Source organism: Aminobacter sp. LjRoot7, assembly GCF_964252895.1.
In the GTDB taxonomy this organism is placed as follows: domain Bacteria; phylum Pseudomonadota; class Alphaproteobacteria; order Rhizobiales; family Rhizobiaceae; genus Aminobacter; species Aminobacter aminovorans_B.
The window spans coordinates 1-55913 of sequence record NZ_CAXUPX020000001.1; the positions used below are offsets into that span (position 1 = coordinate 1).

Annotated in this window: 53 protein-coding genes and 4 pseudogenes (1 of these 57 running past the window's edge); 20 read left to right on the forward strand and 37 right to left on the reverse strand. The window is 62.2% G+C overall.

What is annotated here, in order from left to right:
- Nucleotides 1–233: 233 nt before the first annotated feature.
- Complete coding sequence (locus ACSQ3E_RS00005) at nucleotides 234–962, reverse strand: helix-turn-helix transcriptional regulator (protein ID WP_436121120.1); 729 nt, start codon at nucleotides 960–962, stop codon at nucleotides 234–236.
- A gap of 168 nt (nucleotides 963–1130) precedes the next feature.
- On the reverse strand, nucleotides 1131–1361 hold the full coding sequence (locus tag ACSQ3E_RS00010) for a helix-turn-helix domain-containing protein (protein ID WP_395447943.1): 231 nt from the start codon (nucleotides 1359–1361) through the stop codon (nucleotides 1131–1133).
- Between the two features lie 231 nt (nucleotides 1362–1592).
- On the opposite strand from ACSQ3E_RS00010, the gene ACSQ3E_RS00015 reads away from it, so the two are divergent.
- The gene (locus tag ACSQ3E_RS00015; RefSeq protein WP_436121121.1) at nucleotides 1593–2864 is read left to right on the forward strand and encodes a threonine synthase; all 1272 of its coding nucleotides are present in this window, start codon (nucleotides 1593–1595) and stop codon (nucleotides 2862–2864) included.
- 112 nt (nucleotides 2865–2976) lie between these two features.
- Here ACSQ3E_RS00015 and ACSQ3E_RS00020 read toward each other — a convergent pair whose 3' ends face one another.
- The 7 genes and pseudogenes from ACSQ3E_RS00020 to ACSQ3E_RS00050 all read right to left on the reverse strand — a co-directional run bounded on the left by ACSQ3E_RS00020 (nucleotide 2977) and on the right by ACSQ3E_RS00050 (nucleotide 9750).
- Nucleotides 2977–3222, reverse strand: a complete 246-nt coding sequence (locus ACSQ3E_RS00020) for a helix-turn-helix domain-containing protein (protein WP_436121122.1) — start codon at nucleotides 3220–3222, stop codon at nucleotides 2977–2979.
- A 235-nt stretch (nucleotides 3223–3457) separates the two neighbouring features.
- A pseudogene (locus ACSQ3E_RS00025) lies at nucleotides 3458–4493 on the reverse strand (PLP-dependent cysteine synthase family protein).
- The gene (locus ACSQ3E_RS00030; RefSeq protein WP_436121123.1) at nucleotides 4483–5421 is read right to left on the reverse strand and encodes a GHMP family kinase ATP-binding protein; all 939 of its coding nucleotides are present in this window, start codon (nucleotides 5419–5421) and stop codon (nucleotides 4483–4485) included. The pseudogene ACSQ3E_RS00025 and the gene ACSQ3E_RS00030 overlap by 11 nt, the downstream one beginning before the upstream one ends.
- A 489-nt stretch (nucleotides 5422–5910) precedes the next feature.
- Nucleotides 5911–7104, reverse strand: a complete 1194-nt coding sequence (tcmP, locus tag ACSQ3E_RS00035; protein ID WP_436121124.1) for a three-Cys-motif partner protein TcmP — start codon at nucleotides 7102–7104, stop codon at nucleotides 5911–5913.
- A 12-nt stretch (nucleotides 7105–7116) separates the two neighbouring features.
- A complete protein-coding gene (locus ACSQ3E_RS00040; protein ID WP_436121125.1) occupies nucleotides 7117–7875 on the reverse strand; it encodes a DUF5131 family protein in 759 nt (252 codons plus the stop codon).
- A gap of 294 nt (nucleotides 7876–8169) precedes the next feature.
- Nucleotides 8170–8502, reverse strand: a complete 333-nt coding sequence (locus ACSQ3E_RS00045; RefSeq protein ID WP_436121945.1) for a S1 family peptidase — start codon at nucleotides 8500–8502, stop codon at nucleotides 8170–8172.
- A gap of 12 nt (nucleotides 8503–8514) precedes the next feature.
- The gene (locus tag ACSQ3E_RS00050; protein WP_436121126.1) at nucleotides 8515–9750 is read right to left on the reverse strand and encodes a reverse transcriptase domain-containing protein; all 1236 of its coding nucleotides are present in this window, start codon (nucleotides 9748–9750) and stop codon (nucleotides 8515–8517) included.
- Nucleotides 9751–10108: 358 nt separating this feature from the next.
- Between ACSQ3E_RS00050 and ACSQ3E_RS00055 the strand changes: the two genes are divergently transcribed.
- Nucleotides 10109–10252 (forward strand): hypothetical protein, encoded by a 144-nt coding sequence (locus ACSQ3E_RS00055; RefSeq protein WP_436121127.1) that lies wholly within the window; start codon nucleotides 10109–10111, stop codon nucleotides 10250–10252.
- Between the two features lie 45 nt (nucleotides 10253–10297).
- Here the strand turns inward: ACSQ3E_RS00055 and ACSQ3E_RS00060 are convergent, their stop codons facing one another.
- A complete protein-coding gene (locus ACSQ3E_RS00060; RefSeq protein WP_436121128.1) occupies nucleotides 10298–11716 on the reverse strand; it encodes a UvrD-helicase domain-containing protein in 1419 nt (472 codons plus the stop codon).
- Nucleotides 11703–12425 (reverse strand): hypothetical protein, encoded by a 723-nt coding sequence (locus ACSQ3E_RS00065; protein ID WP_436121129.1) that lies wholly within the window; start codon nucleotides 12423–12425, stop codon nucleotides 11703–11705. The genes ACSQ3E_RS00060 and ACSQ3E_RS00065 overlap by 14 nt, the downstream gene beginning before the upstream one ends.
- On the opposite strand from ACSQ3E_RS00065, the pseudogene ACSQ3E_RS00070 reads away from it, so the two are divergent.
- From ACSQ3E_RS00070 to ACSQ3E_RS00090, 5 genes and pseudogenes are all read left to right on the forward strand, one after another.
- Nucleotides 12359–12715: pseudogene (locus ACSQ3E_RS00070) on the forward strand (P-type conjugative transfer protein TrbL); the annotation flags it as partial. The gene ACSQ3E_RS00065 and the pseudogene ACSQ3E_RS00070 sit on opposite strands and share 67 nt — an antisense overlap.
- Nucleotides 12712–13401, forward strand: a complete 690-nt coding sequence (gene trbF / locus ACSQ3E_RS00075) for a conjugal transfer protein TrbF (protein ID WP_436121130.1) — start codon at nucleotides 12712–12714, stop codon at nucleotides 13399–13401. The pseudogene ACSQ3E_RS00070 and the gene trbF, both read left to right, overlap by 4 nt.
- Nucleotides 13398–14377: pseudogene (gene trbG, locus ACSQ3E_RS00080) on the forward strand (P-type conjugative transfer protein TrbG). Before trbF ends, trbG begins: the two are co-directional and overlap by 4 nt.
- Nucleotides 14374–15522, forward strand: a complete 1149-nt coding sequence (locus ACSQ3E_RS00085) for a TrbI/VirB10 family protein (RefSeq protein WP_436121131.1) — start codon at nucleotides 14374–14376, stop codon at nucleotides 15520–15522. Before trbG ends, ACSQ3E_RS00085 begins: the two are co-directional and overlap by 4 nt.
- The gene (locus ACSQ3E_RS00090) at nucleotides 15519–15749 is read left to right on the forward strand and encodes a DUF2274 domain-containing protein (protein WP_436121132.1); all 231 of its coding nucleotides are present in this window, start codon (nucleotides 15519–15521) and stop codon (nucleotides 15747–15749) included. Before ACSQ3E_RS00085 ends, ACSQ3E_RS00090 begins: the two co-directional genes overlap by 4 nt.
- A gap of 509 nt (nucleotides 15750–16258) precedes the next feature.
- Here ACSQ3E_RS00090 and ACSQ3E_RS00095 read toward each other — a convergent pair.
- Nucleotides 16259–16695, reverse strand: a pseudogene (locus ACSQ3E_RS00095) (IS66 family transposase); the annotation flags it as partial.
- A 106-nt stretch (nucleotides 16696–16801) separates the two neighbouring features.
- Here ACSQ3E_RS00095 and ACSQ3E_RS00100 point away from each other — a divergent pair.
- Nucleotides 16802–17434 (forward strand): hypothetical protein, encoded by a 633-nt coding sequence (locus ACSQ3E_RS00100; protein WP_436121133.1) that lies wholly within the window; start codon nucleotides 16802–16804, stop codon nucleotides 17432–17434.
- 697 nt (nucleotides 17435–18131) lie between these two features.
- On the opposite strand, the gene ACSQ3E_RS00105 is transcribed toward ACSQ3E_RS00100, so the two are convergent.
- The 10 genes from ACSQ3E_RS00105 to ACSQ3E_RS00150 all read right to left on the reverse strand — a co-directional run bounded on the left by ACSQ3E_RS00105 (nucleotide 18132) and on the right by ACSQ3E_RS00150 (nucleotide 29161).
- Nucleotides 18132–18605, reverse strand: a complete 474-nt coding sequence (locus tag ACSQ3E_RS00105; RefSeq protein WP_436121134.1) for a YbaN family protein — start codon at nucleotides 18603–18605, stop codon at nucleotides 18132–18134.
- Between the two features lie 29 nt (nucleotides 18606–18634).
- The gene (locus ACSQ3E_RS00110; RefSeq protein WP_436121135.1) at nucleotides 18635–19234 is read right to left on the reverse strand and encodes a biliverdin-producing heme oxygenase; all 600 of its coding nucleotides are present in this window, start codon (nucleotides 19232–19234) and stop codon (nucleotides 18635–18637) included.
- Nucleotides 19235–19280: 46 nt separating this feature from the next.
- Nucleotides 19281–21773 carry a TonB-dependent receptor domain-containing protein gene (locus ACSQ3E_RS00115; protein WP_436121136.1) on the reverse strand — a complete coding sequence of 831 codons (2493 nt, stop codon included), beginning with the start codon at nucleotides 21771–21773 and terminating at the stop codon, nucleotides 19281–19283.
- Nucleotides 21774–21958: 185 nt separating this feature from the next.
- Complete coding sequence (locus ACSQ3E_RS00120) at nucleotides 21959–22969, reverse strand: FecR family protein (protein WP_436121137.1); 1011 nt, start codon at nucleotides 22967–22969, stop codon at nucleotides 21959–21961.
- A gap of 85 nt (nucleotides 22970–23054) precedes the next feature.
- The gene (locus ACSQ3E_RS00125) at nucleotides 23055–23549 is read right to left on the reverse strand and encodes a sigma-70 family RNA polymerase sigma factor (RefSeq protein WP_436121138.1); all 495 of its coding nucleotides are present in this window, start codon (nucleotides 23547–23549) and stop codon (nucleotides 23055–23057) included.
- Nucleotides 23550–23709: 160 nt separating this feature from the next.
- Nucleotides 23710–24852 carry an alpha-hydroxy acid oxidase gene (locus ACSQ3E_RS00130; protein WP_436121139.1) on the reverse strand — a complete coding sequence of 381 codons (1143 nt, stop codon included), beginning with the start codon at nucleotides 24850–24852 and terminating at the stop codon, nucleotides 23710–23712.
- Between the two features lie 119 nt (nucleotides 24853–24971).
- Nucleotides 24972–25325, reverse strand: a complete 354-nt coding sequence (locus ACSQ3E_RS00135; RefSeq protein ID WP_436121140.1) for a VOC family protein — start codon at nucleotides 25323–25325, stop codon at nucleotides 24972–24974.
- 67 nt (nucleotides 25326–25392) lie between these two features.
- Nucleotides 25393–26190: an FAD binding domain-containing protein gene (locus tag ACSQ3E_RS00140; RefSeq protein WP_310317885.1), complete on the reverse strand. Its 798-nt coding sequence runs from the start codon at nucleotides 26188–26190 to the stop codon at nucleotides 25393–25395.
- A 12-nt stretch (nucleotides 26191–26202) separates the two neighbouring features.
- Nucleotides 26203–28554 (reverse strand): xanthine dehydrogenase family protein molybdopterin-binding subunit, encoded by a 2352-nt coding sequence (locus tag ACSQ3E_RS00145; protein ID WP_436121141.1) that lies wholly within the window; start codon nucleotides 28552–28554, stop codon nucleotides 26203–26205.
- A gap of 106 nt (nucleotides 28555–28660) precedes the next feature.
- Entirely contained in the window at nucleotides 28661–29161 is a 501-nt protein-coding gene (locus tag ACSQ3E_RS00150) for a (2Fe-2S)-binding protein (protein WP_115731716.1), read from the reverse strand.
- Nucleotides 29162–29434: 273 nt separating this feature from the next.
- On the opposite strand from ACSQ3E_RS00150, the gene ACSQ3E_RS00155 reads away from it, so the two are divergent.
- Nucleotides 29435–30124, forward strand: a complete 690-nt coding sequence (locus ACSQ3E_RS00155; protein ID WP_436121142.1) for a fumarylacetoacetate hydrolase family protein — start codon at nucleotides 29435–29437, stop codon at nucleotides 30122–30124.
- A 22-nt stretch (nucleotides 30125–30146) separates the two neighbouring features.
- Here ACSQ3E_RS00155 and ACSQ3E_RS00160 read toward each other — a convergent pair whose 3' ends face one another.
- The 5 genes from ACSQ3E_RS00160 to ACSQ3E_RS00180 all read right to left on the reverse strand — a co-directional run bounded on the left by ACSQ3E_RS00160 (nucleotide 30147) and on the right by ACSQ3E_RS00180 (nucleotide 35072).
- Nucleotides 30147–30650, reverse strand: a complete 504-nt coding sequence (locus ACSQ3E_RS00160; protein ID WP_436121143.1) for a MaoC family dehydratase — start codon at nucleotides 30648–30650, stop codon at nucleotides 30147–30149.
- Nucleotides 30651–30721: 71 nt separating this feature from the next.
- Nucleotides 30722–32230, reverse strand: a complete 1509-nt coding sequence (locus ACSQ3E_RS00165) for an ATP-binding protein (RefSeq protein ID WP_310317871.1) — start codon at nucleotides 32228–32230, stop codon at nucleotides 30722–30724.
- 221 nt (nucleotides 32231–32451) lie between these two features.
- Entirely contained in the window at nucleotides 32452–32883 is a 432-nt protein-coding gene (locus ACSQ3E_RS00170; RefSeq protein WP_310317867.1) for a phasin family protein, read from the reverse strand.
- Between the two features lie 72 nt (nucleotides 32884–32955).
- On the reverse strand, nucleotides 32956–34260 hold the full coding sequence (locus ACSQ3E_RS00175; RefSeq protein WP_436121144.1) for a DUF445 domain-containing protein: 1305 nt from the start codon (nucleotides 34258–34260) through the stop codon (nucleotides 32956–32958).
- 245 nt (nucleotides 34261–34505) lie between these two features.
- Nucleotides 34506–35072, reverse strand: coding sequence for an N-acetyltransferase family protein (locus tag ACSQ3E_RS00180; RefSeq protein ID WP_436121145.1), 567 nt, complete (start codon nucleotides 35070–35072; stop codon nucleotides 34506–34508).
- A 232-nt stretch (nucleotides 35073–35304) separates the two neighbouring features.
- Here ACSQ3E_RS00180 and rirA point away from each other — a divergent pair, with 232 nt between their 5' ends.
- On the forward strand, nucleotides 35305–35766 hold the full coding sequence (gene rirA / locus ACSQ3E_RS00185) for an iron-responsive transcriptional regulator RirA (protein WP_310317862.1): 462 nt from the start codon (nucleotides 35305–35307) through the stop codon (nucleotides 35764–35766).
- 6 nt (nucleotides 35767–35772) lie between these two features.
- Here the strand turns inward: rirA and ACSQ3E_RS00190 are convergent, their stop codons facing one another.
- The 5 genes from ACSQ3E_RS00190 to hemP are packed head-to-tail and all read right to left on the reverse strand — an operon-like array spanning nucleotide 35773 to nucleotide 39902.
- Complete coding sequence (locus tag ACSQ3E_RS00190; protein ID WP_436121146.1) at nucleotides 35773–36564, reverse strand: heme ABC transporter ATP-binding protein; 792 nt, start codon at nucleotides 36562–36564, stop codon at nucleotides 35773–35775.
- Nucleotides 36565–36586: 22 nt separating this feature from the next.
- Nucleotides 36587–37696, reverse strand: coding sequence for a FecCD family ABC transporter permease (locus tag ACSQ3E_RS00195; RefSeq protein WP_436121147.1), 1110 nt, complete (start codon nucleotides 37694–37696; stop codon nucleotides 36587–36589).
- A 10-nt stretch (nucleotides 37697–37706) separates the two neighbouring features.
- The gene (locus tag ACSQ3E_RS00200; protein WP_436121148.1) at nucleotides 37707–38606 is read right to left on the reverse strand and encodes a heme/hemin ABC transporter substrate-binding protein; all 900 of its coding nucleotides are present in this window, start codon (nucleotides 38604–38606) and stop codon (nucleotides 37707–37709) included.
- Nucleotides 38607–38617: 11 nt separating this feature from the next.
- Nucleotides 38618–39670, reverse strand: coding sequence for a hemin-degrading factor (locus tag ACSQ3E_RS00205; RefSeq protein ID WP_436121149.1), 1053 nt, complete (start codon nucleotides 39668–39670; stop codon nucleotides 38618–38620).
- Between the two features lie 10 nt (nucleotides 39671–39680).
- Nucleotides 39681–39902, reverse strand: coding sequence for a hemin uptake protein HemP (gene hemP, locus ACSQ3E_RS00210; RefSeq protein WP_310319096.1), 222 nt, complete (start codon nucleotides 39900–39902; stop codon nucleotides 39681–39683).
- A 254-nt stretch (nucleotides 39903–40156) separates the two neighbouring features.
- Here hemP and ACSQ3E_RS00215 point away from each other — a divergent pair, with 254 nt between their 5' ends.
- The 5 genes from ACSQ3E_RS00215 (at nucleotide 40157) to ACSQ3E_RS00235 (ending at nucleotide 43701) form a co-directional block, all read left to right on the forward strand.
- Entirely contained in the window at nucleotides 40157–42256 is a 2100-nt protein-coding gene (locus ACSQ3E_RS00215) for a TonB-dependent hemoglobin/transferrin/lactoferrin family receptor (RefSeq protein ID WP_436121150.1), read from the forward strand.
- A gap of 65 nt (nucleotides 42257–42321) precedes the next feature.
- Nucleotides 42322–42699: a hypothetical protein gene (locus ACSQ3E_RS00220; protein ID WP_310319093.1), complete on the forward strand. Its 378-nt coding sequence runs from the start codon at nucleotides 42322–42324 to the stop codon at nucleotides 42697–42699.
- A 59-nt stretch (nucleotides 42700–42758) separates the two neighbouring features.
- On the forward strand, nucleotides 42759–43013 hold the full coding sequence (locus ACSQ3E_RS00225) for a hypothetical protein (RefSeq protein ID WP_436121151.1): 255 nt from the start codon (nucleotides 42759–42761) through the stop codon (nucleotides 43011–43013).
- Nucleotides 43014–43023: 10 nt separating this feature from the next.
- A complete protein-coding gene (locus ACSQ3E_RS00230) occupies nucleotides 43024–43338 on the forward strand; it encodes an antibiotic biosynthesis monooxygenase family protein (RefSeq protein ID WP_067961110.1) in 315 nt (104 codons plus the stop codon).
- Between the two features lie 3 nt (nucleotides 43339–43341).
- Entirely contained in the window at nucleotides 43342–43701 is a 360-nt protein-coding gene (locus ACSQ3E_RS00235; RefSeq protein WP_310317844.1) for a bleomycin resistance protein, read from the forward strand.
- Between the two features lie 82 nt (nucleotides 43702–43783).
- Here ACSQ3E_RS00235 and putA read toward each other — a convergent pair whose 3' ends face one another.
- Nucleotides 43784–47389, reverse strand: a complete 3606-nt coding sequence (putA, locus tag ACSQ3E_RS00240) for a bifunctional proline dehydrogenase/L-glutamate gamma-semialdehyde dehydrogenase PutA (RefSeq protein ID WP_436121152.1) — start codon at nucleotides 47387–47389, stop codon at nucleotides 43784–43786.
- A 171-nt stretch (nucleotides 47390–47560) separates the two neighbouring features.
- On the opposite strand from putA, the gene ACSQ3E_RS00245 reads away from it, so the two are divergent.
- Nucleotides 47561–48013, forward strand: a complete 453-nt coding sequence (locus ACSQ3E_RS00245; RefSeq protein ID WP_115731702.1) for an Lrp/AsnC ligand binding domain-containing protein — start codon at nucleotides 47561–47563, stop codon at nucleotides 48011–48013.
- On the opposite strand, the gene ACSQ3E_RS00250 is transcribed toward ACSQ3E_RS00245, so the two are convergent.
- The 4 genes from ACSQ3E_RS00250 to ACSQ3E_RS00265 form a co-directional block, all read right to left on the reverse strand.
- Nucleotides 48014–49222, reverse strand: a complete 1209-nt coding sequence (locus ACSQ3E_RS00250; RefSeq protein WP_436121153.1) for a cytochrome-c peroxidase — start codon at nucleotides 49220–49222, stop codon at nucleotides 48014–48016.
- A gap of 4 nt (nucleotides 49223–49226) precedes the next feature.
- A complete protein-coding gene (locus ACSQ3E_RS00255; RefSeq protein WP_436121154.1) occupies nucleotides 49227–49667 on the reverse strand; it encodes a FixH family protein in 441 nt (146 codons plus the stop codon).
- A gap of 256 nt (nucleotides 49668–49923) precedes the next feature.
- Complete coding sequence (locus tag ACSQ3E_RS00260) at nucleotides 49924–51381, reverse strand: NAD-dependent succinate-semialdehyde dehydrogenase (protein ID WP_436121155.1); 1458 nt, start codon at nucleotides 51379–51381, stop codon at nucleotides 49924–49926.
- 187 nt (nucleotides 51382–51568) lie between these two features.
- Nucleotides 51569–52519, reverse strand: coding sequence for an AEC family transporter (locus ACSQ3E_RS00265; RefSeq protein WP_436121156.1), 951 nt, complete (start codon nucleotides 52517–52519; stop codon nucleotides 51569–51571).
- 164 nt (nucleotides 52520–52683) lie between these two features.
- On the opposite strand from ACSQ3E_RS00265, the gene ACSQ3E_RS00270 reads away from it, so the two are divergent.
- From ACSQ3E_RS00270 to ACSQ3E_RS00285, 4 genes are all read left to right on the forward strand, one after another.
- Complete coding sequence (locus ACSQ3E_RS00270) at nucleotides 52684–53229, forward strand: histidine phosphatase family protein (protein WP_310317825.1); 546 nt, start codon at nucleotides 52684–52686, stop codon at nucleotides 53227–53229.
- A 135-nt stretch (nucleotides 53230–53364) separates the two neighbouring features.
- Complete coding sequence (locus tag ACSQ3E_RS00275; RefSeq protein ID WP_154383938.1) at nucleotides 53365–53673, forward strand: acyl carrier protein; 309 nt, start codon at nucleotides 53365–53367, stop codon at nucleotides 53671–53673.
- Nucleotides 53674–53690: 17 nt separating this feature from the next.
- The gene (locus tag ACSQ3E_RS00280) at nucleotides 53691–54878 is read left to right on the forward strand and encodes a beta-ketoacyl-ACP synthase (RefSeq protein WP_310317819.1); all 1188 of its coding nucleotides are present in this window, start codon (nucleotides 53691–53693) and stop codon (nucleotides 54876–54878) included.
- A gap of 18 nt (nucleotides 54879–54896) precedes the next feature.
- Nucleotides 54897–55913, forward strand: the 5' portion of a protein-coding gene (locus ACSQ3E_RS00285) for a beta-ketoacyl-ACP synthase (protein WP_436121157.1). It continues 255 nt past the right edge of the window; only the first 1017 of its 1272 coding nucleotides appear in the window; the start codon lies at nucleotides 54897–54899; the stop codon falls past the right edge of the window.

The window sequence follows — 55913 nt, forward strand, 5'->3', positions numbered from 1 at the left end:
GATAGCGTCCCTGGTATCGAACGCGTCGATCTCCAGTGGAACCGGCCTGTCGATTTCCTGCCAGTTTCGGCCAATGACGTAGATTTCATATCGAATGCGAAAATAGCGTTCGAGATGATCCTGATACATCAGGCGGTTTGACCAATCGACGATATGAAGTTTGAACGGGGTACGCACCTGACGACGCGTAGCCTAGGCTGGCAAGGACCGACTATTCCGGTTTTCTGGTATTGTCAGGGATAGATTTCCCCTCGCCGCACGGCTTCCATTGCCGCCTGGATCGTATTCACCGCGTCGCACTTATCTCTGACGTTGCTCAGATGTCGCTCGACCGTGAACCGCGAAATCCCAAGAATGCAAGCTACGTCCTCAGCTGCCTTGCCGGCTGCTATCCATGTCAGAACTTCTCGCTCTCGATCAGTCAGGGTGATCCGAGGCGATAGCTCACCTCGGTCACGCAGCCGGCGAAGCGCTCGGTAGGCATGCACGCATACCGTTTCAAGGATTGGAATGTCTTCGGGCAAAACCTCGATATGTTCGCCCGCAGCGGTCACGACCGAAGGAGCTCTTCGAGGCTCATGGACAGGAACACACAAGCCATTCCTCAGTCCGAATTCTGCGGCCTCGCCCATCACGCGCAACTGCCCACCGGTCATGCCCTTGGGCGACAAGTCATGCCAGACGAAGGGCTGGCCGACCAAGCGGCTGCGTGAGGCGCACGGATCTTGGGTGAAATGCTCGCTGGCAAGATAATGCTTGAGCCATTCTATTGGCCAGCCGTCATAGAGGATTTCGCGCTGCCACGGCCCACGCTGCGGCGGAGGCAGGCCCGTTATGAGCAGATGACGAAAGCCGAAAGGCCGCAAGATGCTGAGCAGTTCTTTCAAAACGTCCGCTGGCGTAACTGCGGCATCAATTCTCGCGAGCGCGCCTGTAAGCATTGCGAACATACTGGGGTTCATCACCCGCGCTCCAAAACCGCCGACTATGCGACCAGCCCGCATCGATGATGGCAGGGCCGTTCAGCCTAGTCAGGCGGATTCAGCGTTTCGCATGCAGATTGCTAACTCTAGTTTTCATTTGTCAGCGCTTTGAAAGCATTTCGCCTAAATGCCCGCCTGAGAACCGCGCTATCTCGGTTCCGGCCTAGTTTCCGGATCCTTCAGAAGGTCCGCAGGCTCCACCTCCAGCACCGTGGCCAGCGCCTCCAACATGTCGAGCGTTGCATTGCGGCGCCCCGCTTCAGCACCGCTGAGGTAGGCACGGGCGCATCCGGCGAGGTGAGCCAATTGCTCTTGCGACAACCGCTGTTCCCGGCGTAGCCGTTGCAGATTCAGACCGAATATTTTGCGAAGGTTCATCGCGTGATTTTGCCGAATGTGCACTATAATGCAACGCACTATAGTGTACATTTTCGTTGACACGCGCGGTATATGCTGTTTGATCGGCTGCGGAAACCAGACCCGAGACAAGGACCCGAAGGCGTCCGGATAGTCGCTAGCAGCCTGATGCCACAAGCAGCGTTCGGAAGGCCTTCTCTCCAATCATGCCGCCCGACAGACCAATATTGCGTAGACGGAGCTTTCGACCACATGGCGACTATTTCCGGATACAGCTGCATCCGATGTGGCTCCGAACATGCAAGCGACATCAGGATAGATTCCAGAGGCTGTCCCAGGTGCGTTGAACAAGCCCCGGCAAACCTCCAGCCGATCTATTCGCGCGGTGCAGATGCGGTTGACGACCAGGCCGATGGGGGCGTTCTCCGCAGTTCCCTTTGGCGTTACGGATCATTTCTGCCGCGCCCTAGCGGTCCGGTGGTGTCCTTGGGAGAAGGTTTGACCCCACTGCTGCCAGCAGAGCGACTTGGGGAAGCTTTGGGCGTCCCTCAGCTCTTCATCAAGGATGAGGGGCGCAATCCGACCGGATCTCACAAGGATCGATTTTCCACAGTCGCGGTGTCGATGGCGCGCGGTCAAGGGGCAAGGGTGCTGGCGACGGCGTCGTCAGGCAATGCCGGCGCATCGCTGGCGGCCTACGCGGCCAAGTCTGGGCTCGGCTGTGTCGTCGCGACATTTGCCGGAGCCGCTGGTCCGATGTTGTCGCAGATTCATGCCTATGGGGCTTCCGTTATCCCGATGGCCGACAAGAGCGACAGGTGGAAACTTCTTGAGCGGGCTGCCGATCGTCTCGGCTGGTTTGTTACCTCCCCCTATCAACACCCCGTCGTCGGCAGTCACCCGCTTGGCATCGAAGGTTACAAAACGATCGCCTACGAGATTGCAGAGCAGGCGGACGGGCATCTGCCTGACTGGTGTGTGCTTCCGGTGTGCTATGGGGACGCCCTCGCAGGAGTGGCGGCCGGCTTCCACGACCTGCGTAGCAGGGGCGAGATCGCGCGAGTGCCAAGGCTGGTTGCTGCTGAAGTGCATGGCTCGCTTTCCAAAGCCCTCGAGAATGGCTTTGACCGGATCGAGGAGCAGGAACCATCCTTCGAAACAATTGCTCTCTCGATCGGCACGACGAGGAGCACATACCAGGCGGTGAAGGCATTGCGCGACACCGGTGGCCATGCTGTCTGCGTATCCAACGAGAAGCTCATCCGCATGCAAAAGACGCTGGCTGCCAGAGAAGGTCTTTTCGTAGAACTGGCTTCGGTCGCACCTCTGGTCGCAATCCAGGATTTGCGAGATCGGCAGATCATAGCGCCGGGCGATCGGGTGGTGGCAGTTGTGACGGCCACCGGCCTGAAGGACCTCGACATTTCAGCAAATCCGGCCGCCACCCCAGCTCCATTTGAGAGTGTCGAGGCCGCATGGCAGTGGGCAACCGGGAGACATGCCACAGAACCGGCGGCTGCCTGAGACTCGATAGACTTCCGATTGCAGATGTTCAACCGCGCCCGAGCGGTGGCAAAGCGTCGTCCAGCAATCTCCTTGACCAATCGACCGCGTCCATTCCCATTCCGCGGGCGGTTCAATTATCATCGACGCAACAACTATCTCGTTTCCTTGCCGAATCCTTCAGTAAGTCCGCAGGTTCTACCTCCAGCACCGTTGCCAGCGCCTCCACCATGTCGAGAGTTGCATTGCGGCGCCCAGCTTCTGCCCCGCTGAGATAGGCCCGAGCGCATCCGGCAAGATGAGCCAGTTGCTCTTGAGACAACCCGCGTTTGCGACGCAGTCGCTGCAGGTTCAGACCAAATGCATTACGAAGGTTCATCGTGGGAATTTGCCGAACTTGCATTGAGCGGGGATGGCAACAAATAGTTCGCCGGCAATATTCTCCAGCAGCGACGACATACGGCTTCCGGGCAGCTTCAAATGCCCCTCGGCGAATGTTCCATCCGACAGACACCAAGCTCCAGTTGTTGGCGTCTGGATGGCAGTGGCTAAGTGGAACAGCTCCTGCCGAGCAGGACACTGCGTGAGACTTGCCCGCTTTCGGTTGCACTGATTTAGCTTGTCGCTACTGGCTGCGGAACTTCGTCCAGCAATCTCCTCGACCACTCGAACCTCGTCCATTCCCATTCTTCACGCGGCTCGATTGCAACAAGGGTTTCGGGTTCGCAAACGGGGGCACAGGGCCAACCTGGGAGCACTGCCAACCATCTGTCGTCATAGACCGTGTTGGCATGACGATGTCCTTCGTCGGGCATGATGACCGCGACGACTGAATCCGGGTTGGTTCGACCGATCCATTCGCCGACGAGAGCCGCTGCTCCGCTCGTCGGCCCCATGAAAATCCCCTGATTGCGAAAGAGCGAATGGGCGGAATGAAAGGCCGCATAGGCACCAACCCAGTGTACATCGTCGACCAGATGATGCCGGACATTTGCCGGAAGGACGCTATTGCCTAGCCCGCGCAGCATTCGCTTGCCCAAGGGTTGCCCGAACAGCACGCTGCGATGCGTGTCGACAGCGGCAATCTTCAGATGCGGATAAACCTCGCGCAGGAAAGTACCCGTCCCGCACAGCGAGCCGCCGGTGCCAATGCAACCGACAAGCCAATCAACCTGGCCCATCGAACGAACGAACAGTTCGGCAAGGCGGGCATAGGATTGCCAGTTGCCCGGACTGTCGTATTGCCGTGTCCAGAAGGTGCCTGGCTCATTCTCCGTGACCGCCCTGAGATGTGCCAATCTACCAGTCTGGTTCCCATCGCCTCGCTCGTCCGCAAGTGCGACGACCTTCGCGCCCAACCGTTCCAGCCCTTTCCTGATACGCCTGATCCATTAGGGTGGCCGCGGTCACCAGCGTGAGCCGAAAACCACGCGCCGCGGCCAGTAGGGCTACGGCCATGCCGAACGTGCCCGAGGTTGTCTCAACGATGTGGGCACCAGCCTTCAACTCTCCCGACTTCTCGGCCTGGTCGAGGATGAAGCGCGCGGGCATCAGCTTCATCAAGGGAAACGCGGCCACGGCAACGTTCGGTCCGAGCCGAGCGAGACGCGGTGTTTCCAGTGCTCGAAAGTAATCGATTTCAAAGGACATAAGCGCGATCCTCCACATTGATTGGGAAGATGCCAATGTCATGAAAGCCACGATCCCGCAGGGCGGCAATGATCGTGCGCATTCTTTCTCGACCGGCTGAGTGGACATCCAGCATTAGCCCGAAAAGGGACCCGCTATGGGCCACCTGAATCCCGCAGGCTTGATAATCATCAGCAAGCCCGGTCACGACGTCGAAATGTGGCTTGGGAAGATGGCGCTGGCTGATCCGCGCGCTCATCGTCGCCGCCTGGCCAAGCAGGTGCGCATCCTGATAGCGCACGGAGCGTGCAACCATTCCTCGAAGAACGCGGAAGAGCTGGATTTCTTCGGTACTGTATCGCGCTGGGGCCAGCTCGAGCGTATCGATCCCAGTGCTGACGCCTGACTTGAAGCCCACGAGCACAAACGGTGGCAACGAACCTCCGAAATGCTCCAGGACAACTCCTTCCCGTTGCGCAAAGAGAAGGGCTTCAGTTTCAAACGCGATTGCATCCGACGCGGTTTCGGCAGCGACGGCCAAGCGGCTACTGACGCCAGGCACCAGTCTCGTACCCACGGCCGCCGCTACCGCGCGGATGGACGCAATCACATCGGCGGTGGACGAGCCGTAGCCATGCCCCATCGGGATATCGCTTTGAATAGTGAGGCGACCACCCAATTCTGGATACCCCAGATGCTCCGCCGCCAATTGCGCAGCGCGTAACGCCTTGACTCGGCCTCGTGGCTCGACGCTGAGCTGCCCACCCTCCTCAAGCACAAGATTTGCCGTGGATCGGAGTCTGTCCAAAGGAAGCGTTACCAGACCACGGTGGAGGCAACCTCGATCATCCTCGAACACCCCTTGAAGAAGCTCGCCGTGATGCGCGATCGCATGCCCATCGGCCAGCGTTCCCAGCCCCAATCTGCGATCGACGGCGGCGTCTGCCATAGCCCTGTCTCCGAACAACCAGACTCGGTTCGAATGATGGGACTGCTGCTCCAGTACGTCACTTCCAGGATACTGGTATTGACTTTGAAAACTGCCGCCTTATGCCGGGACTCTCAGTAAATGTGAAGGCCTTGCTGATGCCAGCTGACCATTCGTCGGAGGCGATCAGTCCCGGTTCCTCCTACGTGGCGCTATGCTGAACCTCCTTAGGTCGCCTTGCTAACCGATCGAAGTGGCCGCGAATTTGCTCCGACATCATCCCGGCATTGTTGTCCTGCCAGACGTGCCGATGTCTTCGCTTTATGCGCTGCTTCCTTTTGCGCCGGCACTGTACAGGCGTACCGGCCGTTGGTCCTCCAATCCGCCACGCTTCGCGGACTGGGATGTCCGTCTAGGGCCGTAAGCGATCCGCTATTCAACCGAAGTCTCCCGATGCGGACTGAGCGCGGGCGGGCACCAACGGTGCATCGGCTGCGCGAGACGATTGGATCAACCTGCGACGGTGGCTGTGTCAGATCCGGGCGTAATGGACGGTGGCGTCAGCCCGATGATGTCGTCGTCGCCGGGGGTGCTCTTCCTCGATCCGTTAACGCGCCACGTGTTCGCTATGAGTCCTTCCTTCGCCAGTTCGGCGCACACCTGCCTGGCATCCGTCCTCCGGAGCATGAAGGTCTCGATCATGGCCTGCCACACAGCCGAGAACGGGAAGGCCCTGCCCTGCGTCCGCAGTTGATCAAGCAGCCATACCCTGGCCTCCCTCCGGTAGCCCTTCACCTGCGTCTCGATCGGAGGCGGCGGCTGGAGCCCCGCCATGGCGAAGATGTCGGCCTGCCCGGTCGCGGCCTCCCTCATCGCCTGCTTCGCCTCGTGCCTGTGCATGCCGTGCGCCTTCATCGCCGAGAACTCGACCTCCCGGTAGGTGGCGAGGCCTTCGGCGTTGCGCGTGCCGTAGACGATGGAGAAGTGCTGGCGGTCCGATAGTTTCGCGATCGGCGTCGACAAGACGTGGCCGAACTTGCCCGCCTTCCTGAGCTCCTCGGCGAACAGGGCCTGCACGGCCTCGTGTCGGGCCAGCGTGGAATCGAGGCGGCTGCGCCAATCCTTGCCGAGGATGCCGTCGAACGAGGCCGTGATCTTCACGTCGTCCCACGCCGTGAAGCGGTTGATGAAGTCGAACATGTAGTTCAGCAGCACCTCGCCCGGCTGGTGTTGCATGATCCTGGCGATCTTGTCGAACTCGTATCCGGTCCATCCGGTAGGGTCGATGAAGGTGAGCGCGAACGACGTGCCCACGACCTTCACGATCTCGTCGACGGCGTCCTCGAACTTCCCATGGAATGTATAGACGTAGAAGCCCCTGGCCGGGTCGTGGTGCTGCATCACGGCCGCGTGGAGCTGGGCGTACGCCTTCGCCTTCTCCTCGACGAAGAAGCAGCGGATGGTCTTGTTCTTCCCCTGGGCCCTGAGCTGGGCCTGCGCGTCCTTGAGGACGCGGATCGCGATCATGAAGGAAGTGTCGGAGTAGTCGTCGGTCCTGGACTCCCAAGGTCCGGAGAAGCCGTCGACATAGGTCAGCGTCGAGTATCCTCCGAGGAGGAGCTTGAAGGTCAGGGACTGAAGGTATTTCTCGAGGATGAAGTGCTTGGCGAGGGTCTGCTCGCGGCCTGCGTATTCGGGTTTCATCTGCCTCCCACCCTATTCAGCGGCGACCGACACTCCTCCCAGAATCGGACTGACGTAAGGTAACTGGCTCCATTCCTCGCCGTCCAGCGTCCTTCCACCGCTTTTCGGCCTTATCCCACCCCACTGCTTGAAGAAGAACGCAATGCCGGCCTCGCTGCACTGGTCGCGGACCTCCCTCACCCAGTCGGGGTCCATGGGCCGCGCACGCGGTCCGCTCTCGCCGCCCACGATCACCCAGTCGATGCCGTCCAAATCCATGCGGCCCATCGGCCCGATCAGCGGCTCGACCGAGAGGAACCGAATCGAGGCGTTCATCTGCTGCATGTGCCGGATGCGGGACTTGCGGCTACCGTCCTCCACTGACGTTCCCAGCCAGATGTGCGAGGGCGCAGCATCGCCCGAGTAGCGTCTGTTCACGTAGTCCCGCATACGGGAGCTACGCTTCGTCAGGATCTGGAAGGTGTGCCAGTTCGCCTTCTCCATAGTGTCGAAGACGCGGTCAACGAACGGGAACGGTACTTCTTTGTGAAAGAGGTCGCTCATGGAGTTCACGAAGATCATTTTCGGAGACTTCCAGGAGAGCGGCGCCAGGAGCCGTTCGGGACGGAGCATGAGGTCGAAGCCGTGCTCGAAGGGATGGTCCGGGGTACCGCGGAAGCGCTCGGAGAAACGCTCCGCGTAACAGTTGTCGCAGCCCGCGCTGATCTTCGTGCAGCCCGTTACCGGGTTCCACGTCGCGTCCGTCCATTCGATTGCCGTGGTGCCGGCCATACGAGCGCCTTAGAACATAGAGAGAACACATAATGCGACACGGCCGGTTAGGGAAGCGTTAAATTTAACGAATCCTTGCGGCAGCTCCCTGCAGGCCGAGGACCAATTAATCTATGCCCGAAGCGGGGCCGATTCCAGACAGCCCGCTTCTGGGCTTCTTGGATTGAATAGCTGCCGTTGCGGGTGGGCTGATGTGCATGACGGCTTCCGACCCTGTTGCGCCGTCCGAGGTGCTTCGGTGGTGATCGAAAACCTGCAGTTCGTTCAGTGGCAGACGTGAGCACAGCTGCGAGGTCACTCAGAAACTAACTTTAGCAATTCGCGTATGTCGATCGCAACTTGGCGAGCTTCATCAGGCCCACCCTTGTGAACGATACCAACGACATAGCCATCAGTATTTACAACAGGTCCACCTGACATGCCTTGACTCAATTCTTGATCGACCTCGATCCGCTGAACCGAGCTTTTGACGGACAGCGACGTCACCTTCCCATCCCGCACATTCAATTGGTCTCCTGGCCCAAAGCCCGGGTATCCATATGCAATAACAGAGTCCGATACTTCTGACGGTTGAGATGAGGCTTCCATCTCGTGATACTCATTTTCGTTGATGCTGTGCTGCAGAATGGCTAGGTCTCGCTACTTGCAAATCTTGGCGACCGCTACTGGCCAAGTGTTAGAACTCGAAGTGCGGTGATAAACGACAGGATTGACCGCGTTTTCCATGCAATGGGCCGCCGTCACCAATCCCACGCCCTTCAGGAAAAAAGCCGTGCCTTGTTTGCCACCATCATACTCATGATCGACGATCCATATCGCGCGGTCGCGCATTTCCTCAGTTGTAGGCACCACCTTGATAGTGCGCTCAGGAAAGCTCCTGTTGAACCGTGTCGCTAACGACCGAATTACGGGATCGACTGCACCTTTCAAATGAGCGACGTAAGCTATCTTCCCTCGTACATGCGCTTCAATGCTGCCCTTGCCGCCAGACGCGCTGTATCTCGCCTCAGCCTGCTTCAGACCTGACCTCTCGATTGAATGCAGCATCGCCCTTATCTTCCGAACGTACCTGCGATCGACATTCAGCCCATCGTTAATTTTTACGCCTGTGACAATGCGGCGTGAATTTCGGTCGGCATAATGCGCCTTCTGCGCGTTGATGATGAAGCCGTTGCCTTCGATAACGTTTCGAAGGTTCGGTGAAAATAACTCTGGCGAGAACTTTCCTACTGGCGGAAGACCATTCTCGAATAACGGAGATGGTGGCTGATATGCGGAAAATGTGATGTCGTCCGCGTATCGAGTGTAAATAGCACGCGCGACTTTTGCCACGCGCAGAAGCTCCGTATCGAGCCGATAACAGATCATATTCAACAGGACAGGACTTGTGGGCGCACCTTGCGGCAGGAAAGCCTCGTAGCAGGTCAATCGAGCGACTATCTCTGAGACGCGCTCGTTAATCCCGAGGGACCGAAGCAAACCTTTAATGCGGTTCTCGGTAATGCTCGGAAAGAAGTCCTGCAAATCCAGATTGACAACATAGCGACGGGAACCGTGTGCTTCCGCATTCGTCTTCACGGATCGGTCAATTACAAAACCGTGGACAGGGTTCCGACGACGATAGATCTTGTCGAGCGACGGCGCCAGCTTCTGCTGAATGATCTTCAATCTCCGGTCAGGAGCTCGAATCAAGCGCGTTTTTCCGCGACCCTTCGAGATCGAGAACTCGTGGTACATCCGTCGACGGTACCACCAGATCTTCTTCAACTCCTTGGCGCTCATCCCCAAATACTTGAGGAGCGCTGTCTCGTCGGCGAACTCCGGTGGGACTGTGATCGGGTACTGCCTACCGAAAATTCGGTTTAGCGATGGCACGGGGCCTCCTTCCAATCACGCCGGCCCACAGAGGCATTCGGCGGGCAAGATGTGTCGAGACGTTTGCTCTTAAGCCGCAGTTGCACAGCCCGTATGCGAATGGAGGCCCCGTGTGCTCTGGATATCAGCATGAAAGAGCGTGATCCAGATTGGGTTTTTACTGTCCACTGGACATTGCTCGTCTTGGGTCGTTCTTAGCGACAATTCGCAGCCTTACGTCGACTCAGCTATGCTGATGTGCCAATTTGGGGGCGCCGATCGAAGGCGATTTGCTCCTGTGTCGAGAACGGTCTGTGCAAGCGACCAGGATGCCCTGAGACCATGGCTTCGACATCAGATGCCGCAAGCCTCCGAGTATTTGATGGTCTTCATCTCCGTATCGATCGCTGGCAGCCAACGCTTCGACGATCTCGGGATATGCGGCAGGGACGGTGGCTGGGATTTCTACCAAGCAGCCAGGGTCGCGCAGAATGGAAACGCGGACTGGCTGCTTCTGGCGTGAGTCATCACGGCTTTTGACAAGCCCTTTGCCTTAAAGTGCTCGCCGTCACCCGGCTGAGAGATCGAGAGCGGCAGTTACAATGTCGATCCGGCGCGATGCTCGGGTTAAAGCGACATAGATATCTTCCTTCGTGGTGGGCTCCGTCAGGAAAACCACGGAATTCTCATACTCCAAGCCCTTCGCAAGGAGTGTGCTGGTGACGACCTTATGGCCGTGGCGTCGGCCAGCATGGCGCCGGCGTTCCTGCACATGCCAAGCGCATTCCAGCAGCGACGGGCTTCCGGGCAGGCAGCGCAGCTGAAGACTTTCACGGAGCGCAAAGATGAGTTCACCTCGGAACATACGTCTGCCGTTCCGCAATTCGTCAAGCAACGCGATGACCGGCTCCAATTTGCCACTTGTCACGATCGACAAGGCTGCTGCTTCGGCCGCCGTGAGGGGCTTGCGGATCTGCTTGCCGCCAAGAATTTCGCCTATGCGGCGGAGAAAGGGTGTCAGGTTCACCTTGACAATCGACCGCTGGAACAACCCCATGACGACCTTTAAGCGATCCATCGCGGTCGTTGCTTCGATGTTCGAGCAGGCCGTCTGCAGATCCTTGCATTCGATAGTTTCGACGTTTTGAGCCTGGACTCGCTTTGCTAATGCTGCGCGCACCTGTTCGCTGCCTTTGGAGCCGATGATAGCGAGCCGGTTGGCCTCTGATAAGCCTCTTTGGTTGCAGGCCTTTTTCTCTAAGGCCCGTAGCCGCCCGGGTTCGTCCAGATGATGAACCCGGACGCAGGCAGGCGCCTTGCGCAAGTCGATCGCCCTGCCTGCCTGCAGGTCGGCGCGCACGATGCGAAGCCACTCGGCAAGAGGATCATTCTTTTTGTTTTTCCAGCGCCAGGGTGTGTCCAACTCGTCGATTTCGGGGAACACCGGCAACACGTCCACCTGCCAGCGGACGGTCGCTTCGCCACCAAAGTCGAAGATGCTCTGCAGCGGATCTCCGAAAATGAGGGTGGGAACGAGCCTGGACAACAGTACCACGATTGCGTGTTGGTCAGCGCTGCAGTCTTGGTACTCATCAACGAGAATTAGGCCGTAAGAGGCCTGGATCATGCGGTCGATCGTGTGCCCCCCGAGCAGCTGCCGCGCGGCAGTGTAGACCGTGGACCATTGATGCCCTCTCGGCGTCGTCAGGCGGGGGAAACCTGAAGTGACCGGATAAGCCGCAGCGTATCTCAAGGACCAGGCGGCAATGGTTTCCAGCTGATAGCGGTAAGGCTTCACGCCCTTTTCCCGGAGGCGCTTTCGAAGCGCGTCGACGCCAGCGAGGGTATGGGTAAGTAGCAGGCAGCGGCACGACGTTCCCGCGACGATGTCGGCGATGGTTTCCGTCTTGCCGTAGCCGGCCGGTGCCACCACCGAGCCATTAGCTTTCTCTTGCAGAGCCTTGTGGATCTTGTCAGGAATGGCCATCGATCCAGCTCCGAAGAGCGCTCACCGCTTCCTGCAATCCCTTGTGTGCTTCCTGCAGATGAGGGCCGAGGATCTCTTGTGCTATATGCTCCGCCTTCGCGATGTCCTTATACCAGGCTCCATGCAGGTCCTCGCTGTCCTTTTTCTTCTTCCCCTTCGCCCGTGCCGCTAAAGCGTCGAGAACGGTCGCGTCGTTCAGGCAGGCTCTGACCTGATCGATAGAATTGAAGCGATCAGCCGGTGGCCGGGGCTTGTTAACCGCGTCGAGGACAGCAGTCGGTTCGAGGAAGGTGAGGGTGTAATCGAAGAGCATCTCGACGGCTTCCAAGGGCAGCTGACGAAACAGTACATCCTCCGTGGAGCAACCCTTATCCCAACGAAATACGGTGACGCCGGCCTTCATCAGCTTGCCGAGAATCTCGGTGTCCGCAGGGTCCTGATCATAATCCAACAGCAAGCCAACCTGGTAGCCCAGCCCGCAGAATTGTCCAGCAAGCGCAGGGGCATTGTCGACGCCTCCCCCGTCGGCCAGCGCAATCCCCTTCAAAGCGAGGTTGTCCAGATGCTGCGCGACCCAAAAATCATCGCCGACAAACAGTGTCTTCTTGACCAGCCGCGCGATTATGTCGTCGTCAGCGCCCCTCCGGCGCGGCCGGCGGCGCCTCCGGACTAGGGGGCGTTGCACATGCCGCCGGCAACGCGGCGACATCGCCGCTTCGCAGGGCTGCCGCTAGCGTCAAGTCAAGCTTCGCCGACGGCGTCAAGGCTGGCTTCAGCTCGACCGGCGGCTCCTCGACCATGAGCTCGGTCGGAAGCGTCGCTGAAACTGCACCCGCTTCCACCATCCAGCCTTCCAGCGCGCCGCCCGGCTGGGCGCAGCGTATGCGCCGGGCCGGCCACATGGGCCATGCCGTCCAGACAACCGCTCAGGCCGTTCGCTCCGGCGACAGCCATGCCTCCGCCTCTTCCGTCAACCTTCAGACAAGTGATCGTTCATGAACCTCTTCAGGCGACCCGCCGCGCATTACGGCAAGACACCTCAACCCGAGACCCCCTATCAAAAGGCCGCGCAGATATGGGACGAACGCATCGGCTCTGCCCGCGTTCAAGCCAAGAACTGGCGCTACATGGCGTTTGGATCGCTGATCCTGTCTGGCGCATTCGCCGCCGCACTCGTCTGGCAGTCGACGCGCGGGACCGTCGTGCCCTGGATCGTGCAAGTCGACAATCTCGGTCACGCGCAAGCTGTCGTGCCGGCAAGCGCCGACTATCGGCCAACCGATCCGCAGATAGCATGGCATCTTGCCCGCTTCATCGAACAGGTCCGCTCGATCCCGGCTGACCCAATCATCGTCCGCCAGAATTGGCTGCGCGCCTATGACTGGACCACGGATCGCGGTGCTGCGGCGCTCAACGACTACGCTCGCACCAACGACCCATTCACCAAGGTCGGCAAGCAACAGATCGCGGTCGAGGTGTCCTCGGTAATCCGCGCCTCGCCGGATTCGTTCCGCGTCGCCTGGACCGAGCGCCACTACGAGAGCGGGAAGCTCTCTACGGCCCAGCGCTGGACTGCAATCCTGACCAACGTGATCCAGCCGCCACGCGATGCCGAAAGGCTCCGCGCCAATCCGCTCGGCATCTACGTCAACGCCATCAACTGGTCACAGGAGATGAGCCAATGAACCGGCCGGCTATCCGCAGAGGCGGCAACCTGTCCCTTCGCAAATCCGTAGCTTCAGTGCTTTTGCTTTCCGCCATGCTCGCGGGCTGCGCCACCAGCAAACCGCCTGAGATCAGCTACGACGCCGACGTGCCGCCCCTCCCGGCGATCCCCATGGCTACGGCAGATGTCAAACCGAAGCCTCTCCATATCCCGCCTGCCTGGGCCCCGGCCCGTGGCGGTAACGCCGCCTCGACACCGACAGCACGTGTCGAGAATGCCAATGCCGCCGCGCGCGTCCAGCCACGCCGCGAAGGTTATTACAATGCCATCCAGATCTATCCCTGGAGCGAAGGCGCTCTCTATCAGGTCTATGCCGCGCCCGGGCAGATCACCAACATCGCGCTCGAGCTCGGCGAGACCCTGACCGGTGCAGGCCCGATCGCCGCCGGTGACACCGCTCGCTGGATCATCGGAGACACCGAGAGCGGTAGCGGGATCACCCGGCGTGTCCATGTGTTGGTAAAGCCCACGCGCCCCGACATCTCGACAAACCTCGTCATCACGACCGACCGGCGTACCTACATGATTGAGCTGCGTTCTGGCGAAAAGCCATATATGCCGGCAGTGGCCTGGGCCTATCCAAAGCAGCCAGCCGGACAGCGCCAGGCAGTTCCGGCAACACCCCTCATTCCGGCTGTCGCGGCGCGCAACTACCGCTACGGTCTCACAGGCGACACTCCGCCGTGGAAGCCGGTCGCTGTCTATGACGACGGCAGGCGCGTCTTGTCGAGTTTCCACGCGGCATCGTGCAGGGCGAGATGCCGCCTCTCCTGGTCATCGGCCCGGACGGCGAAGCCCAGATTGCAAATAGCCGTATCTACCAACACATCCTGATCGTCGATCGCCTGTTCGGCGCGGCCGAGTTGCGTCTTGGCAGCGGGGATCGACAGCAGACCGTCAGGATCGTGCGCACGGATGGAAGGCCGTCGTCATGAGCGAAAAGGACAACGTGGCTCCGATGCGGCTTCGTGCCGAACCGCCGCGCATCACCCGCCTGTCGCCAAAAGTCATCGTCGGCGTCGGCGTGGTCGCCTCACTCGGCATCGGCGGTGCACTGGTTTATGCGTTTCAGACGCGCGTACCAGGCGCCGACGACCAGGAGCTCTACTCGACCGCCAATCGGCAACCGGCCGACGGTCTGGCCGGCTTGCCGCGCGACTATGCCGGTCCGATCCTCGGGCCAGCGCTGCCAGGCGATCTTGGCCGGCCTATCCTCAACGCCCAAAACAGGGGGCAACCCGTCGTACCGCCCGCGATCATGACACCGGCTGTCGACGAGGCGGAACAGCGCCGGCGCGCTGAGGAAGAGGCCGCACGGACGAGCACCGTCTTTTTCCAGTCACAGGGTGGATCGGCTGCAACGGTCGGGACGGGAGAACCGGCGTCGGGCTTTCCGGGCGCTGTCCTGGGAAGCCAGCCTGGCGAGCAGACCGCACAGGACAAGCAAGTGGCTTTCCTCAACGCCGCTGCTGACAGGAGTACAGTGGCCCGCGACCGCGTCATGTCGCCAGCATCGCCCTTCGTTCTCCAGGCCGGCGCCGTCATCCCGGCAGCCCTCATCACCGGCATCAGGTCCGATCTACCCGGCCAAGTCACCGCGCAGGTGACGGAGAACATCTACGACAGCCCAACCGGCCGCGCCCTGCTCGTGCCCCAGGGCACGCGGATCATCGGGCAGTATGACAACAACGTCCAATTCGGCCAGCGCCGCGCTCTCCTTGTCTGGAACCGGCTCATTTTTCCAACTGGCCGCTCCATTGTTCTCGAACGTCAGCCGGGCGCCGATGCGCAGGGCTATGCCGGCCTAGAGGATGGGGTCGATTATCACTGGTGGGATCTGGCCAAAGCCGCCGGTCTCTCCACGTTGCTTGCCGCTGGTGCAGAGTTGGCGATCGACGACGAGAACCGGCTGTTGCGCGCAATCCGCGATGGAGCGCAGGACACGATCAACGACGCCGGCCAGCAGATCATTCGAAGACAGCTCAACGTCGCGCCAACGCTGACCATCCGTCCGGGTTTCCCGGTACGCGTCATCGTCACGCGTGATCTCGTGCTCGAACCCTATGGAGCAACACAATGACCAAGCTGAAACTAGGTCCTATCGCCGACGACAAGCCCGTCAAGGTAACGTTGGAGCTTCCTGCGTCGCTGCATCGCGATCTTACGACCTATGCTGACATCCTCGGTCGCGAGGGTGACCAGCCGCCTACCGAGCCCATCCGGCTGATCGTACCGATGCTCCAGCGCTTTATCGAGACGGATCGAGGTTTTGCAAAGGCTCGGCGGAACGCCCATCCAGATTCGTAGCGCGGGCGCAGTGCTGACAGCTGTCGAAGAGGTTTCGGGCAATTGCGGCCATCAAGCCCTATGCAAGCAGCAACGTGCAGACTGGGTACTGGCCGCCTTCGCGGATCGCAAGCTCACGAGATTGAGAACCTCGGGGACGTGACCGCCAAGATGACGGCCGCTCTCCACGCCATCACCGAGCCATTGCCGAAGCCGCCAGGCGCTGTCACAGGCTTGGAAAGATCAGTTGAACCGGATGAAGCGTCCTGCACCAGAGCGGCAAGACCAGCGGAGTCGAATATATAAGACGTTGCTGAAATATCTGCACCAAAGACACTGGCAGCAAGAGCTGCCGCGCCAACTAGACCACGCTTCATGATCCCCCCGGAAATCTATGCGCTTACGATTACGCACTTATCGCGCATAACTTGTCTGATCGCGATCGCACAACCATGACATCCACAGCTATGTTTTGGCTACACTTGCCAGAAGCCGCTAAGTAACCGCCGTTCTCAGGGCACGGCCTTGAGCTAGGATTTGTCGATGTAGGCCCAGGTCCGGAGATTGTCGATATGGCTGTTGGGGGCCGTTGACGATCCTGGTGAGGACATCGGCGAGATAGCCGAGTGGCTCAACGCCGTTGAGCTTGCAGGTTTCGATCAGCGGGCGATGTCGGCCCAGTGCTCGCCACGGCCGTCAGACCGTACGAAAAGCGCACTCTTGCGGTTGAGGGGGCTCGGACGGATGGAGCGCTCGACCACGTCGCTGTCGATCTCGATGCGACCATCTTCGAGAAGGCGCGAGAGCCCTTCCCGGCACAAAAGCGCTGTAGAGTTCGGAAATTCGGCACGGGACCGGCTGCTGCCAGTTCATAGAAATGCCGCGAACATGCGCCCAGCAAAAGGCGAGTGTGACGCCGCTTTTGTCGGCCAGCACACGATAGGCACCATTGGCCGTCGACCTGCAAGCAGTCAGCCAACAATTCCACAACAAAAAGCATGATATGATGGGGGGATTGGTCCTTGATTTTTTGAATCCCTAAGCTTCCGAGAGGTCCTGCACGAGGCCGCGTCATGCCCACCGATAGCCAGTACATTCTCGAAAGCATCAAGCAGGGATGCGCGACGCTTAGCGATGACGAGTTCGTCATCGACAGGCTGGTAAAGTATTTCGGTAACGGGAGGATTCGGTGGCACGTCGAATTCCGTGGGCACCGCATCGAACTGACGACGGGCCAGATCAAGAAGCAGCCTACCTTCCGAAGGAAGATACTCGAACAGGCTGGTGTGCTGCCGCCCCAGCGTGCCGGGGCCAACTACCGGCGATGGGCTATAGACCTGAGGAAGAATGCCATCGAGCTTCCTTGGCGGGACAGGCCGGTCGATGCCGGTTTCGCCATTGATAGGCTCGCCAGCCATGGGGATGGGCGCTGGACGGTTGAATACCAAGGCAAGGCCATCAAGTTCACGACGACCAAACTTCGCAGGCAAGTCAGTTTCCGCAAACGCATGCTGGCCAAGGCCAAGGTGTTGCCGCCCCAACTGAACCCGGCTGCCTATCGGAAGTGGGTGGACTGGCTCATTCAAAACGCCACCGAGGCTGCACCGCGCACCAGTGATGCCTCGATGGCAGAGAAAAGCTGGCTTGATGACCTACCAGAGCTAGCCGGCTGGCAATATGAAGCACCTCCCCAAGCAACCAGCTAGGGCGGCAGTTTCCAAAACAGAAGCAATCGAGCCAAAGGGGCAGCGGACGGTATCTGCTCGATGCAAGTACGATCCGCTCAGATCGATGTGTCCTGGGATTCGCCGTTGCTTGGTTTCATTGTTCCTTCGAAACTTCGCCGGGAGATGCGCCGCAGCACAACAGTGCCAGTCAGTTCATTTGAGCATTTGAGCGGAAATTCTATCTCCGTTGATCCTGGCCTGGCTCGAATCCAGGTTCCCTAGGCAAAACTGGACGCCGCGGCAGGAACGGATATCACCGCGAACATCCGCGTTGGAGCGGTCACCGCCTTCGGCAGCAGTGCGCCCGAAAAGGGCTGTCGGCTGGTCCCTCGTGGGAACGAAAAAAGAAGAGAAGCAGAACTTTCACGTGCAATTTTTGCACACGAACACTCATAACTAACTGATATTATTTATCTATCTTCCCAATCCATCATCGGTGCAACCGATAGCTTGTAGTCGTGATATCCAGCCATTTTTCGACGTCGAAAGAGGTAATGTGAGCGCTGCGGCGCGTTGCGCCGTTCAGCAATGCAACCTGTGCCAAGCTCATGCGCAAGGTTTGTTGCGCCTCATATCGACGAGATCGACCGAATTCGCAAGGTCTTGCACCAGACGGCATGCCTGCCGACACATCCGTGCTTGCCGACAGCCAAGTCGGACGGGTGCTTGTATGAACTCAGACGTCTTCGTTCTGCCGGGCCGTCGGGCGAGCCTCGTCGGTGCCATCCGCAGCACTCACCGTGCCATTCCGCTCAGGTCGCGTGACGACATAAATGGCCGCCGCCACGATGAAGGTGGCAACCACGACGGCCAGCAACGGCTCGGGCTTGGCGCCGACAAGAAACAGACCATAGCCTGACGCCATACCCAGGCAGGCAAGTATCTTGGCCTTGCGCGGCACGGCTCCATATTGCCGCCAGTCGCGCAAGGTCGGGCCGAAGCGCGGATGGTTGAGCATCCATGCCTCGATGCGCGGCGAGGAACGTCCGAAGCACCACGCCGCCAGGATGAAAAAGATCGTCGTCGGCATGACCGGCAAAAAAGCGCCGATGATACCGAGGACGAGCATGAGGGTGCCGAGCGCGATCAGTCCGACGCGCTTCGCCTTGAATGCCGCCTTGCCGGCGGCACGGTGAAAAGGCGGCTTCATTCAGCCCAGCAAATGATCGAGTGGTGCACTCAGCCGAAAACCTCCTTGACCAGCCCATGCACACGGCGGAACGCAGCTTCCGCACCCGCAACGGCGCGATCCTCTTCGGGATCGCTCAGTTGCAGTGCATCGAGCGCGGCCGTGAAGGTGCGCCAGTGCAGGCCGCGCCCTTCGGGTGCGGCCGCAAGATGCCTTGCGCCGAAGGTTTCGGAAAGCCCAAGCTTGGCCGCCTCCTTGAGAAGGAAGGCGGCACCAAGGTTCGAGCCTTCCGCGACATAAAGCCAGCCAAGTGCCGTCGGAATATCGGCATCGCGTTCAAGGGCGGGCGCCGTCGCGTTTGACGGCAGTTCCAGTCCGAGATCGGCGATGTCTTGCGTGATCAGCTCCAGGCGCCGCCGGCCCTCGAGGTCGGGCAACATGCCGTCCAGAACAGGGTTTTGATACAGCGCGTCGATGTCGCGATGAAAGCTGTACTGCACCTGGAGGAAAAGCCCGTATCGCTGCCGGTTCTCGAACGGCCGCCCCGCCATGATCGACGCATCGAGACGTTCGTGGGTGACATTGGTCCGCGCCTTCAAGCGCTTGGCGCGGCTGGCCTCAACAGGCTTTTCGAGTTCGATGGTCGTCACAATATTCTTTCAGCAAATGACTGGGTCAAAAAGTTGATTGATCAAATCACCATTTCGCCGTCAAGCTGGCGCGAAAGGTTCTCCCCGGCGCAGGCACCGCACTTGTTGCAATCGGATCAAGGTAGTAGCGGTCGGCGATGTTTTCGACACTGAAGTCAAGGTTTGCGTTGTCGTTGATCTTGTAGCTGCCGAACAGGTCGACGATTGCCGCTCCCGGCCAGTAGGTGGCCGAGTTGGTGCCGCCCTTGCCGATCGTCGTGCGGCCGAAACGTTCGCCGAAGAAGTAGACCCGCCCGCCAAGCGACAGCCGCTCCTCGAACAGGCGCACACCGGCAGTGACGGTGCCCGAATATTTCGGCGGAATGGTCACGACACCGTAGTCGTCAGCGCCGACCGCGCCGTTGCAGACGCCGCGATTGCAGAAATTGATATCGGCATAACTGGTGAGCGCCCCTTCGACATAGGCGACGCCGGCATCGTAGCCGACCGACAGCTCATAACCCTGGAATTCGGCCTGTTCGATATTGGTCCAGGTATACGAGCCCGAGCGTGTCCGGCCGCGGAGGATGTAGTCGTCGTAATTGTTGTCGAACCACACCGCCTTGAGGCGCAGGCTGTCGCCCGACGTCAGCACGTCGTCGCGCATGACATTGATGCCGAACTCGAAGTTCTTCGAGACTTCCGGCCTCAAGTCAGGATTGGGGATGACGCCGGGCAATGGCGAGGAGGTTTCGCGCAGGCTGGGCGGGCGCCAGCCCTCGACATAGGAACCGAACAATTGCAGGCCATCGAACGGCGTCACGGTCGCGCTTGCCTGCGGATTGAGGCGCACACCGTCCTTGTCGGGATAGCGGCTGATGGCGATGCCTTTACCGGTCGCCTCGTAATAGTCGTAGCGCAGGCCGCCGGCGAAAGTCAGCCAGTCATTGACCTCAAGCTTGGTCTCGTTGAAGCCGCTCAGCATCAGCCGGTTGCCGTTCGGATTGTTGCCCACCGGCATCGGGTTCGTCACATCGCCCGGATTCCAGAACAGCTGCTTTTCCCGCGCTTGTTCATGCACGAACTCGACGCCGTTCCTGATGGTGAACTGGCCGATAGCTGAGTCGACGATCGAGACGTTGGAGGCGTCACCGCCATAGGTGGTCGCCGTGTTCTTGCCGTCGGAGAGCGGGTTCCAGGTCAGCTTGCCGGCAACACCGCTTTGCGAGCGCACGTCGGAGAACCACAGGTTGGAGGTGAAATCGATGTAGCCGCCGTCTTCGGGGCTGTACTTGTAGGTCGAGGTGAAGGTGTTGGTTTTGGTATTGCTCAGCTTGTTCTGGGTCGGGACCCAGTAGAGATAGTCGATATCGGTCTCCAGGTTTTCGCCGTAATCGTTCTGGTAGTAGATGTAGCCTAGCGTCAGCGAATGCCCATCGCCCCAGCTCAGCTTGCCCTTGGTCAGGAACGAGGTGACGTCCTGCGAGGTGTTTGCCACCTCCGTGCCGGGACGGAAGGGCGAAAGTGGCATCACGAAGGGTGGCTTAAACGACATGCTGTCGTTGAGGTAGGTTGCCTTGCCCTTGGTGCCGGCGAAATAGTTGCCCGCCTTGCGCTTCGAGAAGGCGGCCACGAATTCGTAATTGTCCTGGACAACGCCGGCGGCAACGCTGCCCGACCAGGCGTCGCCGTTGAAGAAATCAGGTCCGTCGCCGCGCAGCCTGATCGAACCTGCATCAAGCGGGCTCATGCTATTGCTGCCCAGACCGGTCTTGATGCGTGCGCCATAGACCTGGCCATCGGTGACGATGTCGCGCGCGGTGATCGTGCGCATGTTGACCACGCCACCCATGGCGCCGACACCGCCAGCACCGCCCGACGGTCCCTTGGAAACGTCGATGCCGCCGATGAAATCAGGATCAACATAGGTTTCGTTGCGGCTGCCACGATAGCCGCGGTAGGAATTGTTGGTCTGGCGCGTCCCGTCAACCATGACGTTGACGCGGTTCTGGCCCTGCAGGCCGCGGATGTTGACATCGACGGATGCGCCGACACGGTTGCCCGCCGCCATCACACCCGGTGTCGGGCGGAACATGTCGCCGACCGAGGTCGGCGGCGTGCGTGAAATCTGCTCGGCGGAAATGTGGCCCGCCGAACCCGGCGTCTCGAATGGCAGATCGGCAGCATTTCCACCGCCCGTCACGTTGATGACATCAAGCACCAGCGCTCCGTTTGCGGCCGGCACGGCATTGTGGGCGTTGGATACACGATCGGAGATGACGAGCGTGCCGCCCTCGACCCGATATGAAAGTCCGCTGCCGGCGAGCAGCCGTGCTGCGGCATCGCTGATTGTGAGTGCGCCGGAAACGCCGGGAGACGACAGCCCGCGCACTGCGGCGGCATCGACCGATACCTGCATGCCGGACTGCTGGCCGAACTGGGTCAACGCGCCGGCAAGCGACTGCGCCTTGATCTGGAAGGTCTTTTGCTGGGCCGTGCTGGCCTGCTGCGCCAGAGCGACATTGGTCATGCCGAAGCCCGCCAAGGCCGTACCTACCATCAACGCGGCAACAAATGCCCCGCCAAACTTTCCACTCGTCGTCCTACGCATATTCTGCCGCACCCCGTTGTCCCAAGCGCGGGGGCCGGCAAGCGCCGAACTCCCCTCTCACCACAAGGACGAGGCAGCTTCACGGATTTTCAGACAAAAACACTCATGTTTGCAAAAAAGTTTCGAGGCAAGCGTTACCAGCTCGAAACGACAGCTAGCCAGGGGCTTATCCAGCGCAACCTGGCGCCATGTGCCGCGGCAACGGCCGTGAGCGCGCCGATGGGTTCGTTGAGGTTGTAGACGCCGGTGATCCGCTGGCTGGCAATGGCAGCGTCCGCCAGCACGATCTTGCCGGGATAATACCTGCCGATCGCCTCGACCACTTCGGCGACGGAGCGATCCCTGACGACGAGCATCCCACTACGCCAGCCACCGGCGAGGTCGGCTGCGTCCTTACCACGCTCGACCTTGCCGGCGCGGCTGACATGGACCCAGTCACCGGCCTCGAGCGGCGCCCCCAGCCCATCGGCGGCGGCGGTGGCTGTAACGGCGACACGCCCGTGATTGACCTGGACTGACGTGCCTTCGGTCATCAGCCGAACATCGAATGCCGTGCCCAGCACCGTCGTATCGACCCCGCCTGCATCGACCCGAAACGGCCGGCCAGCGTCCGGTTCGACCTCGAAATAGGCCTCCCCGGCGAGCAGCCTGACCTTGCGCGCCTCCGCATCGAAGGTGACGTCAATGGCGCTGTCAGCGCCGAGATAGGCGACACTGCCATCCTCGAGACGGATCTCGCTGATTTGAGCGACGCCGGTCGTGTAGTCGGCGTTCAGCCAGATGTTGATGTCGTGCTGGAAAAGCAGCGTGACGCAAGCCGTGGCCGCGCCGAACACCGATGCGGCAAAATAGCCGGCGCGGCCGCGTCGGCGCGGCTGGCGTCGATGTGATGCCGACGCCGCTGCCGGCTCGATTGCGCCGAGACGAGCTGTGGCGCCTGCTTCGTGCGCCTTGCCGAGAACGTTCCAGACATGGCGAGCCTCGGACCATGCCTTCACATTGTCCTCGCTGGTCGCAAGCCACGCCTCGAACGCCGTCGCCACCTCTGGATCGTCGGGCCTGTCTTCAAGCGCGATCAGCCAGTGCAGTGCCGCCTCGGCCGGCTTTCCTTTGTCGGCTCCCGGTTTAATCAGACTGTCTCCCAACAAAGGTCGTCGACCGTTGACCGCGCAGCGATCTGGTCTCGTGAAATGAACGTTCGACGGCACAGGTTTTTCAAAAGCAAGTTGATTACGCTCCACCCAGCAGCCGTTTTCGGCAATGTTCGAGCCCCTGATAGACCAGCGCATGCGCAAGTCCGACCGAGATGCCGAGATGGGTGGCGATGTCCTTCAGCTTGAACCCGTCGAACCGGTGCATTTCCAGGGCGATGCGCGTGCGCTCCGGCAGTTCGGCCATCGCCTCCATCACGATGCGCAACTCGTCGCGATGGGCAAGAACATCCTCTTGCGACGGGCGGTCTTCCGCGACACCCTCGACATCCCTGGTATCGGCGACATGCCTGCCCTCGACCGAGCGGCGGCGTAACCAGTCGATCGCCAGGTTGCGGATGATCCGGCGGAGATAGCCGACCGGCTCGTCCAATGTGCGCCCGGCGGTGGCCGCATCGAGCCGCAGGAACGCCTCTTGCACGACATCTTCGCCGCGCGCGCGATCGCCGACGATCGCCGTCGCGTAGTCGACGAGCTCGACACGGTGAGCAAGGTAGAGATCCGAATAGCCCACTCAAATGGCCCTGCCAGCCATCGTCAGAAATCGGATGCCGGTTTGGAATTTCCAGATTTGCGAGATGGCTTCGGGCTACTCAGCCATGACCCATATTGGAATTGACGACGACGCTCAAGCCCGAGGCTCGCGCGTCGACGGGCCTGATGCCGCCAAACCCTCAGCGCCGAACGATGATACGGCTGTCGACGTCCTTGATGTCGCGCAGGCCGCAGAAGGCCATGGTGATATCGAGCTCTTTGCGGATGATGTCGAGGCACGCGGTCACGCCCGCCTCGCCGCCGGCGCCAAGGCCATAGAGGAACGAGCGGCCGATGAACACGCCCTTGGCGCCAAGGGCTACGGCCTTGAGCACGTCCTGGCCGGAGCGGATACCGCCATCCATCAGAACCTCGATGCGGTCGCCGACCGCGTCGACAATACCGGGTAGCGCCGAGATAGAGGAAATCGCGCCGTCGAGCTGGCGGCCGCCATGATTGGAGACGATCAGCGCATCGGCCCCGCTTGCCACGGCCTTCTCGGCGTCTTCGGCATCGAGGATTCCCTTGAGAATCAGCTTGCCGCCCCACTGGTCCTTGATCCACTTCACGTCGTCCCAGCTGAGCGCCGGGTCGAACTGTTCGGCGGTCCATGACGACAGCGATCGCAGATCGGTGACGCCCTTGGCGTGGCCGGCGATGTTGCGGAAGGTGCGCCGGTTGGTGCGCAGCATGTTGAGGCACCAGCGCGGCTTGGTCGCCAGGTTGATGATGTTGGACACCGTCATGCGTGGCGGCGTCGACAGGCCGTTGACGATGTCCTTGTGGCGCTGGCCGAGGATTTGCAGGTCGAGCGTCAGCACCAGCGCCGAGCACTTTGCTGCCTTCGCACGACGGATGAGATTGGAGACGAACTCGCGGTCGCGCATCACATAGAGCTGGAACCAGAACGGCTTCGACGTATTTTCGGCGATGTCTTCGATCGAGCAGATGCTCATCGTCGACAGCGTGAATGGTATACCGGCCTTCTCGGCAGCCCGCGCGCCGTGGATCTCGCCGTCGGCATGCTGCATGCCGGTCAGGCCGGTCGGCGCGATCGCCACCGGCATCGACACCGTCTCGCCTGCCATCGTCGTTTCAAGGGTACGGTCGCGCATGTCGACCGCAACGCGCTGGCGCAGCTTGATCGGCACGAAGTCGCTCTCGTTCTCGCGATAGGTGCTTTCGGTCCAGGAACCTGAATCGCAATAGTCGTAGAACATGCGCGGCACCCGGCGCTTGGCGATGGCTCGAAGATCGGCGATCGAGGTAATCGGACGCGCCATTCCACTATGCTCCAGGATGCTGATGAGTTGCGACAGGCCGGCGGCATGTAAGCCGCCTTCGCGACCGATGCCAAGGGCCGACCGGCAAGATGTCTGTCCGGAAACCGCAGACTTTCGTTCTATGCCGCGTGTTCGAGGATGTTGACGATGTTGCCGAACGGGTCGCGGACAAAAAACCGCCTGACGCCCCAGGGCTCATCGGCAAGATCGTAGACGATCTCGTGGCGGGCGGCCTTCACCTTGTCATAGAGCTCATCGACATTGTCGACCTCGATCGAAAGCACCGGTACCGGCGTACCCGCCCCACCCTCGCTGGCAACGCCGAGTTGCGGCGTCATCGAGCCGCCGGTGCCGAAGGTCAGGATCCAGCCGTGATCCATGAGAATGTCGAGCCCGAGCAGGTCGCCGTAGAATGCTTGGGCTGCCCTGGGTTCCGCTGCGTGGAGATTGGCGACGATGCGACGAACGGCCATGTCGTGTTCCTTTCTGACGTCAAAAGGGGCCCGGAGGCCCCTCTCGGCACTTTGCGTTTGTTTGCGCTCAGGCGTTGGCGGCCGCGACGGCACGTTTGGCCATCACCACCACCAGGTTGGCGCGATACTCCGGCGTGGCATGGATGTCACCCATCAGGCTGCCGGACGGAACCGTCACCCCTTCCAGTGCCGACGCCTCGAACTTCTTGGTCAGCGCCGCCTCGATCTCCTTGGAGCGGAACACGCCATCGTCGCCTGCCCCGGTGACTGCCGCGCGCACGCCATCCTTGCCCTTGGTCACGAACACGCCGGTCATGGCATAACGCGACGCCGGGTTCGGGAACTTGGCGTAGCCCGACCTGGCCGGCGCCGTGAAGGTCACGGCGGTGACGATCTCGTCGTCCTTGAGTGCTGTTTCGAACAGGCCCTTGAAGAACTTGTCGGCCGCGATCTGGCGCTTGTTGGTGACGACGGTCGCCCCCAGCGCCAGCAGCGCCGAGGGGTAGTCGGCCGCCGGATCGTTGTTGGCGACCGAACCGCCGATGGTGCCGCGATGCCGGACGGCGGGATCGCCGATGTGGCTGGCGAGATGCGACAATGCCGGGCAGACCTTTTTCAGCTTCTCGTCATTGGCGACGTCGAAATGCGTCGTCGCCGCACCGATGGTGACGTTCTTGCCCGAGACCTTGATGCCCTTGAGGTCGGCAATGTGGTTCAGGTCGACCAGGTCCGAGGGGGCTGCGAGCCGTGTCTTCATCGCCGGGATCAGCGTCATGCCGCCGGCGAGATATTTGGCGTCACCGCTCTTGATCTTCTTGGCGGCGTCCGCGACCGAGGTGGCGCGATGATAGTTGACGGAATACATGGTGCGTCCTCCTCAGTGCTTCGTGCCGGCGCGCAGTGCGGCCCAGACCTTGCCAGGCGTCGCCGGCATTGTCAGGTTGTCGTGGCCGAGCGCATCGGTGATGGCGTTGATGACCGCCGGCGGCGAACCGATGGCGCCGGCCTCGCCGCAGCCCTTGATGCCGAGCGGATTGCTCGGACAAGGGGTATTCGACGTCGATATCTGGAATGACGGCAAATCGTCGGCACGCGGCATGGTGTAGTCCATGTAGCTTGCGGTCAGAAGCTGGCCGCCGGCGTCATAGACAGCGCCTTCCAGAAGCGCTTGGCCGACGCCTTGTGCGATGCCACCATGCACCTGCCCTTCGACGATCATCGGATTGATGATGTTGCCGAAATCGTCGGCGGCGACGAACTGGACGATGTCGGTCTTGCCGGTCTCGGGATCGATCTCGACCTCGCAGATGTAGCAGCCGGCCGGGAAGGTGAAATTCGACGGATCGTAGAACGCCGTCTCCTTCAGGCCGGGCTCCATGCCTTGCGGCAGGTTGTGCGCGGTGTAGGCGGCAAGCGCCATCTGGAACCACGGCACGTTCTTGTCGGTGCCGGCAACCTTGAGCTGGCCGTTCTCGATGACGATGTCGCCCTCGTCGGCCTCCAGCAAGTGGGCCGCGATCTTCTTGGCCTTGGCCTCGACCTTGTCGAGTGCCTTGACGATCGCCGACATGCCGACGGCACCCGAGCGCGAGCCATAGGTGCCCATGCCCATCTGCACCTTGTCGGTGTCGCCATGCACGATCGAGACGCTGTCCAGCGGCACGCCGAAGCGTGAGTTGACGAGCTGGGCGAAGGTGGTCTCATGGCCCTGGCCATGGCTGTGCGAACCGGTCAGCACCTCGATGGTACCGACGGCATTGACCCGCACCTCGGCGGATTCCCACAGGCCGACACCTGCGCCGAGCGACCCCACCGCCGCCGACGGCGCAATACCGCAGGCCTCGATGTAGCAGCTCATGCCGATGCCGCGCAGCTTGCCTTTCTTGGTCGCCGCCGCCTTGCGCTTGGCAAAGCCGGCATAGTCGGCCTGCTTCATCGCGGCGTCAAGCGAGGCGCCATAGTCGCCGGCGTCGTAGCACATGATGACAGGCGTCTGATGCGGGAAGTGGGTAATGAAGTTCGTCCGCCTGAGTTCCGCCGGCGACACGCCAAGTTCGCGCGCGGCGATCTCCATCGTCCGCTCGAGCACGAAGGTAGCTTCAGGCCGGCCTGCCCCGCGATAGGCATCAACCGGTGCGGTGTTGGTATAGACCGTGCGCACATTGCCGTAGATCGCCGGGATGTTGTACTGGCCAGACAGCAGCGTGGCATAGAGATAGGTCGGCGTCGCCGAGGAAAACAGCGACATATAGGCGCCGAGATTGGCAACCGTGTCGACCTTCAGCCCGACAATCCTGTTATTCTTGTCGAAGCCCATCTGGACCGTGGTGTGGTGGTCGCGGCCATGGGCGTCGGTGAGGAAGCTCTCGGTGCGGTCGGCCACCCACTTGACCGGCACGCCGGTCCGCTTGGAGGCCCACAGGCAGACGATTTCCTCGGGATAGATGTAGATCTTCGAGCCGAAGCCACCACCGACGTCAGGCGCGATGACACGCAGCTTGTTTTCCGGCGCGACGTTGTAGAAGGCGCTCATCACCAGCCGGGCGACATGCGGGTTCTGCGAGGTCGTCCAGCACGTGTAGTGATCCTCGGCCTTGTCGTAGTGGCCAAGGGCTGCGCGCGGCTCCATCGCATTCGGAACCAGCCGGTTGTTGACGATATTGAGCCGGGTGATGTGAGCCGCCGACTTGAGGGCGGCGTCGGTCGCAGCTTCGTCGCCGATGCCCCAGTCGAAGATCAGGTTGCCATCGGCTTCGGGATGAAGCTGCGGCGCGCCCTTGGCGAGCGCATCGACCGCATCGGCAACCGACTTGCGTTCCTTGTAGGTGATCTCGACAGCTTCCGCGGCGTCGCGCGCCTGGCCCTTGGTGTCGGCCACGACGACGACAACGGCGTCACCGACATAGCGCACCCGGTCGACCGCCAGCGGCGACCACGCGCCCATCTTCATCGGCGACCCATCCTTGGAATGGATCATCCAGCCGCAGATCAGGTTGCCGATGCCGTCGGCCTTGAGCTGCTTGCCGGTCAGCACGCCGATGACACCCGGCATCGCCTCGGCCTTTTTGGTGTCGATCTTCTTGATGTCGGCATGGGCGTGCGGGCTGCGCACGAATGCTGCGTGTTTCATGCCCGGCACGACCATGTCGTCGACATAACGTCCGGCGCCGGTGATAAATCTCTTGTCTTCCTTGCGCGCAACCCGCGCGCCGATGCCTTCGATTCCCATTTCAGTTCCTCCCGAACTCAAAAAGCAGATGGCGAATGGTGGCTATGGAAGGAGACCGCGACGGCGTTCGAGACCATGTCCCTGCTCGCCCTTCGCTCCCCCGCCCTTATGCCGCCTTTTTCGCCTTGCTTTTGGACGCCTTCGACATCGTTTTCGAAGCGGCGAGGATCGCCTTGACGATGTTGTGGTAACCGGTGCAGCGGCAGATGTTGCCTTCGAGCTCCGCGCGCACGGTCGCCTCGTCGAGGCCTTCGGGATGCCTGCGGATCATGTCGGTCGCCGTCATGATCATGCCCGGCGTGCAGAAGCCGCACTGCAGGCCATGATGTTCCTTGAACGCCGCCTGGACGGGATGAAGGTCGGCGCCATCGGCGAGGCCTTCGATGGTGGTAACAGTCGAACCCGAGGCCTGTACCGCAAGCATTGAGCAGGACTTCATCGCCTTGCCGTCAACGTGGACGACGCAGGCACCGCATTGCGACGTGTCGCAACCGACATGCGTTCCGGTCAGCCCCAAATGCTCACGCAGGAAATGAACGAGAAGCGTGCGGTCCTCCACCGCGCCGCTGACCTTTCGGCCATTCACGACCAAAGATACATCCGACATGAAACCTCCCATGTTGCCGCGACCGGCTAGGCAGACCCCGCACCAGTCAGGTGAGCAAATCCTATCTGTGCAAATGCAGGCTGCAAGCGCCTTTTTGGATCCAGACACGCAATGCGTGCATGCCAGTGCAGAAAAGACGCCTGATCGCAGCCGCTTCGACTTCAGCCATCTTGCCGCGCGCCAGCAACGGGCGCTGCCCAGGCTGCAGATTGCAAGTGGAATGCGCGCGCGGATCGTGCCAAAAGCCGTCATCACGTTTGCGGGAGGCCCTGCTTGGTCAACTTCGTCATCGCTCCGCCCGAGCCAGCTTCGGTCGCCATTTCAGGATCATCGCAGCGGTTTCCGGTACGGCGCATCTTCTGCGTCGGCCGCAACTACGCAGCGCACGCCCGCGAAATGGGCAAGGATCCCGATCGCGAGCCGCCGTTCTTCTTCGGCAAGCCGGCAGATTCTGTCGTCGACAGCGGCACGACGATCCCCTACCCGCCGCTGACCAGCGACCTGCACCACGAGATCGAGCTTGTCGTCGCCATCGCCAAGGGCGGATCGAACATCGCCGCGGCCGACGCGCTCGACCACGTCTGGGGCTACGGCGTCGGCATCGACCTGACCCGTCGCGACCTGCAGGACGCCGCCAAGAAACTCGGCCGCCCCTGGGACTGGGGCAAGGGTTTCGACCGCTCGGCACCATGCGGACCGCTGGTACCGGTGTCCGACATCGGCCACCCCGACAAAGGCCGCGTCTGGCTCGCCGTCAATGGCGAAACCAGGCAGCAGGGCGACCTCTCCGAACTGATCTGGTCGATCCCCGAAGTGATCGCCATCTGCAGTGAATCGATGGAACTGAAGGCCGGTGACCTGATCTACACCGGCACGCCGGCGGGTGTCGGCGCCGTGAAGCCGGGAGACCGCATCACTGGCGGTGTCGACGGCGTGGGCGAGATCGAGATTTCGATCGCGTAACTGACCGAAAAATGGCGGCGGCTCAGGCCGTCGCCTTATTGCGCTTCTCGTAGAGCATGACGAGCGTTTCGGCGACGAGCGCCGGCTTGTCCTCGCCTTCGATCTCGATGGTGTTTTCGGCCTTGAGCAGATATTGCCCCGGCCCCTTGTCGTCCATCGACATCAGCACGGTGCGCATGCGCACCCGCGAGCCGACCTTCACCGGCGAGATGAAACGCACCTTGTCGAGACCATAGTTGAAGGCGGCAAGCGTATTCTCGGGCACCACGCCGATTTCCTGGACCAGCGCGCCGATCAGCGACAATGTCAGGAAGCCATGCGCGACGGTGGTGCGGAACGGGCTGCGCCGCTTCGCCCTTTCGGGATCGACGTGGATCCACTGGCGGTCGCCGGTGCAATCGGCAAAGGCGTCGATGCGGCTCTGGTCGACAAGCACCCAATCGGAAACGCCGAGTTCCTGCCCGATGTTTTCGCGCAATTCCTCATAAGTCTCGATGGGCTTCCGCACGCTTCCCTCTCCTGACATAAGCTGGCCGAGTGGGCGTTGGGGACCATAAACGAGGCGCGTTTGTCAACCTCCAAGCGCAGCGGAATGGGCTATTCCGCCGCCTCGCGCTCGGGCAGGTCGTCAGTTCTTTCGGGGTCGCCGGGGGCTGTTTCGCAGCCAAGTTCGGGGAACGCCACCGAGCGCTTGCCATGGAAATCGGTACGCACGACAACCAGCCCCTGTTCCTCGAAATAGGTCAGCAGCCGCCGCGCCCGGCGCGCCGAATGGCTGCCATAGGCATGGGCGATCGCGGCGTCGGATGGGCAAGGCGCGCCTTTGACCGCTGCCTGCGCAACGATCAGGAACACCGCCTGCAGGTCCTCGGGAAGCGCCACGGACATGCCGAGCGCCTGCTGCCAGGTGTCGCTCGATGCGGTTTCCTCATCGATGCCCGAGCGCGCCACGGCGTAGCGGCGGCGGAACATCGACAGCGCCGGCGGCTCGCCCTGCATGCGCTTGATCCGGCAGCGGACCAGAAAATCCTGGTAGAGCACGGCGTCCGTACGGAACGCCGCATCGGGGTCTTCGACCATCTCACGCACGATGGTATCGATCAGGGCCTCGCGCTCGGCTTCGTCGAACAGCGGGAAGATCGGCTCGGCGACCGGCGCCGAAGCCTCGGCGCGAACCTGGGAAAGCTGGGCGATGATGTCGGCGGTCGGCGTCGGCGCGGGCGGCACGGTGCGCCGGACCGTCTGACGCGTTTCCAGCGGCGCCGGCGCAAAGATCAGATCGCGCGTGTCTTCGCTGGCGTCGGGCAGCGGCATCAGCTTGGGGCTGACCGAACGAGCCGACGTCTCCACCGGGCCGATGGCGACGGGCAGCGGCCGGCGCGACATCGCCGGTCCCAATGCAATGAAATTGCCGCGCGCCAGATCGCGGAACATTTCGGCCTGGCGCCGCTCCATGCCGAGCAGGTCGGCGGCGCGCGCCATGTCGATGTCGAGGAAGGTGCGGCCCATCAGGAAGTTGGACGCCTCGGCGGCGACGTTCTTGGCAAGCTTGGCCAGGCGCTGGGTGGCGATGACGCCGGCCAGGCCGCGCTTGCGGCCGCGGCACATCAGGTTGGTCATCGCGCCAAGCGAGATTTTCCGCGCCTCGTCGGAGACCTCGCCGGCGATGGCCGGCGCAAACAGCTGCGCCTCATCGACAACGACCAGAACCGGGTACCAGAAATCGCGCTCGGCATCGAACATGCCGTTCAGGAACGCCGCGGCACCGCGCATCTGCTGCTCGACGTCGAGGCCCTCGAGATTGAGCACGACCGAAACGCGATGCTGGCGGATGCGACCGGCGATGCGGGTCAGCTCGGCCTCGGTGCGCTGGGCATCGACGACGACATGGCCGAACTTGTCGGCGAGCGTGACGAAATCGCCCTCGGGGTCGATGACGCACTGCTGCACCCACGGCGCGCTCTGTTCGAGCAGGCGACGCAACAGATGCGACTTTCCCGAACCCGAATTGCCTTGAACCAGCAAACGGGTCGCCAACAGTTCTTCGAGATCAAGCTGAGCCTTCGTCCCGCCGGACGCAGCTCCCATCTCGATGCCTACCTTCATCCTCTACCCCAGTTGAACCCTGCTGCGCCCGTCCGCGAATCTGCGTCGATTCGCGGAAGGCACAATAGCCGGATTCAGAGTGTTAAAGCGTCCTTGTGCGCCCGGACGGACGCACCGCGCTCCGATGGTGATCAGCCTTCCATAGCATCCGATGGCGGGCAATGCGCGAGCCCTCTCGCGAAACCCACAAGAGAGCTGCAGTCAGGATGGGGCCGAGACGACTACTTCTTCTTGTCGAAGCTGTCGCGGATTTCCTCGATCGATTCATGGATCCGGCCGCGCAGGATATCGACCGATTCCGTCCCGGACTTGCGCACGATCGCGGCCACCTCGCCGGCATTCTTGACGGCAGCCTCGAAGGAGCGCTTGGCGAAGTCGGCCTGCCTGGAGATCAGCTCCTGCGGATTGCCGGGCGCCCGAAGCCCCTGGGCGGCCTCGGTGATCTCATGCAGGGCGTCCTGAAGCATCTCGCGTTGCTTCGCCACCAGCGACGACGCACCGGAGGCCGTTGCCTTGACCGATTGTTCCAGGGCTTCAAGGTTCTTGCGGTGATGGCCGATGATCGTGTCGACATCGACCGCGGGCATCTTCAGGTCGCGCCCGAATTTCGAAAACATGTCCATGAAGGACTCCGGTTCCGGCTTCTTCGCCATGGCTCGCTCCCGTTTGGCTCCGGGCGTCCCCCGGAGGTCGCAAGGGCCAGAATAGACGAGCAAGGCCGCCGGTCAATTCGCAAGCACAAGCAACTCGACCGAATAGAGCGCGAGACCGGCGAGACCGCCTATAAGCATGCCGTTGAAGCGGATGTATTGCAGGTCGCGGCCGATGTTGATCTCGATCAGCCGGGTCAACTGGCCGAGATCCCAACGCTTGACCTGCTCGGAGATGAAGCCGGATACGCCGCTCTTTTGGCTTTCGACGAACGAAGCAAGCGCCACGACGAAACCGGCATTCATGTCGGCACGGATATGGGGATCACGCGCCAGGTTCTGGCCGACTTCGACGAACAGGCTGGTCAGGTGCTTTCGCGTCATCGACTGGGGCGATGCGACATCCTGTTCGATGAAGCCGCGCATGCTTTTCCAGACATCCTGCGCCAGCGCGCTCAGTTCCGGGCGGGCGAGGAAGTTGCGCTTCAGCTGCTCGGCGCGCTTGGCATAGTCAGGCGAGTGGCGAAGCTGGTCGATGAAACCGTGGACGAACTGGTCAAACTCGCCGCGCAGCGGATGGTCGGGATCGCCCCTGACATCTTCAAGCAGCGTCGCTGCCGACGCCACGATCCGCTTGAGCAAATAGGCATCGGCCCGGAACAGATTGAACACCGACGGCAGTTCCTCCCTGATCTTCTCGCGCAGCACGGCCAAGGCCTGCTCGTCGCTGAGGAAATTGCCGATGATCTTGGTGAACTCGTCGAGCAGACGCTGGTGGCGGCGGTCTTCGGTGAAGGCCGTCAACAGCTCCGCCGCCAGCGGCGCTACCTCGACCTTGCCGATACGATCGAGCAGGCGGCGCGTTGCGAATTCGCGCAGGCCGGAGCCCTCGATCGCCTGCAGCATCTGTGGCACCAGCCGCCCGACAAACAGCGACAGGCCTTCCGCCCTTTGGCGGTCCGACAACCAGTCGGCGACGAGTGCTGCGAAATCCACTTCCTTGAGCTTCTGCCGCACCGGCTCCGGCGCCAGGAAGTTGGTCTCGATGAAACGGCCGAGATTGTCGGCGATCCGGTTCTGGTTGGATGGAATGATTGCAGTATGCGGGATCGGCAGGCCGAGCGGCCGCTTGAACAACGCCACGACGGCATACCAGTCGGCGAGGCCGCCGATTGTTGCTGCCTCGGCAAAGGCGGCGACAAAACCGAGCCACGGCCAGCGCCCCTGCAGCGACTTGGCGATGGCAAAGATGGCAACGCAGACCACCAGCGCGCCCGTTGCGATGAACTTTGTCCGCCGCAGAGCGGACAGTTTGGCAGCCTCGTCGGCACTCAACGCGCGCAAGGCCGTGGGCATGGCGTCGCCGTTTGCTGCAACCATTCCAGGTCCATCCTTGCTCATTTTCCGCCCTCGCCTGCGGCCGCCGGGTCGACGCGACAAACATGTCTCATGCCGGTCAGATATCGAGACGGCGCGGCCGATTACAACCCTTCCGGCAAATCAGCTGTCCTCATCCTGAAAAGCTTGCGCTTGAAAAGCTCATGCCACGAGCGAGCAAACCCAGGCGACCGGGATCGCCGAACTGCGACGCATCGATGAACGCAGCCGCGCCTCATCGAGGCAGGTCAGGCCGCGATGGCCTTGCCGGTGCCGCGCCTGCCGAGACCGGCGGGCGCTCGCCAATCGGCATCGAGGCCTGCCTCGCCGGCGAGTTCGATGATGCCGTTGGTTTCGCCCTGCTGGAAGCTGAGCTTGGCGTTGAAACGCCGGGCCAAGGCCTTCATCGCGCTGTTGTTGGCGTGCGTCGTCACCTGCAGCCTGAGGTAGCCGAGCCCCCTCGCCTGGGCGACGAGGCGCTGGAAGAGCCGTCCGCCGATGCCCCGGTTCTGGATCTTGTGCTCGACGCTGAAGGCGATTTCGGCCGTCGGCTCGCTCTCTTCGGCGCGTTCGTGCAGTTCGGCGGCGGCAAGCACCTTGTCGCCCTCGACGTAACCGATGACGGTCGCACCTTCGTGAAAGCTGCGTTCGGCATAGGCTTCGAGAAAGCCATCATGGGTCAGGCCGTTGAAGCGGTCGCGCCGGCTCTGGTCGTCCAGTCTCAGCAGATGTTCGGCAAAGCGGGGCAGATCGGACGGCCTCAACTGACGGATTACGCCCGTCAATGGCCTTTGTGTACGTATGATCTGTTCCATGTCGCAGTCCTCATGGGTTCCTCCCTGAGTCTTCGACTCCCGACACGGCACATATTGTGCAGCGCAGCATCAAAATCAACCATTTTGACCTTTACGTAAACGCAAGGCTGCTATGCGCCACAAATATGACTAATGTCGTCATATATAATTTGAAACCCTGTCTGGAATTGTTCTAAGGTATGGGCCATATTAGCCGGGACTCGCGGACTCAACGCAGAGCAAGGAACACGCAATGCGCCTCACACGCCAGACCAACTACGCCATGCGCATCCTGATGTATTGCGCGGCAAATGAAGGACGGCTGAGCCGCGTTCCCGAAATCGCCGCTGCCTACACGGTGTCGGAACTGTTCCTGTTCAAGATCCTGCAGCCTCTGGTCGAAGCCAAGCTGGTCGAGACAGTGCGTGGCCGCAACGGCGGCGTACGCCTTGCCAAGCCGGCTGACCAGATCTCGCTCTTCGACGTCGTGCGCGTCACCGAAGAAAGCTTCGCCATGGCCGAGTGCTTCGAGAACGACGCCGCAGAATGCCCGCTTGTCGACAGCTGTGGCCTGAATTCCGCCCTGCGCGAGGCGCTGAACGCGTTCTTCGAAGTGCTCGGGCGCTACTCCATCGCCGACCTCGTTGCAGCACGTCCAAACATGCGCGATCTGCTGGGCATCCATTTCCCTGAACAGCACGCCCTGGCCGGTTAAGGCCGGTCAGGCAACGGCCGACTGCGGCAGTACGAACGGCACGTCTGCTGCCGGAATGGCACCGACGCGCAGCCGGCAGCCGAACACCTTTTCGATCAGACCATCGGTGAGCACGGCCTGCGGGGCACCCGCGGCCGCCAGCTTGCCGCGATGCATGACGCAGATCTGGTCGGCATACATCGCTGTCAAGTTGAGGTCGTGCAGGATCGCGACAACGCCGCCGCCCCGCCGCGCGAAATCGCGAGCGATGTTCATGATGATCAGCTGGTGCTTGATATCGAGGCTGGACACCGGCTCGTCGAGGAACAGATAGCGCGGCTGCCCGTCCAGCACCGGCGCCCACACCTGGCACAATACGCGGGCAAGCTGCACGCGCTGCTGCTCGCCGCCCGAAAGCTCCTGATAGAAGCGCCCGGCAAAGCCTTCGAGATCGACCCGAGCCAACGCCCGCTCCGGCAGTCGGTTGCCCTCGCCCGCCAATGCGCCGGAGCGGCCGCCGGTCACGCCAAGCTTGACGATCTCGCGGACGGTGAAGGGAAACGACAGCGCCGTCGACTGCGGCAGCACCGCACGGATGCTTGCCGCTTCCCATGGCTTGAGCTTGGCCGCATCGCGACCATTGAGCGACACCTGGCCCGAATGGGCGAGCTCGCCCGTCAGCGCTCTCAGGAAAGTCGTCTTGCCGGAGCCGTTGGGTCCGACGATTGCTGCCAGTTCACCTGGACGCACGGTGAAATCCACATCGCTGACGATGCGCGTGCTGCCGATCGACACCGAAACTTGGCGTGCTTCGATCATGTGTACCTCACAGTTCGCCGCATCAAAGATCGACGACGCCGCGCTTGCGCAGCAATATCCACAGGAAGAACGGGCCACCGACGGCCGCGGTGACGATGCCGATCGGCAACTCGGCCGGCGCAACGATGGTGCGGCTCACCGCATCCGCCAGCAGCAGCAGGCATGCGCCCAGGAGCGCCGACGCCGGCAGCAGGTAGCGGTTGTCGGGTCCGATCGCCAGGCGCAGCAGATGCGGCACGACGATGCCGACAAAGCCGATGCCACCACTGACCGCCACCGAGGCACCGATTGCCGCCGAAACCGCAACGATCGCCACATACTTCAGCCGCTGTACCGGAACGCCAAGATGGCTTGCCGTCGCCTCGCCCAAGGCAAGCGCATTGAGACCCTTGGCCATGAAAGGTGTCGTCGCCAGCGCCAGGATGATGATCGGCCCGGCACCCGCAATCTTCAGCCAAGTCGCACCCGCCAGCGAGCCGAGCTGCCAGAATGTCAGGTCGCGCAGCTGCCTGTCGTCGGCGATGTAGACCAGCACCCCGGTCAGGGCCATGGCCATTGCGCCCAGCGCGATGCCGGCCAAAAGCATGGTGGCGATCGAGGTGCGCCCCTGACGCGTGGCGACATTGTAGAGGATGATGGTGGTGAGCAGGCCGCCGCCAAACGCCGCGAATGGCAGCGCGTAGCTGCCGAGCAGAGCCGTGAACGGTGCAAGCACGGTTGCGCCCAGCACGATCACCGAGACAGCACCCAGGCCCGCGCCAGCAGACACGCCGACCAGGCCGGGATCGGCCAGCGGGTTGCGGAACAGGCCCTGCATGACCGCACCTGACACAGCAAGCGCTGCACCAACGAGCATGCCCATCACGATACGCGGCAGGCGTATGTCGTAGACGATGACGCTATCGCGCATCGACAGCGCCTCGTCGCCCGGCGTCGCACCAAACAGCCAGCTGCGAACGAGACCCAGGGCCGAGGCGTCCGATGCCCCCCAGGTCAGGCTGAACAGTGCGGTTGCGGCAAGGGCCACGGCGAGCACGCCGATGACCAGCAAAGCACGGCTGGAGCGGTCGCCGACTGCATGGCGACCTCCCTGCTGCACGCCGGCATCACCGGCGATCGTTTCATCCACCACTGTCCCGGCCTTATTTCTTGACCGCGTCGCCATAGAACGCCACGGCGAGATCCTTGATCGCCGCCGCCGTGCGCGGGCCGAAGCCGAGCAGATAGGCGCCGTCCATGCGGATCACGCGCTTGGCCTGGCCGGCCGGCGTGGAGGCAATGGCCGGATGGGCAAACAGGTCGGCGTCCGGAACTGCGGTACCACCGCCTCGATCCATCATCAGGATCACATCGGGCTTTGCCGTGATCGCCGCCTCGTCGGTCAGTTGCTTGTAGCCGGGATAGCCTTCGACCGCATTGACACCACCGGCAAGCGCGATGATGCCATCAGCGGCCGTATGGTTGCCGGACGCCAGGATCTTGCCGCCCTGCATGCTGAGGATGAACAGCACGCGCTTGCGCTCGCCCTGTGGGATACCCTTGGTCAGCGCCTCGGCATCCAACATCTGCTTGCCGACATCGGTGGCAAGCACTTCCGCCTTGGCATCGGCACCGAGCGCCTTGCCGACGATGCGGATCTTCTGGAGGATGCCGTCATGGCTGAAGCCTTCCGGCACCTGGATGTAGGGAACGCTCGCCTTCTTGAGGACGTCGATCGCCTCCTTCGGGCCGCTGCCCTCGAGTGCCAGGATGCCGGTCGGATTGACCGACAAAACGCCTTCAGGCGACAGCGCCCGCATGTAGCCGACGTCGGGAAGCTTGAAGACCGCTTCCGGATAGACGCTGGTCGAGTCGCGGGCAACCAGCGCCTTCTCCTCGCCGAGTGCATAGACGATTTCGGTGATCGAACCGCCGACGGAGGCGACGCGTGCGCGGTCAGGGAAAACAGTGGCGCCCTCGACCGCAATGCTGGCGGTGCCAGTGGCCATCAGCACCGACAGGCCTAGTGCGGCCGAGCGAAGCAGCCGTTGGGGTGTCGACATCGTCATGCTCCTCAGGCCGCGTTCTGCTGCGCAACCGGCAAGGACTCGACAAGGTCGCGCCAATCCGCGCGCTCGTCGTGATCTTCCTTACGCTTGCCGAAGAACTGGATGATCATCTCGCCATTGGCATCATAGGCCTCGACCGAGGTGACATGGCCGTCCTTGGTTGGCTTGCGAACCGCCCAGAGCTCGTGGACGTGATCGGTCCTGAGATGCAGGTGGAACGTCTCGTCCATCACATTGAGCCACGGGCCCATCGGCTTGATGTTCTGGACCGGTCCGGAATGGATCTGGATGCAGCCATGATTGCCAACGAAGCACATGATCAGCTGGCCGCTTACCGCCGCCTTGTCGAAGACGGCCGGCAGCGCGTCATGCTGCAGCTTCCAGGCATAATCCTGGCCGACCATGCGCATGGCCTGCTGGCGGCCGAGCTTGAGCGACTTCAGCATGCCGAAGAACTCATGCGTGTCGGTCAGCTTGCTCCAGCGGTCGCGCAGCTCGTCGACACCGGTCGACGTCTCCTGGTCTGGTGACTTCACGACGGAAGGAACCGTCACGATGGCAGGATCCTGGTTGTCGCTGATCAGCGTTTCGACCAGCTTCTGGTAGGCATAGAGGTTGGAAGCCGGGCGCAAGTGGATCTTGTGCACCGCCATGCCGGCCGCATCAAAGAACTGCAGGCTGCGGCGGATGTCGTCGCCATCGCGCTTTTCCACGGCAAAACCATGGACCCAGGCCCGCGGAAAGATCCGCAGGTCGATCTGTTCGCCGAGCACCATCGCGGCCTGCGTGCCGGGCACGACCTTGTCGTAGATGCCGATTTTCTCGTGGACCGCGCTTTCGTTGCGGGTCAGGGCCATGACCTCGCCGACGGCCTCGATTCCGGCGAGCAGGTCATTGACGCGCGGTTCGATGCGAACGACACCCTCGCCGCAATGCGCAGCCACCAGTTCAGCTTCGGAAATGCCGAGCTGGCTGGCGAGATCGCGCTCGCGCATTTTGGGGTTGTCAGTTCGCGCCCGCCTGATTTCGTGTGGGTTGGGCCTTACGCGCTGGTCCATTTGAAAACACCTACTTGTTGAGAATGAGCTTGCCCTGACGGGTAATCTTCAGGCGGTAAAGAGCGCCGCCATGGTCGATGCCGATCTCGAAATCACCGAGAAACAGCGATTCGCTGGTCAGCGTCCTGGCAGCCGAACCAGCGATTGGACGCGGTGCCACCTGGCCTTCAGGCCGGCGATATCCGGCCCGGAACTGGCCAGTACGGAATTGGTTCGGATTGTGTGAATTCATCTCATTCCACTCCTTCATCCGTTCGCCGCGCCGGAAAAGCCCGGACGAGGCCCTCATGTTTGAATCTATTAGTTGACTCGAACATTCATGTTTATTAGTCAGTGCAATACCGGAGTGATCAAGTCAAGATTTAAGACGTAGCCGGCGAGCGAAAAATTGCTAGCGAGCGAAATGCAAGCCAGCACGAGACATTTTTGGAGTGGGACATGGGGCTAGTTGGTCGGAATAAGGCAGCTCTGCTGGGCGGAGCGGCAATGGCGGTGTTCGTGGGCGCGCACGCGGCCTACGCGCAAGAAGCCAAAACCACTGAACAGGACAAGAAGCCGCGCGTCACCGTCCTGCAGCGCCTGGTCGTCAGCGCGGGCGTCGCCAAGGTCGCAATCGACACGCCGCAGGCGGTGACCGTCGTTGAGCAGGAAGATATTGACCGCCTTCAGCCTGAGACGATCGGCGAGATCATCCGCGCGACACCCGGCGTCAACGTTACCGGCTCCGACAGATTGCTTGGCCAGAGCTTCAACATCCGCGGCATCGGCGCTCCCGAAAACACCGGCGACGGCGGCCGCATCATCGTCAACGTCGATGGCGCGCAGAAATTCTACGAGCAGTATCGCCTAGGATCGTTCTTCTCGGAGCCAGAGCTCTACAAGCGCGTCGAAGTGCTACGCGGACCAGCCTCGTCCACGCTTTACGGCTCAGGCGCCCTCGGCGGTGTCATCAATTTCGAGACCAAGGACGCCTCCGATTTCATCGCAGAAGGCCAGACCGGCGCCCTGCGCCTGAAGAGCTCCTGGAACAGCAACGGTAGTGGCTACCTGCTGAATTCCGTGCTTGCCCAGCGGGTTGGCGAGAATGCCGAGTTCCTGTTGACCGGCAACTACCGCGCTTCCGACCCCTATGAATCCGGCAACGGCAAGGAAGTCATCGGCACCAATTTCAAGGCCTGGTCCGGTCTCGCCAAGGGCACGTTCAACGTCGGCGACGAAGGCAAGCTGCGGCTTTCCTACCAGCAGTGGGATTCCGACCTCGACCGTCAACAGCTGTCACAGACGAGCGGCGACGCGGGCTTTGGTCTCGTCGACCGACACATCGTCGATCGGACAGCGGCCGTATCTTACGAGAATCCGTTTGCCGACAACGACATGCTCGATGTGAAGGTCTCGGCGTCCTACTCCAATACGTATAACGAACAGCGCGCTGCCACCCTGAGGTCATTCTGCAGCAACGGCACTTTCGCTGTGGTTTGCGACTCGAACTACGGCTACGAAACCTGGCAGGTCAATGCCCAGAACACGATGCAGTGGACTGGTGACAACTGGGTCAACCATCTGACCGTCGGCTCCCAGTCGAGCTACCAGACCCGCAAGGCGGAAGCCTTCTTCAACAACGGCGCACAGTTTCCGGTTCAGTTCCATCCCGAGGGCACGGACCTGAAAACTGGTGCCTTCGTGCAAAACGAGTTCGTGTGGGACGAACGGCTGACGATCACCCCGGGAATGCGCCTGGATTGGCACCAGCTGACACCCGGCGATGCGTTGAACGCACCGTCCAGCGATGACACGGCTTTTTCACCAAAGATCGCGGCTCACTACAAGTTCAACGACAACGTTGCGGTTTTCGGTTCGATTGCGCACACCGAACGTTTCCCCACCATCGACGAGGTGTTCTCGACCCGAAGCTCGTCTTCGGTCTTCCTGCCCAGCCTCGACTTGAAAAAGGAAAAGTCGAACAACTTCGAAGCTGGTTTTGCCTTGTCCGGATACGACCTCGTTCAGGACGGCGATGCGGCTCAGTTGAAGTTCACTGGCTTCTACAACGACGTAAGGGACCTCATAGCCCTCAAGCAGGTTCTGCTTCCCACGCAGCCCGGCTACCAGAACATCGACAATGCAAACATCTATGGCTTCGAAATCGAAACCGCCTATGACTCCGACTACGTCTTCGCCAATGCGTCCTATTCGTACGTGGTTGGCAAAGACAAGGCGACCAAGGCATATCTGACGACCATAGCGCCGCACGAGTTGGCACTGACTCTGGGCGGAAAAGTTCCGGACTACGACCTTACCTTCGGCTGGAAGGCTCGCTTCGTTGCCGATCCGCAGGACGCCCGCCGCCAGGCTTCGGCCCCTGTGATCATCGCACCGAGCACGCGACCATCGTCACGCTATGCTCAGGCCTTCGACGTCCATGACATCTTCGTCACCTGGAAGCCTCAGGACGGCCAGCTCGCCGGTTGGGAAGCCAATTTCGGCGTCGATAACATCTTCAACAAGCAGTACAAGGAGTTCCTGATGAACGACGATGCCAAGGGCCGTACGTTCAAGGTCTCCCTGTCCAAGCAGTTCGGGTGGTAATCGTGCGCTTTGGCGTGAACACGTTGTCGCCTCTGGTCGCGGCGGCACTCCTTACCACCACTGGCATGGCGGGCGCCCAGAGCGCCCCGCCGGCTCCGGCGCTTGTGCTCGAGCTCAACGCTGCCCAGCCCTCCGACAAGGGCTGCCGCTTCACATTCGTCGTCACCAACAATCTCGGCGCCGAGCTTTCCAAGGCGGCATTCGAGATCGCGCTGTTCAACGAGGCGGGTGTTGTCGACAGGCTGACGGTGCTCGACTTCAAGGACCTGCCGGCTGGCAAGACCAAGGTCACGCGCTTCGACCTGTCGGGCACCGACTGCAACAAGGTCAGCCGTGTCCTGATCAACCAGGCCACCGATTGCACCGGCGGCGGGGTCGATGCCGCGGCCTGCCTCAAGGCGCTGCGGACCGAATCCAAATCCGGCATCGCCTTCGGAAGCTGAGCCCAGCCTTGCCCAGACTCCTCTCCCGTGGCGCCCGGCGCATCGAAAGGCATAAACGCATGTTCGGACTGAACAAATTCGATCAGATGGTGAAACGCCAGGGCGACGGGTTGCTGCCCGAGATGCGCGAGCTGTTCGATCGCCTGGCGGCGATCAGGGCGAGCGAAAACGTTACGGAGCTGGCCAGCTACCGCGCTCAGGCGCAGGTTCAGGCCGGCCCGAACCCGAGAACCGCCGGTGACAGCACCGGTGCCAATGTTGTGTCGCTACGCAGCGCTCAAAGGACTACAACAGCGCAACGCAAGGCCCGTTGAAAGGAAGACCATGTACATCGCAATGAACCGCTTCAAGGTGCAGAACGGCTCCGAGACCGCCTTCGAAGACGTCTGGAAGAACCGCGACTCATCGCTCAACGAGATGAAGGGTTTTCGCGAGTTCCACCTGCTGCGCGGCCCGGTGAACGAAGCCGAAGGCTACACGCTCTACGCTTCGCACACGATCTGGGCCAGCCAGGACGACTTCGTCGCCTGGACTAAGTCGGAGAACTTCCGCAACGCCCACAAGAATGCCGGTTCGTCCAAGGCATCCTATGTCGGCCATCCGCAGTTCGAGGGTTTTTCGGTCGTCGAAGGCGCCTGAGAATTGACCGACCTCGCCCGCAGCATTCCGGTCATGCCCTCGCCCGACATCGGCGAGAGCCGCGATTTCTATCGCGACAGGCTCGGCTTCGACGTCATCGGCCCTGACATGGACGATTATCTGATCGTCCGACGCGGCGAGATCGAGATCCATTTCTGGAAGTCGGACGACCGCAAGCTGCCCGAGGTGACGTCCTGCTACATCAGGGGCGGCGAGGTTCCCGCCCTTCACGCCGAGTTTTCAGCGCGCGGTGTCGAACGGCTCAGCCAGTTCACGGTGCGGCCGTGGAACATGAAGGAATTCTACATCCACGACCCGCATGGCAATCTTTTGCGGTTCGGCTGTGCGCCGGAAGAAATCTGAAAAGGGGCAGGCTCACGCCTGCCCCTTTCGTTTGTCCGGGCATTTTTCCTGAAAACCGGCGACCGATTCTCAGGAAGACGGCTTAGGCCGATGCCAGCAGGCTGGCGTTGCCACCGGCAGCCGTGGTGTCGACGCAGACAGCGCGTTCATGAGCGTAGGCGGCCGGGTAGATCACCTCGCTGATCAGCGGAACGATCGGCCCCTTGCGCTCGGCGATGACCTTGCGAACGATGCGCGTGCTCTCTTCCGTGCCCGAATAAGCCACGACATCGACGGCCAGTGCGCGCGCTTCCACCGGGTCGGGGCGACCGTCGATCGCGGCGATCGGCAAGTCCTTGCCCATCAGGGCGTGGACAGCCGCCGGCGCGCCGGGAGCAACAGCCAAGACCGCATTGCCGGCTGCCAGCGCCTGGATCGCCTGGGCAAGCAAGGTCTCGGCGTCGGGTCCGAGGCACAGCACCCGGCCGCGCGGGTTGAGCGACAGCGTGTTCGCCTCGCCGGTCGGCCCAGGAAGGTCGACCTGGCCGAAGTCGATGCTCGCCGCGGCCGCAATGGCCGCAGCACCCTTGCCGCGCAGGTGCTTGCGCAGGATGGTGATGCGGTCCGCCCGCGTGGCCCATTCGCCGGCATCGACAAGATTGTCGACCAGCTCGGTCGCGGTGACCTTGCGGCCTTCCGGCAACACCGTGCCCGCTTCTGGCGACTTGCGGAAACGGCGGAGATAGTGCGGTCCGCCCGCCTTGGGACCGGTGCCCGACAGTCCCTCGCCGCCGAACGGCTGCGAACCGACAACGGCGCCGATCTGGTTGCGGTTGACGTAGATGTTGCCGGCGTGGATGCCGTCGACGATGTGCTGGACGCGGCCCTCGATGCGGGTGTGCAGGCCGAAGGTCAGGCCGTAGCCCTTGCGGTTGATCGCCGAAATGATGTCGTCGATCTCATCGGCCTCGAAGGTCGCGACATGCAGCACCGGCCCGAAGATCTCGCGCTCCATCTCCTCGATGCCCTTGACCTTAAAGACATGCGGCGCGACGAAACGGCCATCGGCCGGCGCGTCGAGCTTGGCGATCAGCTTGCCCTTGGCTTCCATCGCAGCACAATAGTCGCGGATCGAGCTCTGCGCTTCCTCGTCGATGACCGGGCCGACGTCGGTCGACAACTGCCACGGATCGCCGATGGTCAGCGCATCCATCGCGCCCTTCAGCATCTCGACCATCTTCTTTTCGACGTCGGTCTGGACGTAGAGCACGCGCAGGGCCGAGCAGCGCTGACCAGCACTCTGGAACGACGAGGCCAGCACGTCGCGGATCGCCTGCTCGGGCAGAGCGGTGGAATCGACGACCATCGCATTGAGGCCGCCGGTCTCGGCGATCAGCATCGCGTCGGGCGCCGCCGTCTCGGCCAGCTGCTTTTCGATCAGCTTGGCAACTTCCGTCGAGCCGGTGAAGCAGACACCGGCGATGCGCGGATCGGCCGTCAGCGGTGCGCCGACGGTCGGGCCGTCGCCCGGCAGGAGCTGGATCACGTCTTCCGGCACGCCGGCCTCACGCATCAGGGCAACCGCACGCGCGGCAATCAGCGGCGTCTGCTCGGCCGGCTTGGCAATGACCGAATTGCCGGTGACCAGTGCCGCCGCGATCTGGCCGGTGAAGATGGCGAGCGGGAAATTCCACGGCGAAATGCACACGATGGCACCGCGCGCCTCGGTGCCGGCCTCGGCCTTCTCGGCTTCGGCAGCGTAGTAGCGCAGGAAGTCGACCGCCTCGCGCACCTCGGCGACGCCGTCCGACAACGACTTGCCGGCCTCGCGTGTGGCCAGCGCAAAGAACTCGGCGGCATTGGCCTCGTAGAGATCGGCCGTGCGGCGCAGGATGGCGGCACGTTCGGCAACGGGCTTCTTCGCCCAGGCTGGTTGCGCCTCGATGGCGAAACGCACGGCCGTCGGCACCTGCTTGGCCGCAGCCTCGGTCAACGTGCCGACGATGTCTTCGGGCTTGGCCGGATTGGTCACCTTGCGCGACGCGCCGTAGCCGGCGGCGCGGGTAACCGGCTTGGCGGTCCAGCGGTCCGGGCCCTTGAACTCCGCCTTGGCCTTGTCGAGCGCTGCCAGCGTCACCGGGTCGGTGATGTCCCAGCCCTTGGCGTTGATGCGGCCGGCACCGAAGATCGCCGAAGGCGTCGGGATCGACGGATTGGATGCCGTCCCTTGCGTCTCCACCGTGTCGAGCGGGTCGCGGGCGATGTCTTCAGGCGCCACGTCCTCGTCGGTCAGCTGGTGGACGAAGGACGAGTTGGCACCGTTTTCGAGCAGGCGGCGGACCAGATAGGCAAGCAAGTCGGAATGCGCGCCGACCGGCGCATAGATGCGGCAGCGCGTGCCCTCTGCCTTGCGCACCGTCTCGTGCAGCGCCTCGCCCATGCCGTGCAGGCGCTGAAACTCGAACGACGTGCGATCCGTGGCCATCGACAGGATGGCGGCGACGGTGTGCGCGTTGTGGGTGGCGAATTGCGGGTAGATGCGGTCCGTCATCGACAACAGCTTGCGGGCGCAGGCCATGTAGGAAACATCGGTGTTGGCCTTGCGGGTGAACACCGGATAACCCGGCAGGCCCATCGTCTGGGCGCGCTTGATCTCGGTGTCCCAATAGGCGCCCTTGACCAGGCGCACCATGATGTTGCGGTCGAGCTTGTTGGCGAGCGCATAGAGCCAGTCGATGACAAAGGCCGTGCGCGGGCCGTAGGCCTGGACGACGACGCCGAAACCGTTCCAGCCTTCGAGCTGCGGATTGGCCAGCACGCCCGCAATGACATCGAGCGACAGGTCGAGCCGGTCAGCTTCCTCGGCATCGATGTTGAGGCCCATGCGCGCATGCTTGGCGGCGAGGCACAGCGACAGCAGGCGCTCGGTCATGACCGGCAGCATCTCGTCTTTGTGCGAGACCTCGTAGCGCGGATGCAGCGCCGACAGCTTGACCGAAATGCCGTGGTTGTAGCGGATGTCGGGGCCGTTGGTGCCATTGTCGAGCGACGAGATCGCCTCGGCATAGGCGCGGTGATAGCGCAGCGCGTCGGTCTCGGTGCGGGCGGCCTCGCCCAGCATGTCGAAGGAATAGAGATAGCCCTTCTGGATCATCGAGCGGCCGCGCTTGACCGCCTCGGTGATGGTGCGGCCGAGAACGAACTGCTCGCCCATTTCACGCATGGCTGCCGCGACCGCCGTGCGGATCACCGGCTCGCCGAGACGGCGAACCATCGAGCGCAAGGTACGCTCGATCGAGCCCTCGCCTTCGTCAAGCACGCGGCCGGTCAGCATCAGCGCCCAGGTCGAGGCGTTGACGAAGATCGAGCTCGAACCGCCCGAATGCGACGACCAGTCATGCGGCGCGATCTTGTCCTTGATCAGGTCGTCCATCGTTTCGGTGTCGGGCACGCGCAGCAGCGCCTCGGCCAGACACATCAACGCCACGCCTTCCTTGGTCGAAAGGCCGTAGGCGGAGAGGAAAACCTCCATCAGCCGCGGATCGGTCGAGCCGCGCACGGCGCGTACGAGACCGGCGGCACGGGCCGAGATCGCCGCACGGTCGTCCTTGCTGAGCGATGCGGTGGCAGCCAGCCGCTTCACGGCTTCTGCTTCGTCTGGGAGGTAGTTGGCGCGAATTTCCTGGCGGATGGCGTCGAGCGCTTGCATGGCGATCCTGTGGAGCGGTTGGCATGACGGCGCGGCGGCAGAAGGTGCCGCAGAGCCCTTTGCCGGAAACTAGCATAGCGCCCATTTCCAGGCCGGTCCAAAGACATCGACGGGGAAGACCAAATGATCTACGATTGCAGTCAATGAACGGTGATATCGGCTAACATTGTGATGACTGAAGACCATTTGGACCGCATTGACCGCAATATCCTGTTCGCCCTGTCGCGCGATGGCCGCCTGTCCATGGCCGAGCTTGCCACAAAAGTCGGGCTTTCCAAAACCCCGGTGCAGGCGCGGGTCAAGCGGCTGGAAAAGGATGGCTTCATCAAGGGCTATCAGGCGATCATCGACAGCGAACGCATGGGCGAAGGCCACGTCGCATTCGTCCAGGTCAAGCTCTCCGACACACGGTCGGCAGCGCTCGACGATTTCAACCGCGCCGTGCATGCCGTGCGCGAGATCGAGCAGTGCCACATGATGGCGGCGAGCTTCGACTATCTGCTCAAGGTCCGGACCCGCGACATAGCGGCCTACAGGCGCGTGCTCGGCGAGCGCATATCGGCCCTGCCCCATGTCGCCCAGACATCGACCTTCGTTGCCATGGAAACGGTCAAGGACCGCTGACTAGTCGCTGAGCGTCTTCAGGAACGCCACAAGTGCCGCTCGCTCGCCTTCGGAGAGCGCCACGGCATGTATCTCGCTCTCGCCTTCGACGGATTTCGGCGCGCTCGCATAGTTGTTCACGACCTGCTCCAAAGTGGCGAACTGGCCCGCATGCATGTAGGGCGGACGTCCGGCGACATTGCGCAGCGACGGGGTCTTGTAGGCGCGGACGAGCTCGGGCGAACTCTTCTGCATGAAGCGCAGCTCACCGCAGGCCTCCTCGCCGCCATCGCGGAATATTCCCAGGCAATTGAACGGATCGGCCAGAACCTCGTCGACAACTGCGATGCGTCCACGATCGGCGGGCAATCCGGCGACGGGCGGCACACCGGTGTTGTGGAAGTGATTGTCGGTGAAACGTGGCCCAGTATGGCAGGTCGAGCAATTGGCCTTGCCGATGAAAAGCCTGAGGCCTTGCCGTTCCTCGGCCGACAGATCGTCCTTGGCTGATGGCGCCCGTCCCTGCGCCACGGCATCGGCGAAGCGGTCGAAGCGGGTCTTGCCGTGGACCAGCGAGCGCTCGAAGGCAGCGATTGCCTTGCCTATGTCGGAAAAGATGCGGTCAACGCCCTCGCGCTGCGCATCGCTCATCCCGGCCCAGGCGGCCTTTTCCGCCGGCGTGCCGAACGGCCCGGCACTGGCCGGCAACGTCGACAGGTCGGGCAGCGGACGGAAAATACGCTCGTAGCGCTCGCCGAAGCGGCGCTTGAGATAATGTGCATAGGCGGTGCGCGTGCCGGCATGCTCGAGCACATTTTCCAGCGGCACCAGCGCCTGTGACCACAGGCTGTCGCGCCGGCCGTCCCAGAAAAAGAACGCATCGCGCGCCACGCCTGCCAGCGGCATGGTGCGTCGGTGGGTTTCGCTAACGCCCACGCCGCGCGGAAGATCGTCCTGGAACTGGCGGTCGATCTTGTGGCAGGTGCCGCAGGCGACATTGCCGTCGCGGCTCATACCGGTGTCGAAGAACAGCGTCGCACCCAGCGCGGCAGCCCCGGGATCGTCGGCGAAGCGATTGGTCGGATCCGGTGGCAGGGGGGCAAGTGCTGCCAGCGACATCGATGCGATGGTGCGCTTTTCGGCGTCGGTGAAATCGGCTTCGCTGCAGCCTGCCAGCGCTGCTGCAATCATCGCAGCGGCAATCAGCTTGGTGAGCAGGCTGCGTGCCATCGCCTCACAGAACCAGGTTGAACGTGGCTTCGTCGGCGCCGGCAGGTGCGGTGACGCCGAGTTTGAGCTGCCACCAGCCGGTCATGGAAAACTTCATGCCTTCGATGCGGTAACGGCCATCACCGAGATAGGTCGTCGCTTCAGGGCTCGTCGGCAGGCCATGCGCATGCTCTGGCATGCCCCCGCCGACGCTGATCGCAGCCCCCTCCACCGGTGCACCTTGCCGCGTCTTCACCGTCACCACCCAGGCATGCAGCTCGCCTTGCCTGGGCTCGCCGGCCTCTGGCGCGATGGACAATGCATAGACGCCCTTGGCCGAATTCTTGGAACGCGCGAGGTCGGGCCCCGGCGCCGCAGGCGCTGTCAGGAAAACGACCGACAGAAAGCCGATGGCCAGCGCCACCAGCCCGAACGCCCCGACGACCATGCGCCACGCTGAAGTCATTCCAGTTCCTCCCGCCTGCCGACAACGTTTTTCTGACAGCGCGCCTTCCCGGCGCCATCAGATTCGCGGCATCCGCAAGATGGCCCGTTCTTCTGCACTTGGCTATTCGATACGCGACACCAGGCCGGATCGACCCGAACATAACAGTTACAACGAGTTACACCGATTTTCGGATTCTTCCTGTCAAAGATCCAAAAGAAAACGCGCGCCCCCTGCGGATCGCGTGTTCGTTCAGATTCAGGGGCGCTGAAGCGCCTTAGAGCCCCAGCCCGCCGATGCAGACATATTTGGTGTCGAGATAGTCCTCGATGCCCTGATGCCCGCCTTCGCGGCCGAGGCCGGATTCCTTAACGCCGCCGAATGGCGCTTCCGGCGTGGTGATCAGGCCTTCATTGACCCCGACCATGCCGTATTTCAGCCCTTCCATGACCCGGAAGGCACGGCCGAGGTCGCCGGTGTAGAAATAGCTGGCGAGGCCGAACTCGGTGTCGTTGGCGAGTGCGATCGCTTCCTCTTCCGTCTCGAACTTGAAGACCGGAGCGACCGGGCCGAAGATCTCGTCCTTCATGAACAGCATGTCGGGCGTGGCGCCCGAAATCACCGTCGGTTCGAAGAACGAGCCACCCAACGCGTGGCGCTTGCCGCCGGCAACCACCTTGCCGCCCTTGGCGGTGGCGTCGGCGATGAATTCCTCGACCTTTTCGACGGCCTTGTCGTCGATCAGCGGGCCCTGCTGCACGCCAGCATCCAGGCCGGAACCGACCTTGAGCTTATTCGACGCCTCGGCCAGCTTGGCCACGAACTTGTCGTAGATGCCGGCCTGGGCGAAGAAGCGGTTGGTGCAGACGCAGGTCTGGCCGGAATTGCGGAATTTTGCGGTGATCGCGCCTTCGACGGCACGATCGATGTCGGCGTCATCGAAGACCAGGAACGGCGCGTTGCCGCCCAGTTCCATCGAAACCTTCTTCACCGTCGAGGCCGACTTGGCAATCAGCATCTTGCCGACTTCGGTCGAGCCAGTGAAGGTGATCTTCTTGACCAGCGGGTTGGCGCAGATTTCGTCGCCGATCTCGCCGGCCGCCCCTGTCAGGACGTTGACCACGCCCTTGGGGAAGCCGACTTCCTCGCACAGCGCGCCCCAGGCCAGGCCCGAATAGGGCGTCTGCGACGCCGGCTTGACCACTGCGGTGCAGCCTGCTGCAAGGGCCGGTCCAAGCTTGCGCGACAGCATCGAGGACGGGAAATTCCACGGCGTGATGGCGGCAATGACGCCCACCGGTTCCTTGGTAACGAGGACACGGCGATCCGCCCATGGCGACGGCACGACATCGCCATAGGTGCGGCGCGCCTCTTCGGCAAACCACAGCACATAGGCCGCCGACGAGCCGATCTCGCCCTTGGCTTCGGTCAGCGACTTGCCCTGCTCGATGGTGAGCAGTTCGGCCAGCGCGTCCTGATTGTCCATGATGGCGTCGTGCAGCTTGCGCAGCAGCTTCGAGCGCTCGAGCGCCGACGTCTTGCGGAAGCTCTTGAACGCCTCGTTGGCCGCTTCGATGGCGCGACGTGTCTCGGCCGCACCCGAACGCGGCACGGTGCCGATCTTCAGGCCGGTCGCCGGATTGGTGACGTCGATGGTCTTGCCGGAATCGGCCTGCACCCATTCGCCGTTGATGAGATTGGCCTGCCGCATGAAATGACTGGTTTTCTGAAGCATGGCTTCACCTCCTGAAATGGCGTCCGTTGCGACGCAGGCTACTCTGGAAATCGTCGAAAAGCGCGCGTCCGGGACTGTTTTCGGCCCGATGCGCCAGGCAATTTAGTAGCGTGCCGCCGGGTCGGCGATCAACCGCATTATGGCACAGATGCGTTGGTCCAGCCTAACCAGTTACCCGGCTGCCTTTCTACCCAAACACCATCGTCGCAATCGTCAGCCAGAACGCGGTCGTGGCCACGGCACAGGCCGTTGCGATCGTCATCTGGTTCGAGGCCAGGGCCTGGCCGGTGCCGAACTGCGTGGCGATGAGATAGGAATTGACGCCTGAAGGCAGGCTGGCCGCCGCCACAGCCACCTTCGCCGACAAGGGCGGCAGACCGAACAGCCAGGCAAACAGCAGCGCCACGGCCGGCATCAGCATCAGCTTGAGCACCGACAGCGCCAATGCCGGCTTGATGTTGCCCGAAATGCCGAACTTCTTGAGCCCGAGCCCCATCGCAAACAGCGCGACCGGCCCGGCAATGTTGGCAAGTGCGTCGATGAAGCGCGTGGCAAGCCCCGGCATGGGCACCCCGGTCGCCCTCCAGGCCAGCCCAGCCAGGATGCCGACGATCAGCGGATTGGTCAGGATCTTGCGCAGGAAATCGCGAATGATCACAACAGGATGCATCGGTTCGCTGCGTCGTGGCCCAAACATCTCGAACAGGATGATCGAAGCCATCATCATGGTCGGCAGGTGGACCGAGACGATCAGCGACAGGATCTCGAACCCCTCCTGGCCGAAAACGCCGAGCATGAAGGGAATGCCCAGCAGCACGAGATTGGAAAAGGCCGAAGACACCCCGCCGACCACGCCGGCCTGCCCATCACGGCCGAACATGCGGGTCGTCACCAGATGCCCCGCTGTCCAGGCGACCGTAACCGCAATGAAATATGTCGCCCACAGCGACCACGGCGCCGAACCGTGGAAATCGGCGCCGATCATGGTGCGAAACAGCAGCAGCGGCAGCGCCACGCCGATGGCGAACTCGGAAAGCGCGTCGCCGGTTTCGCTGCGCAGATAGCCGGTGGCGCCAGCGAGATAACCCAGTGCCACGAGGCCGAAGACGAAGAGCACGGTTTCTACGAGAGGTGACATCGGCGCTCGGCAAATGGGGAATCGGCTGGTCCGAGCATTGCGCCGCGGCCACCCCGGATCAAGTCACGACACAGGATCGGAAGTCGGCGCACGTTATTGGCGTCAGCTTGCCTTTCAATCCACTTTGGCCTCCCTATATCCGCATCGCCTGTTCGGGATCATTCATGCTCAGATTTACCATTGCGATCATGCTGTTGCTCGGCGCACTGCCCGCCCAGGCCACGGAAGCCGGCTGGGCACTGCTGCGAAATGGCGGCCATGTCGTGCTGCTGCGCAACGCCATGACCACCGGCACGGTCGAGCCGCCCAATTTCGACATCGAGAAATGCGCGACACAGCTCAACCTGTCCGATCGCGGCCGCCAGCAGGCACGCAAGATCGGCGCGCTGTTCGACGCCCGCGCCGCGCCGGTCGAGCGCATCCTGGCCAGCCGCTATTGCCGGACGCTGGAAACCGCCCGCCTCGCCTTCGATGACCGGAAGGTCGAGCCGACCGCGGCCCTCGACAAGCCGACTGACGCCACCCGCGAGGCCGACGTCGCCACCGTCATGGACATCATTCGCAACTATTCCGGCTCCGACAACATCGTGCTCGTCACCCATCTGGAGAACATCCAGGCGCTGACCGGTGCGGCCGCACGCGAAGGCGAAGCGCTGATCGTCGGCCTGCAAGGAGAAAAGCTGCATGTGCTTGGCCGCATCGTCTTCTAGAGCTTCAGGCGGCCCGCCTTCCCTTGCGTTCAGGGCCGGACGCCTTAACGAAAGCGCAGGATTTGGCCTTTTCCTGTCCGGAAAAACCGATTAGACAGCCCTCAAAACTACGCGCGAAGAATCTGTCCCAGGTTCATGATCGCCCTCACCAAAGGAAAAACCGTGTCCACGACCTTCGACAAAGTCGCCAAGATCATTGCCGAGACCAGCGAGATCGACATCGACACCATCACGCCCGAGAGCCACACCATCGACGATCTGGGCATCGACAGCCTCGACTTCCTCGACATCGTCTTTGCGATCGACAAGGAATTCGGCATCAAGGTGCCGCTCGAGAAGTGGACGCAGGAAGTCAACGACGGCAAGGCTTCGACCGACGAGTACTTCGTCATGAAGAACCTCTGCGCCAAGATCGACGCGCTCGTCGCTGCGAAGAACGCCTGAGCACGCTGAAGCCGCCCATGGCCAATCGCGACGTCGTCATCACAGGCATCGGCCTCGTCTCCTCGCTCGGAGAAGGCGGTGCAGCTCACTGGGACAAGCTGACAACAGCGGGCACCGCCCCGGTGATCGACGCCGAGCGCTTCCAGCCCTATGCCATCCATCCGCTTCCCGAGATCGACTGGGGCCTGCAGATCGCCAAGCGCGGCGACCAGCGCCAGATGGAAACCTGGCAGCGGCTTGGCACGTATACGGCGGGCATGGCGCTCGACGATGCCGGCATCAAGGGCAATGACGAACTTAGCGCGACCATGGACATGGTGGTGGCTGCAGGTGGCGGCGAACGCGACGAGGCGGTCGACGCCGGCGTGCTCGCGGCTTCCGAAGGCCGCAGCGATCGCGACGTGCTGATCAACGAGAAGCTGACGACGGAACTCCGGCCGACGCTGTTCCTGGCCCAGCTCTCCAATCTGCTCGCCGGCAACATCTCGATCGTCCACAAGGTCACCGGCTCTTCACGCACCTTCATGGGCGAGGAAGGTGCCGGCGTTTCGGCCATCGAGACAGCGGCGGCGCGCATCCGCTCCGGCCAGTCGACGCATGTGCTGGTCGGCGGCGCCTTCCAGACCGAACATTCGGACATGCTGCTTGGCTACGAGCTAGCTGGGTACCTGCATCGCGGCCCGTGGAAGCCAGTGTGGCAGCGCCAGGGTTCGGAAGGCGGCGGCGTCGTCACCGGCTCCGGCGGCGCGTTCCTGGTGCTTGAATCGCGCGATCACGCCGAAGCACGCGGCCAGAAGATCTATGCCGAGCTCGGCCCGGTCCTTTCCGGTCGCACCAGGCGCCGGAATGGCGGCCTTGCTGAGAACATTGCCGAACTGCTGGCCAAGGCCGAGTTGCCGGAGGGCGACCTGCTCGCGATTTCGGGTGCATCGGGCGCACACGCCGCAACCGCAGCCGAAAAATCGGCTCTCGACGGCAACCCGGCAATTGCGGCTCGCGCCCTTTCGTCGCTGACCGGCCACATGAAGGAAGCACAGTTTCCGTTCGCGGTGGCGCTTGCCGCATTGGCCGTCGACCGTGGCGCCGGCTATCCGGCTTTCGAAGCGGGCGAAAGAGATTTCTCCGGCCAGCCACGCAATGTTCTCGCAACGGCGATCGGCTATCACCAGTTTGAAGGCATGGCGCTCGTCTCCGCGCCGCGCTGAAGGGTGTCAGGACAAAACATGGCCAATCTGAAGGATCACCTCGGCAGACCCGTCGTCGCCGTCACCGGCATCGGCGTCGTCACCTCGCTCGGCGTCGGCAAGGCCGACAACTGGGCCGCGCTGACGTCGGGCAAGTCGGGCATTCATCCGATCACCCGTTTCCCCACCGATCTGCTCAACACCCGCATCTCCGGCATGGTCGATTTCCTGCCGTCGAGCACCAAGGGCGCCAGCGCACTGACTTACGAGTTGGCCGAGACGGCAGCGCTCGAAGCCGTCGAGGAGGCAGGTTTTGCCTCCGACGACTTCGACGGTCCGCTGTTCCTCGCCTCGCCGCCGGTCGAACTCGACTGGCGCGACCGCTTCACGCTCTATGCCGGCGACGATGAAGGCTCGGCTTCCGAGCGCCTGCTCAAGGTGGCGCGCAGCCAGAACTCGCTCGACATGTTCGACACCTCGCAATTCGGTTCGATCGCCGATCGCCTCGCCGACCGGTTCGGCACGCGCGGCCTGCCGATCACCACCTCGACCGCATGTGCATCGGGTGCCACGGCCATCCAGCTTGGGGTCGAGGCGATCCGTCGCGGCGAATGCGACCGCGCATTGTCGGTCGGCGCCGACGGTTCGGCGACGGCCGAAGCGCTGATCCGCTTCTCGCTCCTGTCGGCGCTGTCGACCAACAACGATGTGCCGGAAAAGGCCTCCAAGCCGTTCTCCAAGGACCGCGACGGCTTCGTGCTGGCCGAAGGTTCGGCGGCCCTGGTGCTCGAATCGCTGGAAAGCGCACTTGCCCGCGGTGCCGAGGTGCTTGGCATCCTCAGGGGCTGCGGCGAAAAGGCCGACGATTTCCACCGCACCCGCTCCAAGCCCGACGGCTCGCCGGCGATCGCCGCGGTCAAGGCGGCCCTTGCCGATGCCGGCCTCGCCGAAGACGAGATCGACTACGTCAATGCGCATGGCACCTCGACGCCCGAGAACGACAAGATGGAGCATCTGTCGCTGTCGACGGTGTTCGGCGAGCGCATCCGCAAGATT

Coding starts and splice junctions, on each gene's coding strand:
- ACSQ3E_RS00010 (WP_395447943.1), bottom strand. CDS start 1,361: ATGAACCTTCGCAAAATATTCGGTCTGAATCTGCAACGGCTACGCCGG.
- ACSQ3E_RS00200 (WP_436121148.1), bottom strand. CDS start 38,606: ATGTCGACACCCCAACGGCTGCTTCGCTCGGCCGCACTAGGCCTGTCG.
- ACSQ3E_RS00135 (WP_436121140.1), bottom strand. CDS start 25,325: ATGGCCGTTCGTCGCATCGTCGCCAATCTCCACGCAGCGGAACCCAGG.
- ACSQ3E_RS00190 (WP_436121146.1), bottom strand. CDS start 36,564: ATGATCGAAGCACGCCAAGTTTCGGTGTCGATCGGCAGCACGCGCATC.
- ACSQ3E_RS00100 (WP_436121133.1), top strand. CDS start 16,802: ATGCCCACCGATAGCCAGTACATTCTCGAAAGCATCAAGCAGGGATGC.
- ACSQ3E_RS00005 (WP_436121120.1), bottom strand. CDS start 962: ATGAACCCCAGTATGTTCGCAATGCTTACAGGCGCGCTCGCGAGAATT.
- ACSQ3E_RS00085 (WP_436121131.1), top strand. CDS start 14,374: ATGAGCGAAAAGGACAACGTGGCTCCGATGCGGCTTCGTGCCGAACCG.
- trbF (WP_436121130.1), top strand. CDS start 12,712: ATGAACCTCTTCAGGCGACCCGCCGCGCATTACGGCAAGACACCTCAA.
- ACSQ3E_RS00275 (WP_154383938.1), top strand. CDS start 53,365: ATGATCGCCCTCACCAAAGGAAAAACCGTGTCCACGACCTTCGACAAA.
- ACSQ3E_RS00225 (WP_436121151.1), top strand. CDS start 42,759: ATGTTCGGACTGAACAAATTCGATCAGATGGTGAAACGCCAGGGCGAC.
- rirA (WP_310317862.1), top strand. CDS start 35,305: ATGCGCCTCACACGCCAGACCAACTACGCCATGCGCATCCTGATGTAT.
- ACSQ3E_RS00260 (WP_436121155.1), bottom strand. CDS start 51,381: ATGCTTCAGAAAACCAGTCATTTCATGCGGCAGGCCAATCTCATCAAC.
- ACSQ3E_RS00230 (WP_067961110.1), top strand. CDS start 43,024: ATGTACATCGCAATGAACCGCTTCAAGGTGCAGAACGGCTCCGAGACC.
- ACSQ3E_RS00115 (WP_436121136.1), bottom strand. CDS start 21,773: ATGGTAGGTACGGCCTTGGCGGGCTTCGGCATGACCAATGTCGCTCTG.
- ACSQ3E_RS00205 (WP_436121149.1), bottom strand. CDS start 39,670: ATGGACCAGCGCGTAAGGCCCAACCCACACGAAATCAGGCGGGCGCGA.
- ACSQ3E_RS00145 (WP_436121141.1), bottom strand. CDS start 28,554: ATGGGAATCGAAGGCATCGGCGCGCGGGTTGCGCGCAAGGAAGACAAG.
- hemP (WP_310319096.1), bottom strand. CDS start 39,902: ATGAATTCACACAATCCGAACCAATTCCGTACTGGCCAGTTCCGGGCC.
- ACSQ3E_RS00020 (WP_436121122.1), bottom strand. CDS start 3,222: ATGAACCTTCGTAATGCATTTGGTCTGAACCTGCAGCGACTGCGTCGC.
- putA (WP_436121152.1), bottom strand. CDS start 47,389: ATGCAAGCGCTCGACGCCATCCGCCAGGAAATTCGCGCCAACTACCTC.
- ACSQ3E_RS00165 (WP_310317871.1), bottom strand. CDS start 32,230: ATGAAGGTAGGCATCGAGATGGGAGCTGCGTCCGGCGGGACGAAGGCT.
- ACSQ3E_RS00160 (WP_436121143.1), bottom strand. CDS start 30,650: ATGTCAGGAGAGGGAAGCGTGCGGAAGCCCATCGAGACTTATGAGGAA.
- ACSQ3E_RS00105 (WP_436121134.1), bottom strand. CDS start 18,605: ATGAAGCCGCCTTTTCACCGTGCCGCCGGCAAGGCGGCATTCAAGGCG.
- ACSQ3E_RS00250 (WP_436121153.1), bottom strand. CDS start 49,222: ATGGCACGCAGCCTGCTCACCAAGCTGATTGCCGCTGCGATGATTGCA.
- ACSQ3E_RS00060 (WP_436121128.1), bottom strand. CDS start 11,716: ATGGCCATTCCTGACAAGATCCACAAGGCTCTGCAAGAGAAAGCTAAT.
- ACSQ3E_RS00265 (WP_436121156.1), bottom strand. CDS start 52,519: ATGTCACCTCTCGTAGAAACCGTGCTCTTCGTCTTCGGCCTCGTGGCA.
- ACSQ3E_RS00090 (WP_436121132.1), top strand. CDS start 15,519: ATGACCAAGCTGAAACTAGGTCCTATCGCCGACGACAAGCCCGTCAAG.
- ACSQ3E_RS00270 (WP_310317825.1), top strand. CDS start 52,684: ATGCTCAGATTTACCATTGCGATCATGCTGTTGCTCGGCGCACTGCCC.
- ACSQ3E_RS00030 (WP_436121123.1), bottom strand. CDS start 5,421: ATGGCAGACGCCGCCGTCGATCGCAGATTGGGGCTGGGAACGCTGGCC.
- ACSQ3E_RS00245 (WP_115731702.1), top strand. CDS start 47,561: ATGACTGAAGACCATTTGGACCGCATTGACCGCAATATCCTGTTCGCC.
- tcmP (WP_436121124.1), bottom strand. CDS start 7,104: ATGAAACCCGAATACGCAGGCCGCGAGCAGACCCTCGCCAAGCACTTC.
- ACSQ3E_RS00065 (WP_436121129.1), bottom strand. CDS start 12,425: ATGTCGCCGCGTTGCCGGCGGCATGTGCAACGCCCCCTAGTCCGGAGG.
- ACSQ3E_RS00150 (WP_115731716.1), bottom strand. CDS start 29,161: ATGTCGGATGTATCTTTGGTCGTGAATGGCCGAAAGGTCAGCGGCGCG.
- ACSQ3E_RS00170 (WP_310317867.1), bottom strand. CDS start 32,883: ATGGCGAAGAAGCCGGAACCGGAGTCCTTCATGGACATGTTTTCGAAA.
- ACSQ3E_RS00255 (WP_436121154.1), bottom strand. CDS start 49,667: ATGACTTCAGCGTGGCGCATGGTCGTCGGGGCGTTCGGGCTGGTGGCG.
- ACSQ3E_RS00140 (WP_310317885.1), bottom strand. CDS start 26,190: ATGTATTCCGTCAACTATCATCGCGCCACCTCGGTCGCGGACGCCGCC.
- ACSQ3E_RS00180 (WP_436121145.1), bottom strand. CDS start 35,072: ATGGAACAGATCATACGTACACAAAGGCCATTGACGGGCGTAATCCGT.
- ACSQ3E_RS00215 (WP_436121150.1), top strand. CDS start 40,157: ATGGCGGTGTTCGTGGGCGCGCACGCGGCCTACGCGCAAGAAGCCAAA.
- ACSQ3E_RS00220 (WP_310319093.1), top strand. CDS start 42,322: ATGGCGGGCGCCCAGAGCGCCCCGCCGGCTCCGGCGCTTGTGCTCGAG.
- ACSQ3E_RS00015 (WP_436121121.1), top strand. CDS start 1,593: ATGGCGACTATTTCCGGATACAGCTGCATCCGATGTGGCTCCGAACAT.
- ACSQ3E_RS00280 (WP_310317819.1), top strand. CDS start 53,691: ATGGCCAATCGCGACGTCGTCATCACAGGCATCGGCCTCGTCTCCTCG.
- ACSQ3E_RS00130 (WP_436121139.1), bottom strand. CDS start 24,852: ATGGCGCGTCCGATTACCTCGATCGCCGATCTTCGAGCCATCGCCAAG.
- ACSQ3E_RS00040 (WP_436121125.1), bottom strand. CDS start 7,875: ATGGCCGGCACCACGGCAATCGAATGGACGGACGCGACGTGGAACCCG.
- ACSQ3E_RS00175 (WP_436121144.1), bottom strand. CDS start 34,260: ATGGTTGCAGCAAACGGCGACGCCATGCCCACGGCCTTGCGCGCGTTG.